This is a genomic window from Cupriavidus sp. C1SS-2L (assembly GCF_057073735.1).
Genome location: NZ_CP172708.1, coordinates 1,293,483 through 1,349,220, shown reverse-complemented (window position 1 = coordinate 1,349,220; position 55,738 = coordinate 1,293,483). Strand labels below are relative to the sequence as shown.

At 63.1% G+C, this 55,738-nt stretch carries 57 protein-coding genes (1 of these 57 running past the window's edge); 23 read left to right on the top strand and 34 right to left on the bottom strand.

Going from position 1 to position 55,738, the window contains the following annotated elements; genetic code table 11:
* Together ACIGJG_RS06380 and ACIGJG_RS06375 are read right to left on the bottom strand one after the other, a co-directional pair.
* Positions 1–1,029: the 5' portion of an ABC transporter substrate-binding protein gene (locus ACIGJG_RS06380; RefSeq protein WP_483672913.1), read on the bottom strand. 549 nt of this gene lie to the left of the window's left edge; only the first 1,029 of its 1,578 coding nucleotides appear in the window; it begins with the start codon at positions 1,027–1,029; its stop codon lies beyond the left edge, outside the window.
* Between the two features lie 289 nt (positions 1,030–1,318).
* Entirely contained in the window at positions 1,319–2,077 is a 759-nt protein-coding gene (locus tag ACIGJG_RS06375; protein ID WP_220631497.1) for an IclR family transcriptional regulator, read from the bottom strand.
* A 252-nt stretch (positions 2,078–2,329) separates the two neighbouring features.
* On the opposite strand from ACIGJG_RS06375, the gene ACIGJG_RS06370 reads away from it, so the two are divergent.
* A complete protein-coding gene (locus ACIGJG_RS06370; RefSeq protein WP_220631496.1) occupies positions 2,330–4,126 on the top strand; it encodes a glycoside hydrolase family 15 protein in 1,797 nt (598 codons plus the stop codon).
* Between the two features lie 167 nt (positions 4,127–4,293).
* Here the strand turns inward: ACIGJG_RS06370 and ACIGJG_RS06365 are convergent, their stop codons facing one another.
* The 4 genes from ACIGJG_RS06365 to ACIGJG_RS06350 form a co-directional block, all read right to left on the bottom strand.
* Positions 4,294–4,848, bottom strand: a complete 555-nt coding sequence (locus ACIGJG_RS06365; RefSeq protein WP_011297409.1) for a host attachment protein — start codon at positions 4,846–4,848, stop codon at positions 4,294–4,296.
* A 197-nt stretch (positions 4,849–5,045) separates the two neighbouring features.
* A complete protein-coding gene (locus ACIGJG_RS06360; protein WP_011297408.1) occupies positions 5,046–5,558 on the bottom strand; it encodes a BON domain-containing protein in 513 nt (170 codons plus the stop codon).
* Between the two features lie 39 nt (positions 5,559–5,597).
* Positions 5,598–5,801 (bottom strand): hypothetical protein, encoded by a 204-nt coding sequence (locus ACIGJG_RS06355; protein WP_041679551.1) that lies wholly within the window; start codon positions 5,799–5,801, stop codon positions 5,598–5,600.
* A gap of 91 nt (positions 5,802–5,892) precedes the next feature.
* Positions 5,893–8,184 carry a heavy metal translocating P-type ATPase gene (locus ACIGJG_RS06350; protein ID WP_011297406.1) on the bottom strand — a complete coding sequence of 764 codons (2,292 nt, stop codon included), beginning with the start codon at positions 8,182–8,184 and terminating at the stop codon, positions 5,893–5,895.
* A gap of 321 nt (positions 8,185–8,505) precedes the next feature.
* Between ACIGJG_RS06350 and ACIGJG_RS06345 the strand changes: the two genes are divergently transcribed.
* Positions 8,506–8,850, top strand: a complete 345-nt coding sequence (locus ACIGJG_RS06345; RefSeq protein ID WP_140951653.1) for a hypothetical protein — start codon at positions 8,506–8,508, stop codon at positions 8,848–8,850.
* Between the two features lie 206 nt (positions 8,851–9,056).
* Here ACIGJG_RS06345 and ACIGJG_RS06340 read toward each other — a convergent pair whose 3' ends face one another.
* The gene (locus ACIGJG_RS06340) at positions 9,057–9,620 is read right to left on the bottom strand and encodes a hypothetical protein (RefSeq protein ID WP_166486995.1); all 564 of its coding nucleotides are present in this window, start codon (positions 9,618–9,620) and stop codon (positions 9,057–9,059) included.
* A 340-nt stretch (positions 9,621–9,960) separates the two neighbouring features.
* Here ACIGJG_RS06340 and ACIGJG_RS06335 point away from each other — a divergent pair, with 340 nt between their 5' ends.
* Together ACIGJG_RS06335 and ACIGJG_RS06330 are read left to right on the top strand one after the other, a co-directional pair.
* Entirely contained in the window at positions 9,961–10,425 is a 465-nt protein-coding gene (locus ACIGJG_RS06335; protein WP_483672911.1) for a lecithin retinol acyltransferase family protein, read from the top strand.
* A 57-nt stretch (positions 10,426–10,482) separates the two neighbouring features.
* Positions 10,483–11,997 carry a bifunctional aminoglycoside phosphotransferase/ATP-binding protein gene (locus tag ACIGJG_RS06330; protein ID WP_483672909.1) on the top strand — a complete coding sequence of 505 codons (1,515 nt, stop codon included), beginning with the start codon at positions 10,483–10,485 and terminating at the stop codon, positions 11,995–11,997.
* Between the two features lie 54 nt (positions 11,998–12,051).
* Here the strand turns inward: ACIGJG_RS06330 and ACIGJG_RS06325 are convergent, their stop codons facing one another.
* Positions 12,052–12,537: a hypothetical protein gene (locus ACIGJG_RS06325; RefSeq protein WP_011297401.1), complete on the bottom strand. Its 486-nt coding sequence runs from the start codon at positions 12,535–12,537 to the stop codon at positions 12,052–12,054.
* Positions 12,538–12,868: 331 nt separating this feature from the next.
* Here ACIGJG_RS06325 and ACIGJG_RS06320 point away from each other — a divergent pair, with 331 nt between their 5' ends.
* Positions 12,869–13,537 (top strand): SagB/ThcOx family dehydrogenase, encoded by a 669-nt coding sequence (locus tag ACIGJG_RS06320; protein WP_011297400.1) that lies wholly within the window; start codon positions 12,869–12,871, stop codon positions 13,535–13,537.
* Between the two features lie 41 nt (positions 13,538–13,578).
* The gene (locus ACIGJG_RS06315) at positions 13,579–13,821 is read left to right on the top strand and encodes a hypothetical protein (RefSeq protein ID WP_041679550.1); all 243 of its coding nucleotides are present in this window, start codon (positions 13,579–13,581) and stop codon (positions 13,819–13,821) included.
* A 273-nt stretch (positions 13,822–14,094) separates the two neighbouring features.
* Here ACIGJG_RS06315 and ACIGJG_RS06310 read toward each other — a convergent pair whose 3' ends face one another.
* The 8 genes from ACIGJG_RS06310 to ACIGJG_RS06275 form a co-directional block, all read right to left on the bottom strand.
* Positions 14,095–14,748, bottom strand: coding sequence for a BON domain-containing protein (locus ACIGJG_RS06310; RefSeq protein ID WP_220631495.1), 654 nt, complete (start codon positions 14,746–14,748; stop codon positions 14,095–14,097).
* Between the two features lie 117 nt (positions 14,749–14,865).
* Positions 14,866–16,296, bottom strand: coding sequence for an efflux transporter outer membrane subunit (locus ACIGJG_RS06305; protein WP_041679549.1), 1,431 nt, complete (start codon positions 16,294–16,296; stop codon positions 14,866–14,868).
* Between the two features lie 29 nt (positions 16,297–16,325).
* Positions 16,326–17,414: an HlyD family secretion protein gene (locus ACIGJG_RS06300; protein WP_011297396.1), complete on the bottom strand. Its 1,089-nt coding sequence runs from the start codon at positions 17,412–17,414 to the stop codon at positions 16,326–16,328.
* Complete coding sequence (locus ACIGJG_RS06295; RefSeq protein WP_011297395.1) at positions 17,414–18,112, bottom strand: ABC transporter ATP-binding protein; 699 nt, start codon at positions 18,110–18,112, stop codon at positions 17,414–17,416. The genes ACIGJG_RS06300 and ACIGJG_RS06295 overlap by 1 nt, the downstream gene beginning before the upstream one ends.
* Positions 18,113–18,114: 2 nt before the next feature.
* Complete coding sequence (locus ACIGJG_RS06290; RefSeq protein ID WP_041679895.1) at positions 18,115–19,251, bottom strand: ABC transporter permease; 1,137 nt, start codon at positions 19,249–19,251, stop codon at positions 18,115–18,117.
* A gap of 212 nt (positions 19,252–19,463) precedes the next feature.
* The gene (locus tag ACIGJG_RS06285) at positions 19,464–19,676 is read right to left on the bottom strand and encodes a DUF2188 domain-containing protein (protein ID WP_140951908.1); all 213 of its coding nucleotides are present in this window, start codon (positions 19,674–19,676) and stop codon (positions 19,464–19,466) included.
* Between the two features lie 56 nt (positions 19,677–19,732).
* A complete protein-coding gene (locus tag ACIGJG_RS06280) occupies positions 19,733–20,377 on the bottom strand; it encodes a BON domain-containing protein (protein ID WP_483672906.1) in 645 nt (214 codons plus the stop codon).
* Positions 20,378–20,479: 102 nt separating this feature from the next.
* On the bottom strand, positions 20,480–20,902 hold the full coding sequence (locus ACIGJG_RS06275) for an Hsp20/alpha crystallin family protein (protein WP_011297328.1): 423 nt from the start codon (positions 20,900–20,902) through the stop codon (positions 20,480–20,482).
* A gap of 249 nt (positions 20,903–21,151) precedes the next feature.
* Between ACIGJG_RS06275 and ACIGJG_RS06270 the strand changes: the two genes are divergently transcribed.
* Both ACIGJG_RS06270 and ACIGJG_RS06265 read left to right on the top strand, forming a co-directional pair.
* Positions 21,152–21,556 (top strand): response regulator, encoded by a 405-nt coding sequence (locus tag ACIGJG_RS06270; RefSeq protein WP_483672904.1) that lies wholly within the window; start codon positions 21,152–21,154, stop codon positions 21,554–21,556.
* Between the two features lie 59 nt (positions 21,557–21,615).
* The gene (locus ACIGJG_RS06265) at positions 21,616–22,401 is read left to right on the top strand and encodes a helix-turn-helix domain-containing protein (protein WP_220631493.1); all 786 of its coding nucleotides are present in this window, start codon (positions 21,616–21,618) and stop codon (positions 22,399–22,401) included.
* A 140-nt stretch (positions 22,402–22,541) separates the two neighbouring features.
* Here the strand turns inward: ACIGJG_RS06265 and ACIGJG_RS06260 are convergent, their stop codons facing one another.
* The 5 genes from ACIGJG_RS06260 to ACIGJG_RS06240 all read right to left on the bottom strand — a co-directional run bounded on the left by ACIGJG_RS06260 (position 22,542) and on the right by ACIGJG_RS06240 (position 28,610).
* Positions 22,542–23,189 (bottom strand): response regulator, encoded by a 648-nt coding sequence (locus ACIGJG_RS06260; protein ID WP_011297390.1) that lies wholly within the window; start codon positions 23,187–23,189, stop codon positions 22,542–22,544.
* 1 nt (position 23,190) lies between these two features.
* Positions 23,191–24,738, bottom strand: a complete 1,548-nt coding sequence (locus ACIGJG_RS06255; protein ID WP_483673058.1) for a PAS domain-containing sensor histidine kinase — start codon at positions 24,736–24,738, stop codon at positions 23,191–23,193.
* Between the two features lie 121 nt (positions 24,739–24,859).
* Positions 24,860–27,520 carry a magnesium-translocating P-type ATPase gene (gene mgtA, locus ACIGJG_RS06250; RefSeq protein ID WP_483672903.1) on the bottom strand — a complete coding sequence of 887 codons (2,661 nt, stop codon included), beginning with the start codon at positions 27,518–27,520 and terminating at the stop codon, positions 24,860–24,862.
* A 54-nt stretch (positions 27,521–27,574) separates the two neighbouring features.
* Positions 27,575–28,030, bottom strand: coding sequence for a universal stress protein (locus ACIGJG_RS06245; RefSeq protein ID WP_011297387.1), 456 nt, complete (start codon positions 28,028–28,030; stop codon positions 27,575–27,577).
* Between the two features lie 40 nt (positions 28,031–28,070).
* Positions 28,071–28,610 (bottom strand): flavodoxin family protein, encoded by a 540-nt coding sequence (locus ACIGJG_RS06240; RefSeq protein WP_011297386.1) that lies wholly within the window; start codon positions 28,608–28,610, stop codon positions 28,071–28,073.
* A gap of 449 nt (positions 28,611–29,059) precedes the next feature.
* Here ACIGJG_RS06240 and ACIGJG_RS06235 point away from each other — a divergent pair, with 449 nt between their 5' ends.
* From ACIGJG_RS06235 to ACIGJG_RS06215, 5 genes are all read left to right on the top strand, one after another.
* Positions 29,060–29,338, top strand: a complete 279-nt coding sequence (locus ACIGJG_RS06235) for a DUF1488 family protein (RefSeq protein ID WP_011297321.1) — start codon at positions 29,060–29,062, stop codon at positions 29,336–29,338.
* A 25-nt stretch (positions 29,339–29,363) separates the two neighbouring features.
* Positions 29,364–30,146 carry a hypothetical protein gene (locus ACIGJG_RS06230; protein WP_245001926.1) on the top strand — a complete coding sequence of 261 codons (783 nt, stop codon included), beginning with the start codon at positions 29,364–29,366 and terminating at the stop codon, positions 30,144–30,146.
* 120 nt (positions 30,147–30,266) lie between these two features.
* A complete protein-coding gene (locus ACIGJG_RS06225) occupies positions 30,267–30,677 on the top strand; it encodes a hypothetical protein (RefSeq protein ID WP_011297384.1) in 411 nt (136 codons plus the stop codon).
* 47 nt (positions 30,678–30,724) lie between these two features.
* A complete protein-coding gene (locus tag ACIGJG_RS06220) occupies positions 30,725–32,491 on the top strand; it encodes a SulP family inorganic anion transporter (RefSeq protein ID WP_140953491.1) in 1,767 nt (588 codons plus the stop codon).
* An 87-nt stretch (positions 32,492–32,578) separates the two neighbouring features.
* Positions 32,579–34,003 (top strand): DUF2252 domain-containing protein, encoded by a 1,425-nt coding sequence (locus tag ACIGJG_RS06215; RefSeq protein ID WP_220631490.1) that lies wholly within the window; start codon positions 32,579–32,581, stop codon positions 34,001–34,003.
* 68 nt (positions 34,004–34,071) lie between these two features.
* On the opposite strand, the gene ACIGJG_RS06210 is transcribed toward ACIGJG_RS06215, so the two are convergent.
* From ACIGJG_RS06210 to ACIGJG_RS06175, 8 genes are all read right to left on the bottom strand, one after another.
* Positions 34,072–34,563, bottom strand: a complete 492-nt coding sequence (locus tag ACIGJG_RS06210; protein WP_140953234.1) for a universal stress protein — start codon at positions 34,561–34,563, stop codon at positions 34,072–34,074.
* A 623-nt stretch (positions 34,564–35,186) separates the two neighbouring features.
* Entirely contained in the window at positions 35,187–35,543 is a 357-nt protein-coding gene (locus ACIGJG_RS06205; RefSeq protein ID WP_220631489.1) for a hypothetical protein, read from the bottom strand.
* A gap of 209 nt (positions 35,544–35,752) precedes the next feature.
* Positions 35,753–36,976: a hypothetical protein gene (locus ACIGJG_RS06200; protein WP_483672902.1), complete on the bottom strand. Its 1,224-nt coding sequence runs from the start codon at positions 36,974–36,976 to the stop codon at positions 35,753–35,755.
* A 177-nt stretch (positions 36,977–37,153) separates the two neighbouring features.
* Complete coding sequence (locus ACIGJG_RS06195; protein ID WP_483672901.1) at positions 37,154–37,306, bottom strand: hypothetical protein; 153 nt, start codon at positions 37,304–37,306, stop codon at positions 37,154–37,156.
* 66 nt (positions 37,307–37,372) lie between these two features.
* Positions 37,373–37,900, bottom strand: coding sequence for a universal stress protein (locus ACIGJG_RS06190; protein ID WP_220631487.1), 528 nt, complete (start codon positions 37,898–37,900; stop codon positions 37,373–37,375).
* A gap of 172 nt (positions 37,901–38,072) precedes the next feature.
* Positions 38,073–39,263 carry an acetate/propionate family kinase gene (locus ACIGJG_RS06185; RefSeq protein ID WP_011297378.1) on the bottom strand — a complete coding sequence of 397 codons (1,191 nt, stop codon included), beginning with the start codon at positions 39,261–39,263 and terminating at the stop codon, positions 38,073–38,075.
* A 4-nt stretch (positions 39,264–39,267) separates the two neighbouring features.
* Complete coding sequence (locus tag ACIGJG_RS06180; protein WP_011297377.1) at positions 39,268–40,206, bottom strand: phosphate acetyltransferase; 939 nt, start codon at positions 40,204–40,206, stop codon at positions 39,268–39,270.
* 61 nt (positions 40,207–40,267) lie between these two features.
* Positions 40,268–42,583: a DUF3141 domain-containing protein gene (locus tag ACIGJG_RS06175; protein WP_011297376.1), complete on the bottom strand. Its 2,316-nt coding sequence runs from the start codon at positions 42,581–42,583 to the stop codon at positions 40,268–40,270.
* A gap of 291 nt (positions 42,584–42,874) precedes the next feature.
* Here ACIGJG_RS06175 and ACIGJG_RS06170 point away from each other — a divergent pair, with 291 nt between their 5' ends.
* The 3 genes from ACIGJG_RS06170 (at position 42,875) to ACIGJG_RS06160 (ending at position 45,598) form a co-directional block, all read left to right on the top strand.
* Positions 42,875–43,294, top strand: coding sequence for a DoxX family protein (locus ACIGJG_RS06170; RefSeq protein ID WP_011297375.1), 420 nt, complete (start codon positions 42,875–42,877; stop codon positions 43,292–43,294).
* Positions 43,295–43,307: 13 nt separating this feature from the next.
* Entirely contained in the window at positions 43,308–44,549 is a 1,242-nt protein-coding gene (locus ACIGJG_RS06165) for a hypothetical protein (RefSeq protein ID WP_011297374.1), read from the top strand.
* A gap of 74 nt (positions 44,550–44,623) precedes the next feature.
* The gene (locus tag ACIGJG_RS06160) at positions 44,624–45,598 is read left to right on the top strand and encodes an IS5 family transposase (RefSeq protein WP_483672899.1); all 975 of its coding nucleotides are present in this window, start codon (positions 44,624–44,626) and stop codon (positions 45,596–45,598) included.
* Positions 45,599–45,877: 279 nt separating this feature from the next.
* On the opposite strand, the gene ACIGJG_RS06155 is transcribed toward ACIGJG_RS06160, so the two are convergent.
* Positions 45,878–46,891: a substrate-binding domain-containing protein gene (locus ACIGJG_RS06155; RefSeq protein WP_220631486.1), complete on the bottom strand. Its 1,014-nt coding sequence runs from the start codon at positions 46,889–46,891 to the stop codon at positions 45,878–45,880.
* 211 nt (positions 46,892–47,102) lie between these two features.
* On the opposite strand from ACIGJG_RS06155, the gene ACIGJG_RS06150 reads away from it, so the two are divergent.
* From ACIGJG_RS06150 to ACIGJG_RS06120, 7 genes are all read left to right on the top strand, one after another.
* Positions 47,103–48,020 (top strand): Bug family tripartite tricarboxylate transporter substrate binding protein, encoded by a 918-nt coding sequence (locus ACIGJG_RS06150; protein ID WP_245001934.1) that lies wholly within the window; start codon positions 47,103–47,105, stop codon positions 48,018–48,020.
* Positions 48,021–48,080: 60 nt separating this feature from the next.
* Positions 48,081–49,628: a class I adenylate-forming enzyme family protein gene (locus ACIGJG_RS06145; RefSeq protein WP_220631484.1), complete on the top strand. Its 1,548-nt coding sequence runs from the start codon at positions 48,081–48,083 to the stop codon at positions 49,626–49,628.
* Positions 49,625–50,344: an SDR family oxidoreductase gene (locus ACIGJG_RS06140; RefSeq protein ID WP_220631483.1), complete on the top strand. Its 720-nt coding sequence runs from the start codon at positions 49,625–49,627 to the stop codon at positions 50,342–50,344. The genes ACIGJG_RS06145 and ACIGJG_RS06140 overlap by 4 nt, the downstream gene beginning before the upstream one ends.
* The gene (locus ACIGJG_RS06135) at positions 50,341–51,144 is read left to right on the top strand and encodes a citryl-CoA lyase (protein WP_011297369.1); all 804 of its coding nucleotides are present in this window, start codon (positions 50,341–50,343) and stop codon (positions 51,142–51,144) included. Before ACIGJG_RS06140 ends, ACIGJG_RS06135 begins: the two co-directional genes overlap by 4 nt.
* Positions 51,145–51,226: 82 nt before the next feature.
* A complete protein-coding gene (locus ACIGJG_RS06130; RefSeq protein WP_235679973.1) occupies positions 51,227–51,760 on the top strand; it encodes a carboxymuconolactone decarboxylase family protein in 534 nt (177 codons plus the stop codon).
* Positions 51,753–52,610 (top strand): SDR family NAD(P)-dependent oxidoreductase, encoded by an 858-nt coding sequence (locus tag ACIGJG_RS06125; RefSeq protein WP_011297367.1) that lies wholly within the window; start codon positions 51,753–51,755, stop codon positions 52,608–52,610. Before ACIGJG_RS06130 ends, ACIGJG_RS06125 begins: the two co-directional genes overlap by 8 nt.
* Before the next feature lie 41 nt (positions 52,611–52,651).
* On the top strand, positions 52,652–53,659 hold the full coding sequence (locus tag ACIGJG_RS06120) for a Bug family tripartite tricarboxylate transporter substrate binding protein (protein WP_220631482.1): 1,008 nt from the start codon (positions 52,652–52,654) through the stop codon (positions 53,657–53,659).
* 611 nt (positions 53,660–54,270) lie between these two features.
* On the opposite strand, the gene ACIGJG_RS06115 is transcribed toward ACIGJG_RS06120, so the two are convergent.
* The 4 genes from ACIGJG_RS06115 to ACIGJG_RS06100 all read right to left on the bottom strand — a co-directional run bounded on the left by ACIGJG_RS06115 (position 54,271) and on the right by ACIGJG_RS06100 (position 55,723).
* On the bottom strand, positions 54,271–54,618 hold the full coding sequence (locus ACIGJG_RS06115) for a carboxymuconolactone decarboxylase family protein (RefSeq protein ID WP_011297365.1): 348 nt from the start codon (positions 54,616–54,618) through the stop codon (positions 54,271–54,273).
* A 94-nt stretch (positions 54,619–54,712) separates the two neighbouring features.
* Positions 54,713–54,916: a YgaP family membrane protein gene (locus ACIGJG_RS06110; RefSeq protein ID WP_220631481.1), complete on the bottom strand. Its 204-nt coding sequence runs from the start codon at positions 54,914–54,916 to the stop codon at positions 54,713–54,715.
* 157 nt (positions 54,917–55,073) lie between these two features.
* The gene (locus ACIGJG_RS06105) at positions 55,074–55,487 is read right to left on the bottom strand and encodes a c-type cytochrome (protein WP_220631480.1); all 414 of its coding nucleotides are present in this window, start codon (positions 55,485–55,487) and stop codon (positions 55,074–55,076) included.
* The gene (locus ACIGJG_RS06100; RefSeq protein WP_011297362.1) at positions 55,484–55,723 is read right to left on the bottom strand and encodes a c-type cytochrome; all 240 of its coding nucleotides are present in this window, start codon (positions 55,721–55,723) and stop codon (positions 55,484–55,486) included. The genes ACIGJG_RS06105 and ACIGJG_RS06100 overlap by 4 nt, the downstream gene beginning before the upstream one ends.
* Positions 55,724–55,738: the final 15 nt, after the last annotated feature.

Below are 55,738 nucleotides of genomic sequence, written 5' to 3'. Positions count from 1 at the left end.
CCGGCGGGCTAGCGCCGCGTCGCCGTGCGGCGCGGCCACGGCGCGTGCAAAGCCGAAGAAGCCCTGTGGCACGAGTTGGCCAGCCGGCACGGAATCGCCCTTGGTCACGCGCGCGGCGATCAGGTCCCGGTCGATCGCCACGCTGATGGCCTGGCGCACCTTTGCGTCGCGCAGCGGGTTGGCGCCCAGCGGCTTGCCTTGGTTGTCGCTCACGTAGGGCGACACCTTGCGCGCCTGGTCGAGCTGCAGGTAATTCAGCATGTACGACGTGGCCGATACGGTGCGGATGCGCCCGTTGGTACGCGTGAAGGCGTCGGCAATGCTGGCCGACGACGCGTCGATCATGTCCACCAGCCCCGACAGCAGCGCCGAGGCACGCGCCGGCTCCTTGGCGATGAACTGGAAAACCACGTGGCCCCAAGGCTCCAGCGCACCCCAGTAGGTTGGGTTGCGCGCAAACGTGAGCTGCTGGCCATGCTCCCACGCGACGAAACGGTATGGACCCGTGCCGATGGCCGCCCGGCCCGTGGCGAAGTCCGCTTCTTTCACCGCGCCGCCAAGCGAGCGCGGCAGCATCGCCACGAGCCCCACGTTCTGCGGCAGCACCGGGTTGGGTGTGCGCGTCACGACACGCAGCGTCAGCGGCCCGGTGACCTGCACTTCGGCAATCGACTTCAGGTACGTGCGGAACGTGCGCGCGCCAGCCAGATGCCGTGCGCGCTCGATCGAATAGCGCGCATCTTCCGCGGTAAACGGTTCGCCGTTGCTGAAGCGCACGCCCGGGCGAAGCTGGAACTCCCATGTGCGTGCGTCCACTTGTCGCCAGCCGGTGGCGAGTTGAGCCACGGGGTGCAGTTCGTTATCCAGGCCGACCAGCGTCTCGTAGACATGGCCCCAGAGATTCCGTCCCGCCGCGTCCAGCACATGCGGATCCGCAGCGCTGATTTCCGCCTTGTAGCCAATGCGCAAGTCGGCCGCGCGCGCCGAACTCGCGCCGGCCAACACGAGCATGCCCGCCAGAACGAGCATGGCCGCCCAGTGACGGCAGCCTCCTGCAGGGGTCGTAGTTTTCGTTTGCTGAAACATTGTTTCATTCAGTGATACTGTGTATCGAAGAATAAGACAAAGAAGTGACACGAGTAAGCAGGGTTTACCCGCTATGGGGACGTGCAGGGAAAAGACTGGACTGCCCGTGCGGCGACAGCGCGAGCAAAAAGGAAGACGCCCCGGCAACAGTCATTGCCGGGGTGAAGGGATAGGGAAAACCGGAGTTGGTTGCCGCTGCTGCGGTAACCTGCTGGCCTGCCGGCCGGTAGGATCAGGCGCCCGAGTAGCCGAGCGTGCGCGACAACACAGCCGCCTGTTCGACGACCATGGCCACGTGGCGGTCCAGCACTTCCTGCGTCGTGCGGCTGGCCGGGCTCGCAATGCTCAGCGAGGCGACGGTGCTGCCGCTGTGGTCACGCAGCGGCGCCGCGGCGGACACGGCGTCGGGCTCGCGCTCGCCCAGAGACACCGCATAGCCCGCCGCACGGATGGCCGCGAGTTCGTCGCGCAGCGCCTGCGGATCGACGATGGTCTTGTCGGTGAAGCGCTGCAGTGCGTTCGCCAGCACCGCATCGATCAGCACGTCCCCGCCATAGGCGAGCAGAAGCTTGCCGGAAGCTCCCACATGCAGCGGACGGCGGTTGCCAACCTCGGTATGCACGCGCACCGACTGCGACGACTCATGGCGCGCCACGCAGACCGATTCGAGCCCGTCGCGCACGCGCACGATCACGTTCTCGCCGCAGGCGGCGCCCAGCGCGGCCAGGCTTGGCGTGACGAGCTTGATCAGGTCGACTTGCTCGCGCGCGGCATTGCCGACCAGCAAGGCGTTGTAGCTGAGCTTGTAAACCGCGGCCGGCGCTTCGCGCGCGATCATGCCGCGATGCTCGAGCGTGCTCAGCAGCCGGAACGCGCGCGCCTTGGTCAGCCCGGCCCGGCGCGCGAGCTCGGTCACGCCCAGGGACGGATGCTCGGCCACCAGCATCAGCAGGCCAAGCGCCTCGTCGACGGCGTCAACGATGTAAGTCATCGGGTTCTTTGTTATGGGTGAAACGGGGTTCAGCGCGCATTGTAGCGGGCAGGAAGAGGTGGCGCCGCATCGGCGAAGGCAGTTGCCAGGGCAAGACCGGAACCATGACTTCGCGCAGGCCTCCAACCATACAGGCAGCCACGCGTGTGACCTGGCCACCTCGGCCAGGACATTGGACGGCGTCATTCCGGGCAACGCTTGCCCGGCGCCTGCGCCTGTTCTGCCACCCCAACAACAAGAGTCCGGACTGCCGTGCCTGCTTCCATCGAGGATTACGCACTGATCGGTGATTGCGAGACGGCGGCGCTCGTCTCCCGCGACGGCAGCATCGACTGGCTGTGCCTGCCCCGCTTCGATTCGGCAGCCTGCCTGGCGGCGCTGCTGGGCACGCGCGAGCACGGTCGCTGGCGGATCGCCCCGGCAGCCCGAGGTGGCAGGAGCCGGCGTCACTATCTGCCCGGGACCGTTGTCCTCGAAACCGTCTTCGTCCATCCGCAGGGCGTAGCGTCGGTCATCGACTTCATGCCGATCCGCCATGGCATGACCAACTCTGGAGAACGTTCAGACCTCGTGCGCATCGTATGCGGCCGCAGCGGCACGGTCGACATGAAAATGGACCTGACGCTGCGCTTCGACTACGGCGCGACGGTGCCCTGGGTGACACGCCTGGAACAGAACGACGGCATTCGTGCAGTGGCGGGGCCGGCCATGACCATCCTGCGCTCGCCCGAACCGCTGCACGGCAAGGGCCTGGCCACGACCTGCGAGTTCACGATCAAAGCCGGCGAGATGAAGCCGTTCGTGCTGACCTACTGTCCTTCACACCTTGCCGAACCGCCCCCGCTCGATGCACACCAGGAACTGGAACGAACCGAGCGTTGGTGGCGGGACTGGTCTGGCCGGTGCAAGGTCGGTGGCGACTGGAGAGGACCAGTCCGGCGCTCGCTGCAGACCCTCAAGGCACTGACCTACTGGCCGACCGGCGGCGTCGTCGCGGCGCCCACCACATCGCTGCCCGAAACGCCCGGAGGCGTGCGCAACTGGGATTACCGCTACTGCTGGCTGCGCGACGCAACCCGAACCCTGCTGGCCCTCATGGCTGCCGGCTACTATGACGAAGCCCAGGACTGGCGGGGCTGGCTCACTCGCGCGGTCGCTGGCAGCCCCGAGCAGGCCCAGATCATGTATGGCGTCGGCGGAGAGCGCCACCTGTGGGAATGGGAACTGGACTGGCTGCCAGGATATAAGGGCGCCCGGCCAGTCCGCGTCGGCAACCTGGCCGCGACCCAGCTCCAGCTCGATGTCTACGGCGAACTCATGGACGCGCTGTACCAGGCGCGCCTCGGCGGCTTGCCCCGAGATCGCGACTCGTGGGCGCTGCAGCGCGCGCTGGTCAACCATCTCGCCGCCATCTGGCAGCAACCGGACGAGGGTATCTGGGAAGTTCGCGGCGGACGGCAGCCGTTCACCTTTTCCAAAGTCATGGCGTGGGTCGCACTGGACCGTGCCATCAAGACCGTCGAGATGCACGACTGGGAAGGTTCGGCATCGCGCTGGCGCACGGTGCGGGACGCCATCCACGCCGACGTGCTGGCGAACGGCTTCAGCACCAAGCGCAACAGCTTCGTGCAGACCTATGGCGGCAACACCACCGACGCAAGCCTGCTCCTGCTGCCGATGGTGGGCTTCATCGATGGCAAGGATCCGCGCATGCTCGGCACGATCCAGGCCATCGAACAGGAACTGCTCGCGAACGGGCTGGTGCGCCGGTACCTGCCGTCACGTACCGAGGACGGCCTGCCGGGTAGCGAACCAACCTTCCTTGCCTGCAGCTTCTGGCTCGCGGACGCCTATGCCATGGCCGGGCGCTGGCAGGAAGCGCGCGAGCTGTTCGAGCGCCTCCTTCTGCTGCGCAACGACGTCGGTCTCCTCTCGGAGGAGTACGACCCGGCCAGGCACCGCATGGCTGGCAACTTTCCGCAGGCGCTGTCGCATATCGCGCTGGTCAATACCGCATTGCTGCTCGAGAAGGGCATCAAGCGTGCATGAGGCCGACGCCCCTATCCGCGTTCGCGCCCTGCCCGCTGAACTGTAGACGCTGCGCATAGTCATGGCCGTGGTGCGGGTGCCGCAAATGCGCTGAGGAATTCAAGCACCGGGCGGTTCGCCACTAGCTGGCTATCAACTCTCAAGGATCCGTCAGTTGCCTAACGCGCCTAACGCGTCGGCAGGTTGCCAATCTCATTGCCGGGCCCTTTGCCCATCTCGATACGCGGATCGCGCCGTGCCGGCACGATGCCATCGGCAGCCAGCCGCTGCTGCAAATCGTTGTCCGCCAACCGGCAATAATCCTTGTCGAGTTCGCGCGTGACCACGCTGCCTACGGACTGTGGCCACGCCTTGCGCAACAGGCCCAGAAACCGTGGCGGCGCAATGACGACCAGTTCGTCGAAGCGCTGCCTGATGCGCGCCTCCTCGAGCATCTTCGCGACGCGACGCGAGAACAGGTGGGCTTCCTGGTGGATTTCATCCTCTCCGGCCGACGACGTCACGGTCGACGTGCGGCCCATGTGCGCGCCCGGATGGCCGGCATCGCCCTGTACCGTGGCCTGCCCCCGGCGGCCATAGGCATCGTGCCGCAGGTCCGCGTTATCGGCATGGGCGGCCGCATCCGTGAATTTTTCGATCTCCTCCAGGGCCGCGCTGTCGCCGCGTGAGGCAAGCACTCTCGCAATACCCTCGTCTGCGACGAGGATCCAGGTTCTCTTCATGAGGGGTCTCCGTTCAAAGCCCGCGTCAAGCAGGCTGACCGAGTAAAGACTTGCAAGCCGCACGCCACCCGGGGGGTTGCGGCGGGTGGCCGGCAGATGTGGCGCCGGCCATGCGCCGTTGCAGCTTTGACCGGAAAGACTGCAAGTATTGCAAAGCAAACGGTCCGGCAGTGTTCCGTGCCGTTCCTCTCGGGGGATCAGCGCGGCGTGGTCGCGTCCGGAGCACCTCTACCCGGCGATGTAGTGCCGCCATAAGAGTCGGCACCGCCCCCGGCGCTGCCCTTGCCGGCCTCTAGTCCGCCCGTATAGCTGCTGGCGGACGCGCCCGTCGAACTGCCGCTGGTGCTCATGCCGCTTACGTGCTCCGCGCCAGCGACGTTCTGGCTTGCCGTCTGTCCGGCCCTGCCCAACTGCCCCGCCAAGCCTTGCTGCGTGCCCTGTGCTGCGGCGCCGTCCGTACGCGTTACGCGGATGCGGTTGTCGACGTCCTTGACGCCAAGGACATGGTCCGCAATCTCCTCGATGCAGTACTTCTGCCAGCGATCTTCGACGGTGCCGCTCAATGCCACGACGCCCCCGGACACCGTGACCTCGACGTCGTGGACATCGAGCCGGTCCGAGTAGGCCAGACGGCTACAGAGATCGTCGTGAATGCGTTCATCCGAACGTACATAGCCCCGCGGGCCTGTGATGCGCTGTTCGTGTTCCATGGGTTCGTTCTCCAGTCTGCGTGGATATCAAACCCGCGCTCAGCGTTGGCGCTTGTGCGGCGTATCGGTGGTGGACTGGTGCTGCTTGCCGGGATTCTCGTTCTTGAAGCCGCCATAGCTGCTTTGGCCTGGGTCCTCGCTGCGGCTGCGGATTTCGTTCGCCTTGCGGTCGCTGCGGACGCCCGGGTTGGTGTGCGCGGCGGTGCTGCGTTCGTGGGGCTTTTGGTCCTTGCTGGAAGTCATGGCATTCTCCGCTGGTGGACATTGACAGCGAAGGCAGCAAGGAGCGTGCCGGTGTGCTGCGGACGATTTTCCGGCTCGCCGCCAATACAAATCAGCAGCCCTTCCCAAGTACATGAAACAGCTCATCCTCCTGCGCACAATGCAATCGCAGGATAGCGTCCAGACCGTAGAGCAGACGCTGTAAATCCTGCACAGTACGCGGATCCGGACCCTCCGGAGGCAGCTGGGCGATTGTCCTGCCGAGGACGGTCGCAACCCTGAAAATCTCGCGATGCATCGCACTCATGGCCGCCATGGGGTCCTCGCCGCCAAGCATGCGTGCCACGTCCGGATACAGGCTTATGTCGTCGCTACGTTCATGCGGCACCAGGACCTCGGTCAGGGAGCAGTTTAACGCCTTCAGCTCAGCCTGTGCAGCTCGCCCATCCATCCGGGGCAGCATATCCGCCACGGCGCGGATCCTGTCCATGATCGGCTCCAGCGCCGTATGCTCGGCCTTGAGGCGGGCCACGTCCGCCTCGCCAAGGCTGCCCCCTGGCTCCCGGGCGTCCGCTCGCAAAGCGCGCAGCGCATTGACGATGGCAAGTACATCGATGCCTTCCTGCAGGATTGCGCCTGGCAGAGGAGGCAGGAAGCCCAATCCCGCCGCCAGCATGGCGGCGAACGAAAGCATCATTCCCATCTCCACGCTCAGCATCGCGATGCGGCGCGTGCGGCGTGCGATTTGCACGGCATCGACAAGGCGATCGAGCCGGTCCACAAGCAGTACCACGTCGGCCGCCTCCGACGAGGCAGCGGCGCCGCGTACCCCCATCGCAACGCCGATATCCGCCGCGGCCAGCGCGGGAGCGTCATTGACGCCATCCCCGACCATGATCACCGTACCCTTGCGGCGTGCGGCGTGTATCGTGGCCAGCTTGTCGGCGGGAGACTGCTCTGCATGGATTTCACTCACACCGAGCATCGCGCCGACCGCCTCCGCGATATCCACGCGATCTCCCGTAAGCATCGCCTGACGTGTGACGCCCTCCTTGCGGAGCAGGCGAAGCGCGCGCGGAGTTTCCAGGCGAATGCTGTCGGCGAGCTGGATCACGCCCGCCAGATGACCGTCGAGACTCACAAACACGGCCGATATCCCTCCGATCCGGACGCGGCGGATGACGTCCTTCGCCCACTCCGCCGCATCGCCGCTGTCCACGGCATACGTGAGCGAGCCGATCCTGACGAGTTGCCCTCCGACGATCCCCTGCACGCCCGCACCGGGACTTTCCCGGACGTCGGACGGGGTAAGCAACTCCAGGCCTCGCTCGCGCGCAGTCATTGCCACGGCATCGGAGATGACATGATTCGACGCTTGTGCAAGAGAGGCTGCGAGTGATAGCACTGTCTCCGCCAAATACCCTTGCGTACACTCGATGCCAACCAGCCTGGCGACTCCACCCGTGAGCGTGCCTGTCTTGTCAAAGAACAACGTATCGGCTTTGGCGAGCCCTTCAAGTGCACCTCCGCCCTTGACGAGCACGCCGCGCTTTGCGCAGCGCGACATCCCCGAAACGATTGCCACAGGCACGGCCAGGATGAGCGGGCATGGCGTGGCAACTACCAATATTGCAAGAATGCGCATCGGCTCGCCGCTCCACAGCCAGCTAGCACCTGCAAGCAGCAGGGTCAGTCCCGTGAATTGCACGGCATACCTGTCGGCAAGCCGCACTGAAGGACTGCGCTCTGCCTGCGCCGCCGCGACCATGCGGACGATGCTGGCAAACGTGCTTTCCGCCTCCGTGGCGCCAGCCATCATCTCCAGTGCGGCTCCGGCATTCAGCGCGCCGCTCTTGACTGACTCGCCCGCGACGCACTTCCGGATGGCAGACTCGCCAGTCAGTGCCGACTCGTCCAGTTCCGCGGGCATCGTCAGCGCACCGTCGACGGGCACGACCTCCGCGTGCCGCACCATCAACCGGTCCCCGGGACGGACTTCGGCGACATCGACCTGCTGCCATTGCCCGCCCTCCAGCCGGTTGGCCCGCCTGGGAGCATGGCTCAGCAGAGCCGTCATCTCCCGCCGAGCGCGCGATTGGGCGTAGTCCTCAAGCGCGCGTCCGGTCGCCAGCATCAGCGATACGACAGCCGCCACGAGAAACTCTCCGAAAATCAGCGCGACCACGATCGATAGCAACGCCAGCGCGTCGATGCCGGATTGCCGTCGGATCGCGGCGCGCGCGCTGGAAATCGCCAGCGCCATCGCATTAGGCAATGTCCCGGCGATCCAGATCCATTCGGCTGCCGTCTCGCCTTGCAGCTGCCGCGCAACAAGGCCTCCCGCCAGCGTCACGGCGGAAACCGCAAGCAGCACACCGTTGAGCCGGCCAGCGGGCAAGCGCATTCCAGTCCCCCTGCAACATGCGGCGCTGAGCGCCGTCCTTCATGACGAAATGGTTTACCGGCTCTGCGCTGGATCAAATCGAAGGTTGGACCGCAGCCTAGAGTCCGTACAGGGATCGGATCGTTGAAAGTCTGAGATTATTCAGCGGCATCTGGAAGCCCTTATGTCGACGCCCCGAGACCGCAAGCTTGCTTCAGCGAGGTCGGTGGGCGATCTGAGGGACCGGAAAGCGTTCTGGACGACGCGCTAGCCACCCAAACGTATCTGCTGATCGATGACTGATGGTACTTCGACCCAGCAAAGGAGAACAGGAGGTGGCCGATGTTGGCAACTATACTCTCACTCGCTTTTGTGCTTTCCGTCCTGACTACCGCGATTTCGCTTGATTCGCATGAGAGGCGTGGCAACGATGCGTCGGGCCCGACTGAGAAGCAACTCCATTCCGTTTTGAAGAAGTGCCAACCGAAACAGGAACCCGCCGATGCTGCTACGGGCTTCGCCCATGGCGGGATTCCGCACGAGCACTTCGCAACGGTGGTGCCGTTCATTGAAGGTTACCGGGACGAAGGTGGCTGCGATGCGCTCCTGAATGATGAGCACAAGGAGACCGGTGGCGTCAATGCAAGCGTCTCGTCGTCAGGCCAAGCCAGTCATCAGCGGTTGTGAAACAAGCAAAACCCGCGCGATACGTCCGGGCTACCAAGCATTGGAACAAGATCAATACCTTAGCAACACATCGTGCGCACATGACGTCCATCTTCGACGGTCGGAAATTGACCGGAGAATGATGACGGCATCCAGGCTCCGCCCTGGCGTTTAGCGCTAATCGCTCCCCCCGCGCGGCTTGGCTCAAGTCGAGCCAGCAGGTCCGCTCACCGCGACTTCGCAGGAGGTTGCCCTTGGACCGGCCGGGCAATCAGGCTATCGCTGCCAGGCGGCATTGCCGGGAAGCGCAACAGAAGGTCAACGGGCGCGCTGTCCCCTGTCACCGCAATGCTCCGGCTGACAATGGAGCCGCCGTACCGGATCACCGCCCGATAGGCGCCGCGCGGCAGGTTCATATACAAGTAGGGTCCCTCGCTCAGCACGAGCAGCACGATTTCGCGCCGCGCATTGAACAACGTGACCGTGACATCAGACAAGGAGCTGTTGTCATTGCTGTCAACAAAGTGCATGCGGACATTGAACTGCCGGGCCATGCCGCGGATGGTGGCAGCTTCATCGATACCGACCCCACCGGAGATGTAGGAAATACCGTTCAGTTGCCTGAGCTTCATCGTGCCCGAAGGGACCGCTGCATCATTGGCAGCGGCCATCGCTGCGGTGGACAGAATCAGGAAGCAAATTGCCATGAAAGCCCGCATCGGACACTCCTCGCTTGACGTCATCCAATAAGCCGGCGCAGTGAACGCTGATCGATCGGCGGCCTGTGCCATGCATTGCAGCCTAGTCCGCCCGGGTTCTCGCCTCTTGTCGTGGGTCAACGCCACAGGAGTCCTGGCATCCGGATCCGCAATGTCGTAGTTCCGGCGCACCACTGTCAGATTTCACTGACAGACGGTCGCTATCGTCCGACACCGGGCGTTGTCCGAGGCGTACAAGAAAAACCGCTCCAGCCGTACAGCACTCTCGTCCGCGGCTGATATCGGGTAAGCGCCGCGCCAACCATACTCGAGGCATCCACGCAGGCAGGCCGCTGTCTCGGATGTCCGGTCACCGTGATACCCACATCAGGGGCCTGCCGGGCGCACCAGGAACACAAAAAAGGGGCGTGCGATGAACAACGACGCGCAATACTTCGACTCCGCAGCCGTTCTGACGGCACTGGTGGGAACGCTTGCGCCTGGCGCGCATCTCGTGACGCGTCGCCAAGGCTACATTCATCACGGCATCTATACCGGCAACGGCGAGGTCATACACTATGTCGGATTCAAGGGACTCCTGCGCTGCGGCCCGGTCGAAAAAACTACCCTGGCGGACTTCGCCAATGGTTATGGTCTCAGCGTCGAAACGAGCACGGCGGCGCGATATATCGGCGTGGAGATTGTCCGGCGAGCGACGTCGCGGCTTGGTGAAAATGACTACCACCTCCTTACCAACAACTGCGAACACTTCTGCACGTGGTGTCTGTCTGGTCAGGGCCGCAGCCAACAAGTGGAGACACTGATGACCCGGCCATGGCGTGCGGTGCGAGCCATCCTCAGCATTCTTTTCGCAACGCCGGCGCGCGCGGCGGCATAGCCCGCCGCCAGCCGCTACACTGAAACGATCGTCAGGCAACGGCAGCGAGGTCATCCCTTGGACGACGTGGTATTGACGGCGGCATTGGCGATGCCGGACGCCTACCCTTATCCGGTCGATCGCGTGCAGGTCATCGAGACCCACATTTCGCGCGTGTTTCTTGCCGGTGACTTCGCTTACAAGGTCCGCAAGCCGGTGCGATTCGATTTCCTGGATTTCTCGACGGCGCAAGCGCGCCGTGAAGATTGCCAGACCGAGCTCAGGCTGAACCGCCCCCTGGCCCCGGGACTCTATCTCGATGTGGTCCCCATCGTTGCCGGGGACACGGCCGGGTCCGTCAAGGTCGAAGGCGCAGGCACCCCCGTCGAGTACGCCGTCAAGATGCGGCGCTTCCCACAGCAGGACCTGTTCAGCGAAATGCTGACCGAGAACCGATTGCGGGCCGCGCATATCGATGCCCTTGCCGAGCGGATGGCCCGGTTCCATCATGATCAGCCTTGCGCGCGCCTGGAAGAGGGATATGGCACGCCCGCCCGCGTGCATGCGACCCTCGACGAATGCCTCGGCGGTATCGAGCGGCTGGACGACCGCTCCGGGCTGTCGACCGAGGTTTCCAGACTGGTTCGCGCCCGCGCAGCCGCCCTTGGCGAGGCGATACGGGCGCGCCTACAGAGCGGTCATGTGCGCGAATGCCATGGCGACCTGCACCTGGGCAACATCGTATGGCTGGACGGTGAGCCAACGCCATTCGATTGCCTGGAGTTCGATCCGGGCCTGCGCTGGATCGACACCATCAGCGACATCGCCTTTCCTTTCATGGACTTGCTCCATCATGGCCGGCAGGACCTGGCCTATCGCCTGCTCAACGCGTACCTGCAACATTCCGGCGACTACGCGGGGCTGAAGCTATTGCCGCTCTATGTCGCCATGCGCGCGCTGGTCCGGGCGCGCGTGCTGCTTGAACGGTCGCACCAGCGGCGCAACACGTTGGACGCGCCGATGTCGGCCGCCCATGTGGAATGCCGCAATCTGCTGGCCTTGGCATGGCGCATCCTTGCCCGCCGCCCAGCCGCGCTAGTGGTGATGCATGGCTTGTCTGGCAGCGGCAAGTCGACCGTCGCTGCGGGAATCTCGGAAACGGTGGCAATGGTGCGCGTGCGCTCGGACGTCGAGCGCCGGCGACTACGCCACGGCGCGCGGGCGACAGACAGCCGGTATGACACAAGGGAGACGGATCGCACCTATGAACGCCTGCGGGCCATTTGCCGTATTGGCTGCAGTGCGGGATTTGCGATGATTGCCGACGCCACGTTCCTGTCTTGCCGGCAGAGGGACCGCGCCATGGCCCTGGCGCGCCGTCTCGGCGTGCCGTTCTTCATTGTCCAGTGCGAAGCGCCCGTCGATACGCTGCGAACGCGTATCCTGGCACGGGCGCAGTCGGGCCAGGATGCATCCGAGGCCGACTGCGCCACGCTGGCCTGGCAACTGCGCGTACAGGAGCCCTTGACCGAGGCACAGCGTGCCTGTGCCGTTCCGGCAAGCCAGTTCACCCCGCCTTTCCTGCCGGCCTGACGTGCCACAGGCTCCCGGCTTGCCTGCGGCCGTCATGCGCCGTGCGGGGTCGATCTACTGTGCCATCATTCCGCGGTGCATTCCCGGGCCCGGACCGGCACCCTTCGGCATGCCCGCGCCCCGGCCATCCGGGATCGCCAGCATCATTTCCTGCATGAGCGCAACGTGCTGCTGCGTCGCGTCATAGCACATGCCTGCACCGTAGCCGCCGGGCTTCCCAGCCGGGCCGGCGGTACGCGCCCGGGCGGGCCCATGCATCGTCGCCATGGCATCGCGCATCACGGTGTCACGTTCGGCCAGCAGCATGCGCCGCTCCTCATCCGAACTGGCGCGTGACAGCCGTTCGCGGATCGCGCGCAGATGAGCAATCTGCGCATCGAGCTGCGCGGACATCTGAGATGCGGCCGCCGGCTCGTCCGGACGCTCCGGCGCGTGCTTGCCTGGGGCACGATCGGTTGGCGGCGCTGCGAACACGCCAGGTGTCCCGGCTGCGGCGACGGCGAGCGTGATGAAAAATGAAATGCAATGACGGCTTGCCATGATGGTTCCTCCTGCTGACCCGAAACGGGCTTGTCGCCCTCTGATCAACATAGGCCACCGCGTCCACGGCAATTTGACCTGCCTCAAGCAAGGCTCGACGAGCGTACCGGTGCGCCGGGGTTCGACGGCGCCAGGCCAGCGCGTTGAACAACTCCGTAACGCGGGATAGACGCGGCTTCGCCACAAAGTGCCCGCAAGCACGACCCCTGCCTCATTCGCCCCGGTCTTGACGGAGCGCAAGCCTCGGACTCCCGTGCAGTCTAGATTTTGAGGCAGGCAGCGCCGTCCGGATCCGTACGGCGCGTTCCACACTCACCAATGCGAGTCTTCCATGAACGACCTGAAGCGACTTCCGTACGAGCCCGTCAAAGGCTTGTTGCCACGTCCGGCCGTGGGCACCAGCGAGCGCGTCATCACGCTGCCCGAGCCCGACCGGACATCGGGCATGCCTTTGATGGGAACCCTCTGGCTGCGCAAAAGCACGCGTGAATTCGACCAGCAACCTCTGCCGCTGAAGCAACTCAGCGAACTGCTGTGGGCTGCCGCGGGCGTCAACCGCTCGCTCGGTGGAGGCCGTACCGCGCCATCGCCATATGGCGAGACCGTGATCGATGTCTACGTCGCATTGCCGGCAGGCCTCTATCGCTATGATCCGGTGCACCATTGCCTGGAACTGAAGCGCGCTGCCGACTTGCGCAGCATGACGGGGTACCAGGACTTTGTCGGCATGGCGCCGCTTGACCTGGTCTTTGTGGCCAACCATGGCCGCATGCAGGAGATGCCGCCAAAACTGCGCGAGACCTTCTCCGCAGCGGCGGCGGGGGCCATGGCCGAGAACGCCTACTTGTATTGCGCATCGGCAGGGCTTGGCGCTGTCGTACGTGGCTGGCTGAACCGGCGGCAACTCGCCGAGCATATGTCGCTGAACGAGGACGAGGAGCCGATTCTGTCGCAGACCATCGGGCGGGCTGCCTCGCATGTCACCACCACCCAGGCATGAGGGCCCGGGATAGCCAACGACTGTTTTCAGGAGACACTGAAATGATCAAGAACACGGGAAGCGCGGAGCAGATCCGCAATGAAGTCCTGCGCCGACTGCAGGAAAATGCCGACCTTGGCGACGCTTGCCGCAATTCGGAGATTCCGCTGCCGCTACGCGTCGACCCCGGCACAAACGGCGGGTGCAACTGGCGCATCGAAGATTTCTCCGGCGTCAGGCCAGCCTGTCAGGCTGCGGTCAGGGCCATTACCGCGGAAATGATGCGGGAGTACGATCTTCCCTGAACGCCTTCTACGTCCCGAACCGTGGGAGGGGCGCGCACAGAGGTGCGCGCCCTTTGTTCCATCTTGACACCGTCGTGGTGGCGACTTCCGCCGCCGCCTTCCGCGAGGGCGCTCCGTACCCCTTCGCCTTTCTGCTGCGGCGAAATCACGAACGAGCCATCCGCCCGCAAGCCACCCTGCCTTGTTTCGAGCACACCTGGCTCTTCGAACAGGTGCGTCGCCCCGGGAACCACTTCCAGCTACTTTTTCAAGCCCGGTGCCGGTGTTCTCGCCTCACAGGTTGACCTGGATATTGTTCTCCACGGAGACGACGCCAGGCGCGGACCACGCAGCGTTGTACGCGGCTTCACGCTCGGCCCAGGTACGCAGGCTTCCGCCCAGCTTGACGTCGCCTTGCGAAACCGCCACGGTCACGTGGCTGGCGTCGAGTTCGGCCTGGCGCTGGATGGCATCCTTGATGCGCTGCCCCAGTTCCGCCTGGTTGACCAACGGCCGCACCGCAATGGCGTTACTGACCCCGGCCACCCCGAAGAGTCCTGCCACGGCATGCTCGGCCACGACGCGCTGGTAGTTCCAGTCGACGTCACCGGTCAGCGTGATCACGCCATGTTCGACCGTGATCTGGATCCGGTCACTCGGCACCATCGCTTGCCAGGCCAGGACGTTGGCGGCCGCGCGTGCAATGTCGCTGTCGGTGCGCAGGGCTTCGTCGGGCAGGCGCACGTCCAGTTCGACGGCCAGCGCCTTGACGCCCGGGATCCGCTTGACTGCAGCTTCGGCAGCGTACTTTTCGGAGAAGCTGCGCAAATGGCCCGTAAGCGTCACCACGCTGTCCTGCACCTCTACTCCGATCCCGCTTGCATTGACCGCCGGGTCCCAGTTCAGCTCTTCGATCACGTCCTGCTTCAGTTGGTTATCGCCTTTCATGAGTTCCTCGCCTCGTCGATGATCAGCGGACTGCCCCGGCATCTCACCCAGCGTTGCCCGCCTTGGCCTTCCCCTGACTCAGCGTATGCGGTAGCGCCTGATATCCGTTGATATGCGTCAACGAGCCGGCGACGCGGCTTCCCAGCCGGCGCCCAAGGCAAGGAACAATGCTGCGGTGTCCTGCAGCCTTTGGGTGTGAGCCTGTATATAGCCGATCGTCGCCTGCTGGTACTGCGCATTGGCGACGAGAAGCTGCAGGTATCCCGCCGCGCCGGCCCGGTAGTTGGCCTGCACCTCGGTCATCAGCTCCCCCGCGGCCTGCCGCGCGCGGTCCTGCGCATCCACCGTGAGTGCGTCGTGTTCCAGCGCACGCAGTGCATCGGCCACCTGGGCAAAGGCCGCCAGCACGACTTGCCGGTAGTTGGCCTGTGCCGCTTCAAATTGCGCTTGTGCCGCGCGGCGCCTGAAGTACAGCGTGCCGCCCTGGAACACCGGCGCAAAGGCGGCCGCAGCGATGCCCCAGACGCCTCCGCCCGCACCCAGCAAGCTGCCAGGCTGTACGCCTTCGCGGCCATAGCTGGCACTCAGCACAATGTTCGGGAGCATGGCAGCCGTTGCCACGCCGACTTGTGCCGCGGCCACGTGCAGTTCTGCCTGCGCGGCCAGCACGTCTGGCCTGTGCCGGACCAGCTCGGAAGGCAGCATGCGCGGCAGGTCGGACGGCAACACCAGCGAATCGAGCGAAAGGACCAGCGGCCCGGCCTCTGAAGGGAAGCGCCCGGCAAGCGTCGCGCCAAGGTGATCCGCCTGATCCATGCGTTGCGCCAGCGGAGGAAGTGTCGCTTCCAGCGACCCAAGCTGGCTCAGCAGGCTCAGTTCGCTGGCGTGGGTCGTCATGCCGGCGCTTACCTGCGCGCGCGTGACGTCGACTTGCTCGCGCACGATCTTCACCAGCGTATCCGTGGCAGCGATCTGGGCGGCATAGCCGGCGCGCGCGATCGCGGTATTGACCAGTGTGCCGGTCAGCGTGAGCCAGGCCGCACCAACGGCGTAGCGCTGCACTTCTGCTTGCGCAGCCAGCGCTTCCACCGCCCGGCGGTTGCCGCCGAACAGGTCCAGCGCATAGCTGATCGTGGCGCCCAGCGTGAAGACATTGAATATGCCGGGCGGGGCGCTGCTTCCCAACCGGACGGGCGTCGTCGTCTGTCGCGACGCTTGCGCCTGTGCCGCAACCTGCGGATAGAACACGCCGGCGCCGGAACGCGCTACCGCATCAGCCTGCCGCAGGTTCGCTTCAGCGACCTGCAGACTCGGATTCGCGGCCAACGCTCCATCTACGGCCTGGTCCAGTTCCGCACTGCCAAACATGCGCCACCAGTCGGCGGGCACCATCGCGCCGGCAGCAAAGTGCTGGGCCCGTCCGTCGCCGGCGGGCGTGCTGCTGGCGTCCCCGCCGCGAACATACTGTGAAATGGCAGGTTCCTCAGGCGGGACAAAGTCGGGTCCCACCGCGCAGCCGCAAAGCGCCACCACCGCAAATACGGCCATCGGGAGCGTCCGCAAGGGCCAATGCCAGCTCACGGTGTCCCGCCCAGATAGACATCGACCAGTTGCCCCGGGTAGATCGGTGGCTGGGCGGGCGGCCTGAAGCGGAAGATTACCGGCAGTACGCGTACGTCGACCCGCTCCGCCCTCTGGTCCGAGAGCTGGATCTTGGGCGTCAGGTACGGCTGCACCCGGACGAACTCCAGCACGATGCTGGTGTCCGTGCCGCGCACGAACATGCGGGCCTGCATGCCGCGGCCAGGTTTCAGCCGGTGAACGAGAATCTCGTCGACATAGACGCGGACCCCGAGCCAGTCCTGCTGGCTGCTCAGCACGGCAACCGGCTGGCTTCCCTGCGTATAAGTGTTGTACGTCCCTTGCGGCGATACATAGGCACCCACCGCCGGATTGACCGAAAGCACCACACCGTCCATCGGCGCGCGCACGACGTACTTGCGCAGCAAGGCGTCCGCCGCGTCGGCCGCCTTGCGCAGCGCATCGCGCTGCTTCTCCTGGTTGCGTATGTCGAACGTCCACGCACCGGCGCGCGTCAGCGCGAGTTGCCGACTGGCTACCACCAGGCCGCTGCGCGCGACATGCACGGCGTTGGCGGCATTGTCCATGGCATCCTGGCTGACAGACCTGGCGTCGAACTCCCGCGACTTGCGCAGCTTGTCATACTGGTCTTCCACGGTCTTGAGGCTTGCCGCTGCGGCGTCAGCCTGCGCCTTGGCGACCTCAAGCGTCTCCTTTCGCGGCTGAGCGAGCAATTGCGCGAGCTGTGCCTCTGCGGCGTCTGCCTGCGCACTCTGTTGCGCTGCCAGCGCGCGCTGTACCGAGTCGTCAATGGCCAGCAATTCATCGCCGCGTTTGACGGTCTGGCCTTCATGCACGGCGATACGCAGTACGGTTCCAGCCACCTCGGGGTAGACGTTGACGTTGGCGCCGCTGTCCTGCTCGCTTTCCACGATACCGTTTGCATAAATGCCGCTGCGATAGGGATTGGCGGCCGGCTGGAACACCGGCGGAAGCGGCGGCTTCTGCTGGGCAAAAATGATCGCGGCGGCCACGCCGACCAGCGCGCCCAACGCCGATATCAGAAAAAGCCAGCGGTTCTTCATCACTGTGCGGCCCCTATTTCTATCGCCTTCAGCCGCCCATCCTCCATGTCGAGGATGCGCGAGGCCATATCGAGAATGCGCGCATCGTGCGTCACGATGACAATGCAGCGACGCTCGCTGAGGATTTCCTTGCGGATGAAACTCATGATCGTGCGGCCGGTCTCGCCATCCAGCGACGCGGTGGGTTCGTCGAGAATGAGGATGTCGGGCTGGCTGACGATGGCGCGCGCGATCGCGACACGTTGCTGTTCCCCGCCGCTGAGCTTGACGGGGTGCAACTGTGCCCGGTTCTCCAGGCCGACAATCCGCAGATACTTGCGCGCTTCTGACAGGGCTTCATCCCAGCGGTACCGGCGCAAGACCAGCGGAATGGCGACGTTCTCCAGCGTGGTCAGGCGCGGGAACAGGTGGTAGTCCTGGAACACGAACCCGACCTTGGCGAGGCGGAAGGCGGCCAGTTCGTCATCGTCCAGATTCCACACATCGACGCCGTCCATCAGCACGCGGCCACCATCGGGCCGCAGGATGCCGGAGATGACGCTGAGCAGGGTCGTCTTGCCGCTGCCGGAGGGGCCCACAATGAACAGCATCTCGCCGAAGTAGGCGTCGAAGCTTACGTCGCGCAACGCATGGGTACGGGCCTCTCCCTCGCCGAACCATTTTTCGACGCGCTGGGCCGAGATGGCGACGTGTGCCATGATCACGCCCGGAAAATATCGAACGGCTCGATGTGCAGCACCTTGCGTACGCCGATATAGCCCGAGATGCCGGCGATCACGATCACCATGGCCAGTGCGAGCCCGAGGTTGTAGAAGGTGATCACCGCCGCGTAGTTGGGGATGCGCAACCGCACCAGGGCTATCAGGACCGCACACAGGCCGATGCCCAGTCCATAGCCCGTCAGCGACACGAAGGTCGCCTGGAACAGGATCATCGCCACCAGTTCGTGCCCCTTGGCACCGATGGCCTTGAGGGCACCGAACTTCTCCAGGTTCTCCACGATGAAGGTGTAGAAGGTCTGTCCCGAAATCGACAGCCCGACGATAAAGCTGATGACCGTCATCAGCAGGATATTGGTGCCCAGGCCGGTCTGGTACTTGTAGAAATCGGCGATGCGGTCGACGAACTGTGCCTTCGTGAGCGCGATATAGCCCAGCCGGCTGACGGCTTGCTGGATCCGCAACGTGTCTTCCGGCGCCTTTGGCTCCACCAGGATGTACGAGATGGTGTAGCGGGCCGTTGGCAGGTACTGGATCGCGCGCCGGTACGTGGTGTAGAGGGTGGGTACGCCAAACAGCCCGCTGGTCGATACCTCGGCCAGTCCGACAATCACGCCGCGATGGTCATTGATCTCGAAGGTGGTGCCGACATCGGGATCTTCGAGCTTGCGAAACTCGGCGTCCTTCACGACAAGAAAGGCGTTCTCGGCAAAGATGTCTTCGATGCTGCCGCGCACGACGCGCGGACGACCGAACAGGCTGGTGTCGTCGATGCCGATCACCGTCACGGGCTGATAGCCACCGCTCTGAAGACGGACCAGCGCCCCGCCCGAATATAGCGGCACCGCAAAGCGGACGCCGTCGATGCTGCGCACGGCATCGAGTACATAGTCCGGCATCCCGATGGTGTTCGCCACGGTGTTGACGGCCGGATCCATGACCCAGATGCTGGCGCCGATGTTGAAGACGGTCGATGATGACCGGTTCAGGACCCCGGCAAACAGCGACGTCATCTCGATCATCAGGAACACCGAGAACGTGATGCCAACAAGCAGACCGGTGAACTTGGCGCGATCGTTGACCAGCAGCTTGTAAGCCAGCAGCAGGATGCCCGGAATCGCTGCGCGTTGCGGCGGGTCCGGGGAATGGCGAGAGCCATCGACGTCATCGGCCGGCATGTTCCCGTCTCAGCGCGGTGAGATGGGCAGTGACCTGCCCTCTTTCGATGAATGGCATGTTGTTCTCCTTATGCGGCGATCGCTAGCCCTGGCATCGTGCGGAAACACGTGGCGCTGTCCGCCGTGCTCACTGCGCTCGCGCTGTTTCCGCTTCATGGCCGGTGCTGCGCCGGCGTATGCATTGGCGCGTCTCCGACGGCATGGCGCGCGGCCCAGCGATGCGCCTGCGCGATGGCAATGCGAATCGCCATGCCTTCACCGTAACCCTGTTCCAGCAGCGCATTGGCAATCTCGATCGCTTTCGCCCGGACCTCCGGTAGAAGGTTCTTCATGGAGATCGGGAAGTAACCGGAATTCCGGGGCATCGCGCCACTCACCTGATCGGGAAGATGGGCGCCAGCGCCTCACCTTCCCGGTGCGCTCAGGACAATTCCAGGTCGTCCACCACGGCGCCAACTCCGGGCGCAGACCAGGCCGCACCAACTGCGGCCAGTCGTTGCGCGCGTGAATCTACCCGGCCGCTCAGCGTCACCGTGCCCTCTTTCATCGAGACATTGATGTGCTTCGCTTCACGCTCGGCATGCCGGCGCAACGCAGCTTCAATGCGTTCGACCACATCGTCGGGCGCGGGGCGCATCCGCATCTTGATATGGTTCGTCACACCGGTCACACCGCGCAACTGCGACACGGCACGCTCGGCAAGCTTGCTCTGGTACCCCCACTCCACTTCGCCCGTCAGCGTGACGCGGCCCTTCTCGACACGCAGCTTGATCGCATCGGCAGGCACGTGCACATGCCATTGCAGAGCATCCCGTGCGGCGGTGGCAATCGCCTCATCGCTGAATTCCCCCGTGGGCCGGACATCGAGGTTCACTACCACCGCGCGCACGCCAGAGACCTTTTCCGCAGCACGCTCGGCTGCAAGCTTCTCGGCATAGCTGGGCAGGTGACCGCTGAGCGTTACCACGCCCTCGCGTACCTCCACGCCAATGGCTGCCGCATCGATGGCGGGATCCCAGTCCAGCTCGTCCGTGACGTCTTTCTTGAGTTGTAGATCAGTTTTCATCGAGACATCTCACAACATGGCGTTGCAGAACGGCATGCGACGCGCCTGCGCGGCAACCGCTCATACCGTTCCTGAAAGTTCGTTCCTTTGCCAGCCACGGCATCACTTCACGGTAATCCGCTGTTGCGGCGATGTCTCCTTCTTGGGCAGGACCACGCGAAGCACGCCGTTGTCGTAGCTGGCCTCGACCTTGCCCTCGTCTATGCTGGCGTCCAGCGTAAAGGCTCGCTGCATCGAGCCGCTGTAGCGCTCGCGCCGGATCACGCGTTCGCCCTCTTTTTGTTCGGAGGACTTCTCCACCTTTGCGCTGATCATCACCGTGCCGCGGTCAACGGATACGTCGATGTCCTCCTTCTTCACACCAGGCAGTTCCGCAGCCAGGGTGTAGGCGCTCTCCGATTCCGACACATCGACCTTGAATGCCAGACCGTTATCTGCAGTCCCGCGGAATGAGCGCAGCATGCCCTGCAGCATGTCGCTGATGGGTTCGACAGAGAACGGATCAAAGTGCCTGAGGTTGGTCATGGTGATCTCCTTGGAAACTGGAACAGAACCGAAAGGCCGGCTGCTTCCAGATTGGCAGTTGAGCGCCGCGGGCGTTTGTTCTGCATCAAGGCCGCTGCATCGACTTCCATGCGGCGCTGGAGCGACATTGCCGAAGTCGGAATCCGCCGCGACGCTGTCAGGTAAACCTGACAGCGCATGCTTCAAGCCTGACACCAGTCTCAGCCCCGCCTGATTTCGAAAGGGGCGGTCGGCGACGATACTGCGGACATGAGCCACCGCACCCAACTCCACGACCTGACTGTCTACATCCTCGAGCACGCGGGTCCGATCAGGACGCGGCAACTGCGTTTGCTCAAGGCTGTCACCGGCATGCAGGTGGTCGGCGCGGGTACGGATGCCGAAGCCGACTTGCCGACACTCGAGGCGCTTCGCCCCGATATCGTGCTGGTCGGACTGCGCACCGGACAAAGCCTGCGGCACGTCCGGTTGCTCACAGTAAAGCTGCCGGAAAGCACCTTGATCGTGCTGTCCAACAGCGGGTCTGCGCTGATGCGCAAGGCCTGCCTGCGGGCCGGCGGAAGCTATTGCTTCGACAAGACGCTGGAAGTCGACAAACTGCGCACCGCTCTGCTGGAGATCTCCGGCACAGCACCAAGAAGCAGCGAACCATAGGAGTACCGGGCTCTCGGGGCCAGACGCGCCCCTGATAGCACCGCCATCTGGAGACAACGATGTTCGGAACCAGTGATTCGCCGTCGGCCGACCTCGAGCAGCACGCGATCAGCGCCCCCCTTGACCGCCATGCAAGGCTGTCCACCGAAAACGCACCGAAGCCGGGTGCCCAGTGCTCCACCTGCATGCTCCGGCACATCTGCATGGCGTCCAACCTCGACGAGACGGACATAGTGCGCCTGAACAGCGTGGTGAAGAACTGGAAGATGGTCAGGCAAGGTCAAGCGCTCTACCGCGCCGGAGATCCGTTCCAGAGTATCTACGCGCTGCGTTCTGGCTCGATCAAGACCGTGCTCTCTCACCCTAGCGGCAGGGAATGCGTGTCCGGCTTTTTCCTTCCTGGCGAAACGCTCGGCCTCGACGGCATTTCGACAGAGGTCCACACCTGCGACGCCATTGCCCTGGAAGACAGCGCCGTCTGCGTGATCCCGTTCCACCTGCTGGAAGCCCTTTGCCGCGAAGTCAAATCGCTGCAGCAACAGGTGCACAAGATGATGAGCGCGGAAATCGTGCGCGAGACCGGCCAGATGATGCTGCTCGGCAACCTCACGGCGGAGCAGCGCGTGGCGGCCTTCCTGCTCAATATTTCGCAACGGCTCCAGCGCAGGGGCTATTCGCCGACATGCTTTACGTTGCGCATGACGCGCGAGGACATCGGCAGTTATCTGGGCATGACCCTGGAGACCGCGAGCCGCACGCTGTCGCGCTTCCAGCAGGAAGGACTGATTCGGGTACAGGGCAAGCAGATCGAACTGCTGGATCTTGAAGCACTCGATCTGCGATAAACCTATGACGTTGCTCATGCCGGTCGGCGGCGAAAGCGCGATGCTGGTCAACGAGCTGAAGTTTGCTACGGGGGAAGGCCAGGGATCCGAACCCCTGACCTTCAAGCGGCTCGGCCGCTTGCGTGGGGCACGTGCCTGCCTCAGATGTCCTCTTCCTCGTCGAACAGATGATGGCGCATGGCATAGCGCAGCAGCGCCGCTTCGCTGGGCACGTGCATCTTTTCCATCAGCCGCATCTTGTATGTACTGACCGTCTTGACACTCACGCACAGCGCTGTCGCAATCGCGGTGAGTGGCTCGCCCAGCACCAGCCGCCGATAGACTTCCAGTTCGCGGTCGGACAGGCGCAAGTGCGGTGCTTCGTCCTGATGTTCCTGCAGGCTGGTCGCCAGCTTGCCGGCAATCGCCTGGCTGACATACGTGCCCCCGCTTGCCACCTGGGTGATCGCAGAAACCAGCTCGGTCGCAGCGCTTTCCTTGGTCAGATAGCCCGCCGCACCGGCCTGGAACGCGCGCACGATGTATTGCTGCTCCGCATGCATGGTCAGTACCAGGATGCGCAGCGCCGGTTGCTCGTCCCGCAACAGGCGGATCAGTTCCAGGCCGCTGCGGCCCGGCATCGACAAGTCGAGCAGCAGCACCTGCGGCGCGCAGTCGCGCACGAGCTTCAGGACCTGGCTGCCGTCGGCGGCTTCGCCTACCACATCGAATTTGCCGGCGCGCTCCAGGATATGCTTGAGACCGTCGCGCACGACGGCATGGTCATCGGCAATGAGCACGCGCGTCATTTCATATCCCTTTTTCCAGAGGAATCTTTACGGTTAGCCGGAATCCCTTGCCAGGTTCGCTGTCGACTTCGACGGCACCGCCAAGCAAGCGCGCCCGCTCCCGGATTCCCAGCAGCCCCAGCGATTTGCGTGGCTCCGTCCCGGCGGGCTTCTTGACCCATCCGCCGCCATTGTCCTGAACCCGCAACTCGATCTGCCCGTCCGCCTGGGCAAGTGAAACGCCCACGACCGTTGCGTCAGCGTGCCGGACGACATTGCTGAGCGCCTCCTGCACAATGCGAAACATGGCGATGGCGGTCTGCTCGGGCACGTCCGCATCCACGCCATCCACACTCACCGGCAGGCCATACCGGCTGGAAAAATCAGCCGCCAGCCACTCGATGGCGGTCAGCATGCCGAGCTCGTCAAGCAGGGCTGGCCGCAGATCGCTGGCAATGCGGCGAACCGACGCCACCGTGTCGTCAATGACGCCGTTCATGTCGGTGATGTCCGCGAGGATTCCGCGGATGTCCCTGCTCTCGCTGACATCGGCGGCAAGCATCGTCATGTCCATCTTCAGCGCGCTCAGCCGCTGGCCCAGATCATCATGGAGTTCGCGCGCGATGCGGCGCTTCTCTTCTTCGCGGGTGGCCAGGATGCTGTCCGAAAGCTGCTGCAGTTCCTCTCGCGATCGGCGCAGCGCCTGCTCGGCGCGTACGCGTTCCGTGATATCGCGCAGCATCACCGTATAGAGACTGACGCCGCCGTCCGCAATCTGTGAAATCGATGCCTCGATGGGAAACTCGCTGCCATCGCGGCGCAGCGCATAGAGTGCGCGCTGGCGCCCCATCTGCCGGTCGGATACCCCTGTCACGCCGAACCGGCGCACATGCGCATCGTGCGCAGCGCGAAAGCGCTCGGGAATGAAATCGCCAAGCGGCCGGCCAATGGCCTGGTCGGCGGGCCAGCCGAACAAGGTTTCCGCCATGGGGTTGAACAGGATGACGTGCTGTGCGCTGTCCACCGTAATGATAGCCTCCATCGAGGAGCGGATGATGCCGGCCAGCCGCGCTTCGCTTTCCCTGACACGTTGGAGGCTGGCATGCATGGCTTTCTCGGCACGCGTTCTTTCCGTGATGTCGCGCAGCATGACGGTGAACAACTTCGAACCGCGGTGCGTCGTTTGTGAAATCGATGCTTCGATCGGAAACTCGGTGCCGTCGCGGCGCAGGGCATAAAGTGCGCGCTGGCGCCCCATCTGGCGATCCGATACGCCGGTGATGCCGAACCGCCGTACATGCGCCTCATGCGCCGCCCGGAAGCGCTCCGGGATGAAGCGCGTCAGCGGCTCGCCAATCGCCTGGTCGGCCGGCCAGCCGAACAAGGTTTCCGCCATGGGATTGAACAACACCACGCGCTGGTCGGCGTCAACGGAAATGATAGCCTCCATGGACGAGCGAATGATCCCGGCAAGTTGCGCCTGGGTGTTCTGCGGCCTGCGCAATGCGCGGCCTGCGCGACGTCGGGCCCCGCGCATCCGGATTGAATAGGTACTTATCCCTTTGGACATACCGGGCGCCCTGGCCGCAGATTGCTGAACAATCCTGAACACACTATAGGAGTGCTGACGCCATGTACAACCGCCGTCGGACAATCCCGCCGACAGTATGCGCTTGACAGAGGCGCAACCACTAGTCCAGTTCGAGATACCTGGAAAGCACTCTTCGCACTACGAAGGTTATCAGGAGATACAGGGCCAGGATGGGGACGAGCATCGTCCAGAGGGTTGAGGGCGGCTCATGCAAATGGAGTACAGCCGCGACCGGCGAATACGGCAGCCAAACGCCCAGCACGCATATGGCGCCTGTGGCCGCCAGCAACGCCGGGCTGGCGCGGCTCTCGATGAACGGGATCCTGCTGGTGCGGATGATGTGGACCACCAGCGTCTGGGAAAGCAGCGACTCCAGGAACCAGCCGGTCTGAAACACCGGCGCAGTGGCCGGATTGTTGGCGCCGATCCACCAGTACAGCCCAGCAAAGGTCAGATAGTCGAAAACCGAACTGATGGGTCCTAGGCACAGGATATAGCGCCGAACCCTGGCGACCTCCCAGCGGCATGGCCTGGCAAGTGCGCCGTCATCCACGTTATCGGTGGGCAAGGCGGTTTGCGAGATGTCATACAGCAGGTTGTTGGTCAGCAGTTGAATGGGGGCCATGGGCAGGAAAGGCAGCCATGCGCTCGCGCCCAGGACGCTGAAGATGTTCCCGAAATTGGAACTGGCCCCCATGCGGAGGTACTTGAGCAGGTTGGCAAACACGCGCCGACCTTCCACGACACCGTCGTACAGCACCGTGAGGCTCTTTTCCAGCAGGATGACTCCGGCCGATTCCTTGGCGATGTCGACCGCGTTATCCACCGAGATGCCAACATCGGCTGTCTTGAGAGCCGGGCCGTCATTGATTCCGTCTCCTAGCACGCCCACCACCCTGCCCTGTGCACGCAGCGCCCGAACCAGTGTCTCCTTGTGTGCGGGGTTGAGCCTGGCGAACAGGGTATTGTCCCTTGCCACCTCGGCCAGTTCCCCCGGCGTGAGCCGGTCCAGATCGCTACCCAGGACAACCCGGCCGGCAGGCAGGCCGACCAAGCGGCAGACTTTGCTGGTGATCGTGGGGCTGTCACCGGTCAGTATCTTGACCTCGATGCCGCACTGGCGCAGGGAGGCCAACGCAGCGGCAGCGCTCTCCTTGGGCGGATCGATGAATGCGATATAGCCGACCAGTTCCATGCCGGCTTCATCCGCAACACCGTAGGCATGCGATGGACCTGCCGTCGGCAGGCGTTTGCTGGCAATTGCTATGACCCGGTAACCATCCTCGTTCAGCAGCTCGCTCTGCCGCATCAGGTCGGCCCGGTGGGCGACATCAAGCGCAACCACCGTATCGCCGATCCGCGCCGTGGCGCTGGCGTCGAACACTTCCTCCACTGCGCCCTTGCAGATCAGCAGTCGTCTTTCATCTCCAGGCTGGCTGCCCTCCACCACGACCGACATGCGCCGCCGGGTGAAATCAAACGGAATTTCGTCAACGAGGCGCCATTGTTCATGGATGCCGATGCGTTCGCCAACATCCTCGTGCTGGAGCACCGCCACATCGAGCAGATTACGCAGGCCGGACTGAAAGAAGCTGTTGAGGTAGGCAAACTCCAGCACCTGGTCGCTTTCCCTTCCGCTCAAATCGAGATGATGCTTCAGGATGACGCGGTCCTGCGTCAGCGTTCCGGTCTTGTCGGTGCACAGCACATCCATTGCGCCGAGATTCTGGATGGCGTTAAGGCGCTTGACGATGACCTTGCGCCGAGACATCACCAGTGCGCCCTTGGCCAGGTTCACAGTGACCAGCATGGGCAGCATCTCGGGCGTCAGTCCGACGCCGACGGCTACGGCAAAGAGCAGCGCTTCGAACCAGTCCCCTTTTGTCAGACCGTTGATGATGAATACCAACGGCGCCATCACGACGATGATGCCCAGCATCAGGCGGCTGATTTGCCCCAGGCCCTCCTCGAACGCTGTAGGTGGCTCGCGCGCGGCGATCGAGCGGGCAATGTGGCCGAACACGGCATGGCGGCCCGTCAGCACTACCAGTGCCGTTGCCGTCCCGCTCACCACCGCAGTACCCATCAGTGCCAGGTTGGCAATGTCGCCGGCCGTCTCGGCGCTAGCACCATCGACGGCAAACTTCTCCACCGGCATGGATTCACCGGTGAGCGCAGCCTGGTTCACAAACAGATCCTTGGCGGCCAACAGGCGTACATCGGCCGGGACGAGGTCTCCCGCAGCAAGGTGGATGACATCGCCGGGCACCAGTTCGGCGATAGGAATGTCGCTGGTTTGTGTTTGCGCCCCGGCCGCTGGCCGGCGCCGCACGGCAATGACGGTATGCACCATCGCCCGCAGTGCGGCGGCCGCCTTGCCCGAGCGGCTCTCCTGCCACGTCGCCAGCCCTACACTCAACGCCACCATGCATGTGATGACCGATGCGGCCTGCCAGTCGCGGATCAGACCGGACAAGGCAGCGAGGCTGAGCAGCATCAGGTTCAACGGATTGCGCAGCCGCCCGAGAAGGTCGGGCACGAAGCGATGCTGTCGCTCCGTGGCGATCTGGTTGGCGCCATGCTCGCGCCTGCGCAGCGGCACTTCCGCGTCAATCAACCCTTGCGCGTCTGAGGACAGCGCAGCGAGCGCCTGTGCGCCACTGCCTGCCGCGACCTGAGCCAGCAACGGCGGAACATCAGTGGCGCGCGTGCGGATTGCCTGACGGCCTGCAGCGGTTGCCGTGCCGGGCGATTCGCTCAAGGCTACGCCAGAGGTGGCCCCCGCGGCCTTCATTGGCATCGCCGAGTCGTAAATTCAGGTCGCGTCCTTCGCCCTGACAAGCAATACTGGCACCGGACACTGGCGCGCAAGACTTTCGGCCACACTCCCGAGCAGCAACCGGCTCACACCGTGGCGGCCATGCGTGCCGAGCACCACGAGTTCGGCAGCACTGCTCTCGACAAGCTGGCGGATCTGGTGGGCGATATCGCCGAGCGCCACAATCTCGTCGATCATGACGGTCTGGCAGCGCACATGCCTGGCCTTTGCCTTTTCCTGCGCCTGAGCCAGCAACTCTTCCCCACCCTTGATCAGGCCGGCACGCAGATCCGTCAGGTCAACGTATCCCATGTCATATTTCAGGTAGCCGTTGTCGATCACGTGAACGACCTGCAAGTCGGCGTCGCAGAGGGCGGCCAGTCCGATCGCATGGTCCAGGGCCAGGTCGCTACAGTGGCTGCCGTCAACTGCCACGAGAATCTTCTTGTACATTCCATATCTCCGTCAGGTTGCCTGCAAGGCGGGCGGGAGGCTAGGCCTCTCTCGGCGATATCCATGCTGGCCTTACGATGGCTTCGGGCGTTGTCTGCCCCCTGCGCAATGCCGCTGCGAATGCAGCCAGTTGCTCAGCGGCTGCACCACTCTGCACATCGCGCTGCTTCAGCACCAGGGCGGGCGACGGAGTCTTGCCAGTCAGAAAGGCAATGTCATCCTCCGCCCGGAAGCCACCGCGCGAGGCCATGACGCAGACGGCGGACACACAACCCGAGAACGGCGCATGGTCTAGCAGGAACTTGCGCATGGGCGCCGCCAGCCTCCCGAGCCAGACCGGCGCGACGACAACCACGTGACCGCAGTCGCCGGGCAGCGGCCCTTCGTACCGGTATGCCGGCGTGCGATGCAGCAGCATATCGAGCACGCATCGGAAATCGCCGTACAACCCGGCCCGGGGCTTCTCGTCCCGAATTTCTGCCAGCCCCCAACCGGTGCTGGCTGCCAGGGTCTCGGCGGCTTGCCTGGCTGTGCCGGTACGGGAGTAATACACGATCAGGCTTTCCGATTTTTCCGACATGGGAGACTCCTCACCCGACGCCGGTCGTGCCGGCCCTGCATGGAATGCTAGGAAGTTGTCGGGACGCCCCCTTGATGCATGTCAAGCCCCCTGCTGTGGAATGCAACAGCTTTGGCGGACGCAGCCGGGCCCCGTCGGTCGCCCGGAACGGCTTGTCGCCGGCGCCGCACGCCGTGATGAAGCCGCCCTTCCAGCGGCCGGATGCACCATGTCAGTCCAACCGATATCCGTTGCACGGTGTGATACATCAGCATCTGCAATGTAGGTCGCAGCGCATCCGCGCAGTTGTCGCACGTCAAGGCTCGCGATGGTGGCCGCCAAGGATGCCCAGCCCGCGTCCGGCTTGATAAGCATCAAGTCCTGCTGTGTCGTGGCATCTAGCCTTCAGGTATCGGACTCCGCCGCACGCGGAGCGGCCCGGATCCATCGCAGTTGAGCAGGTTGCCGCCATGAGCCAGATTCTCTTTCCCGATTCCGTACCGGCTTATTGCGCGGCAGGTCCCAGCTTGCAGTGCCCGGCACAGATCGACGGCGCCGCCGCCACCTTCGAGATCACGGCGGAGGCGCTGGAAGACCATTTCGGGGCACGGTCGTATCTCTATGAAGATCTGGCTTCCGCCTTTTCGTCTCATCGCAAGGCCATCGAGAACGTCGCCCGTAGCATGTTCGAGATGACGGGCGCACATAGCATCGTCCTGCATAGTGGCCATTTCCGGTTTTCCGCCTAGTGCGAGTGCTGGCTCGCCGATCGCCATGCCTATCGAACTGCAACGGTCACCACGTGCGCACGCGGGAAGCTCCGACAATTCGCGGGCGGTCCCCGGCACTCCTGCCGAACAGGATCTCGCGCATGCCGCTGCCCCGGCCGTGCCCGGGCGAGGCGCCTTGAAACGGGCATTCACTGTGCTGGCCCGCCGGTCGGCACTGATTCTGCTGTGTCTGGCAACTTGCCGTGCGGCTAACGGTGCAGGACCTTCGGCGGCCTCGATCCCATTGCCGGCAAGATATGCGCAACAGGTGGCACGGATCGGGCATGAGGGCAGCATGGATCGAGCAGGCCGCGTCGCGAGTGAAGCGCAGATGCCCGTTGGCGTCGGCGCCTGCGCCGCGCTCAAGCGGCAGCATGCGGCGCGTCAGCCCGCGCCGGCCCCGGACGATTCCGATGCCGCAACGCGCCATGCCTATGCGTCGGCCACGAATGCCAACGGCGTCGCCTACTTCAGTGGCAGCGCGGATCCGGCGCAGGCCATCGACATGCGAGACATCGCCGGCCTCTACAATCTCTGCCTGGTTTTCGCCGGCAAGCAACGGGCATGGATCGCCGGGGTGAAAGCGAATATCTACAGCGCCAATGGCACGCTCGTATTCCAGACGTATGCCGACGGCCCATTCCTAATGCTCCGGCTAACCCCCGGTCGCTATCGCCTGGTCGCCGAATACGATGGCAGCGTGGTTGACACCGTCCTCCGGGTGCCGAGGCATGGCGCCGCTGCGCGCATGCTGTGGTGGCCCGACCTGGCCAGCCTGTTAGTTTGAATGCCCCGTGACTTCATTGCGAAGCCAGGTCCCGGCTCGGAATGCCAATCGTCATCATGGATATCGCAAGGCCGTTCCGGACATCACGGTCCTGTGCTTCGCTGATCGGAGGAAACTACTATGCCCAGCACGAAGAAGGCGCTACGGTCAAAACCCGTATCGACGGCGCCAGGACTTGTCAGCCTGTTGTACCACCTTGTCCATGCCACGTCGCAAGGGCTACTGGACCCCGAGCTGGCGCGGGATCTCGGACGACTCATCTACAGCGAGATCGAAACGCTTCAGTCAGCATCCCCACCCAGCCGGATCGACATGGACCTCCTTCGCGAAGCCGCTTCCCGATTCGACGATACCGTGTTGCAGGCGCGCAGTTCATTGTTGATCGACGCGAAAAGCCGGATCCCCGATCTCATTCCTGCCGGGATCCATTCGGATCGGCTTCCACCCATGCGCAACGACTCGCCTCGATTTGCCGCAAGTGGAAAGGGATCCGTCGAGGCAAAGGCAGCATCGGCTGTGAATGACTCGTGACAGCACGAAACTTCGATGACAACAAATGGCGCTGATGGAGGTTCCCCATGGAAGACTCGTCCTCACCCGACACACAGCGCGGCGCCGCGGCCGCAGGCAGTTGGCAGACCTGGTTCCCGCCTGCGCAGTGGCTGCTTCATTACCGGAGCGAATGGCTGCGACATGACGCCGTCGCAGGGGTCACGCTGGCGGCATATGGCATTCCGGTTTCGCTGGCCTATGCGTCGCTGGCAGGCGTACCTCCGCAGTACGGGATCTACTGCTATCTCGCCGGCGGGCTGGCCTACGCGTTGTTCGGCTCGTCGCGACAGCTCGCAATCGGCCCCACGTCCGCCATCTCGATGCTGGTTGGCGTGACCATCGCCGGAATGGCGCAGGGGGACCCGAGCCGCTGGGCATCAATCGCGGCGCTGACGGCGCTGCTGGTTGCCGCCATGTGTATCCTCGCGTGGCTCTTTCGACTGAGTTCGCTCGTGAATTTCATCAGTGAAACGATCCTGCTGGGGTTCAAGGCGGGCGCGGCACTAACGATCGCCCTGACCCAGTTGCCGAAGCTGTTCGGCGTCAAGGGCGGCGGCGAGTTCTTTTTCGAGCGCATTGCCATCCTTGCGCAGCAATTGCCGCTGACCAATCTCGCGGTGTTCGGCTTTGGCGCGGTGGCGATTGCCGTGCTGCTGCTTGGGGAAAAGTTCCTGCCAGGACGACCGGTCGCGCTGCTCGTCGTCGTAGCGTCGATCATGCTGCTGTCGCTGACGCCGCTGGGAGCGCTGGGCTTCAAGGTTGTAGGCGCCTTGCCACAAGGCCTGCCTGAACTGCACTGGCCGGGCCTGCGGCCCAGCGATGTCGACGGGGTCATTTCCCTTGCCTTTGCCTGCTTGTTGCTGTCCTACGTCGAAAGCGTCTCGGCCGCGCGCGCCCTTGCGCAGGCCCATGGAGACGAGATCGATGCGCGCCAGGAGCTGCTCGGACTCGGCGCGGCGAACCTGGCTACCGGCCTCTGCCAGGGCTATCCGGTTGCGGGCGGGTTGTCGCAGTCTTCGGTGAACGACAAGGCCGGAGCGAGAACGCCGCTGGCGCTGGTATTCGCGTCGGCAACCATCGCCCTTTGCCTGATGTTCCTTACCGGCCTGCTGGCCAATCTGCCCAACGTGGTGCTGGCCGCCATCGTGCTGGTCGCTGTCAAAGGCCTCGTGGATATCCGCGAACTGCGCCACGTATGGCGTGTGAGCCGCTTCGAGTTCATCGTCTCGATGGTTGCGTTCGGCGCCGTGCTACTGCTCGGCATCCTGAAAGGTGTCATCGTCGCCGTGCTCGTATCGATGCTGATGATCATCCGGCGTGCTGCTCACCCGCATGTCGCGTTCCTTGGACGAATTCCGGGAACGCGCAGCTTCTCGGACATGGATCGCAATCCGGACAATGAAGCCGTTCCGCAAATCCTGATTTTCCGTGCGGAATCGTCGCTGCTGTACTTCAACGTCGAGCATGTGCGCTCGGTGGTGTGGCGTGCCATTCGCAGCTCCGCGCTGCCGCTGCGGCTGGTGGTCTGCGACCTCTCGGTTTGTCCCGTGGTCGACCTGGCAGGCGCCCGCATGCTGGCGACGCTGCACAAGGAACTGCAAGCCGCCGGCATTGAATTGCGGCTGGTTGCAGCGCACGCGGTCGTGAGAGACATGCTTCGCGCAGAGGGACTGGAAGAGCGTGTGGGGTATTTCGGACGTCGTATCTCGGTTGCGGATGTGATCGAGGAGTTCCGCACATCCACCGCGCAGGAGACGCCCATCGCGAGTATTACAGCGTTGGCAGCAACGTAGCGCGCATTGTTGCCGCCCCGGCGTCCGCGCGCGGCAGAGTATGCTGGTCCCGCATGGCGGGTGCCGGCCTTTGAGAAGGAAAGCGTCATGAACAAACCGGAAAGACCCAGCCACCTGGCAGCCGCGCGTCGGGAACCCACGCACTACCTCACCGCCGACGAGCGCGCAGCAAAAGGACGCGCGCTACGCGATACTGTGCCTCGCGCCTCGCAATCCGGCTGGCAGGCACCGGAAGATCGCCGCGATCCGATCGAACTGCTGAATGAATCCAACGCCGGGCGGATCCTCGACCTGGTTCCAATCCGATACGGCCGGATGGCGGCATCCCCGTTTGCGTTCTACCGCGGATCGGCTTCACTCATGGCGGCCGATCTTGCCACCACGCCGTCCAGCGGCATCCGCGTGCAGGCATGCGGAGACGCCCACCTGATGAACTTCGGCGGGTTCGCCACGCCCGAACGAAACATCATCTTCGACATCAACGACCTCGACGAAACCTTGCCCGCCCCATTCGAATGGGACCTCAAGCGACTGGCGGCCAGTCTGGCGATTGCGGCCGAGCATCTCGCGCTGCCCAAGAGCGATGCCGCACGCGTAGTCACCGATGTCGTGCGCGAGTACCGCGAACGCATGTTCAACTACGGGTGGATGCGCGCTCTCGACGTATGGTACGACCGAATTGATTTACAGAAGTATGAAGACCGTAGCGGCGATCCCGAGATCGTTGCCGCGGCACGCAAGCGCCTGGCGCAGCGAATCGAAGGGGAACGACGCAAGACGGTTCCCGACTATCTTTATCCCAAACTGGTGTCGGAAGAAGGAGCAAAGCCGAGGATCAAGGATGAGCCTCCCTTGATTTTTCATCCGACCGAAGAACTGGCGCCCGGCATGGGCTCGGATTACGCGCAAGCCATTGCTTCCTATCGCAGCAGCCTCGCTGAGCATGTCCGTGTGCTGTTCGACCGTTTCCACTTCTTCGACATGGCCATCAAGGTCGTTGGTGTCGGCAGCGTCGGGACCATGTGTGGCGTGGGATTGTTTCTCGCTGCGGACAACGATCCCTTGTTCCTGCAGGTGAAGGAAGCGCGCGCTTCCGTGCTGGAGCCCTACGCGGGCAAGAGCCTGCATGCCAACCATGGCGAGCGCGTGATCGCCGGCCAGCGTCTCATGCAGGCGGCGAGCGACGTATTCCTGGGCTGGACGCGCGGCGAAAACGGACGCGACTTCTATTTGCGCCAGTTGCGCGACATGAAGCTCTCCGCAGTGATCGAGGACTGGGATACGGGTATGCTCAGACAATATGGCCGCATGTGCGCGCACGCGCTTGCGCGCGCCCACGCGCGCTCCGGGGATGCCGCCATGATGGCTGGCTACATGGGCTCCGGCCAGGCCTTCGATGATGCGATCTGCGAGTTCGCCACGGAATACTGTTCGCAAAACCGCAGCGATTTCCGCACGTTTGTCGCAGCGATTCGCGAAGGGCGTATCGAGGCCAGGCTGGAGGCGAACTGAGCAGTAAGCCGGTATGGTCGAGGTACTGACGTAGTGCTCCCTACCGGCTCCCTACCAAAGGCGCACCGTCACCCGGCGCGGCGGTGCACCTCACTTGGCGCGTGGTTTCTGTCCAGCTGCGCCCGTGCAAGCAGAAGTGGCTGACGGGTCCGCGCCATGACCTTGCGCACTATCTCACCCATGCGCGGCCCGGAAGGGCCGTGGTTTCCATTGTTCCCCATCGCAATCAGGTCCGCTGACCACGCATCAGCTTCTGCCGCGATCGTTTCGGCAATGCCTTGCTGAATGCCGGACCTGCCCGACAGACACGTCGTGAACCGGACTCTGGCCCGGTCCAGCTTGGTGGCGGCCGCTGCGAGCACGCCTTCCGCAGCTGTGGTCAGATTCTCCGCCATTCGCACCGGATCCGCGCCCGCCACATCCAGGAACGGAGCGCTGATGTCGAGCACAAAAATGACTTCCACCTCGGCATCCGAGGCTTGCGCAATGAGGATTGCCTGCTCCAGCGAAGCCTCAGCTGCGGCGCCACCATCGAGGGCTACAAGAATACGACGGTACATGTGATCGTCCTCGACATAGTCAGATTTGCGATTGAGGGCCGGCCGGCAGCAGGATCCCCAGCGCCGCCGTTAACTGCTACACGGTATTGCTACGTTAGTCCCCTGACACGCTCCGAGGTTGGGCTGGATCAAGGGTGCCTCATGTCGCGCCGTGCGCTGATTTATGGCAACGCGCGATACCCCGTGTGCGCGGTCTTCAAGAAAGCGAGCGGCCCGCAGTAGCGGGCCCCTTTTTGTACTGGCCTCATTCCACCTGAAGAGCCTGGTTTTCAATAGCTTTCGCCGCCTTCGGTAAGCGATTACATGCCGGCTTTGGCTCCTTCGAAATGCGGATCCAAACGCTTCCCGGAAGCGTTTAGATCGCAATTCATGTTGATTGAAGGGCCGCTCCCATCGGCATCGTGGGTATTGTCGGGGCTGATCTGCCATAGTCCTGGGACGGTGGACGCCGGCAAGAGAGATACTCGCTATGAGCTGACAGCAAGAGCGCTCGACCTATCCGGAGAATCCAGGCTACTGTCTCAGCAGGCCCCCGCGGACGCGAACTTTGACAGCCTGCTTGGAGCCTGGGAGATCAAGCTTCCTCTCATGCCGGCCGACCTGCATTCCCTTTCTGATCCGGCTTACTGGGCCTTGTCGCCAGAAGCCTTCGCGCCATCCGTATAAGGGTCGAATTTGCCCGTCTTTGCCCCATCGGTGTAAGGATCATACTTTCCGGCTTTGGCGCCTTCGGAATACGGATCGAAACGCTTCTCGGAAGCGTTCAGACTGGAGCGGGTCGACTGCTTTGCGCCATCGGTGTAGGGATCGAACTTGCCGGACTTCGCCGCGCCCGAGTTGGGGGATACCTTCTTCGCCGCGTGGCTGCCTCCGTACAGATCGCCGCCGTCCGTGTAGTTCTTTTGCGCGTTGGCTGCCTGCGTCACGCCGAATGCCGCCAGCCCGGCAATGATCAGGGTCGGAATGGTTTTGTTAAGCATGATGGCCTCTCGAATCGAGGTCGCGCGGCGCCTGCGCACGCCCTTGCGAATGGTGGACGGAATACTCTGGCTGATCGACCGAGCTGGCGCTTCCTTTAATAACGTGAGACTGCTTCTCCGGAATTCAAGTCTCCAATCAGCTATTTCAATGAACCGCTCCGACGCTCATCGCCATGTCCTTCAGCCGGAGGGCTCCCGCCCTAAAAAGACTACTGGGCGGGAATCGTGATCAACGGCATGGCTTCCTTGCTGCCCGTATCCACCAGCGTGAAGAACAGCATGACTGCATTGAGCGCGCGCTTGGTACGCAGGTCGCCTTGATCGATCCAGAACCAGTAGTCGCGGTAGCGCACCGCCACATAGGCATCCACGGGCTTGGCCCTGCCACAACGAATCCGAACGGTCTCATCCTCGGTCGCTGGTGACGTCCGAACAACGCCTGGCAACGCGCTTCGCTCGGCCAGATGATCGTCCGGGACGTCCATGTAGCTGGACAACGCAAGCATGATCTGCAGCATGGACCGGCTGTTGACCGACAACTCGTCGTCCGCGCCGCGGGCTGGAGAGTACTTCAGCACGAACCGTTGACGGTCAACGGGCAGCCTGAGAAGCCGGCGAATCTCGTCAACCTTCTCGACCACGCCAGCAGGCATGTCTTCCCTGCGAAAGAAGAGGACTGCCGTGGATCCGCGAGTCTTGTCTTCTTCGACACGCATCGCGAAGGCGCCGGAAGCCTGTACCTCGCGCATCAGCGAGATGGCGCGCAGAAACTCCGGATCGGCTTCCCGTATCATGCCGGCCGCAGTGGAACGATTGCGCACACCATTGAGCGACTCGACGGTCATGCCAAGCAGGAAATCCGCGGCGTAACCACTTTGCAGCATGAAAAAGATGTTGCGCGGATCAATCGGCTCCATCAATCCGCGCACAAAGCGCTGTCCTGTCGCGGGCGTGTAGGTGATCGTCGGACGATCCGTATAGACGCCCTGCACGCCCGCCGCGATGAAATCCCCCTGGATCGCGCGTGCGGATGACAGCGTACCGTTGACCGACACCCCCGCCTGGAGCGAATAGCCACTGACTACAGAGGCAACATCCACGAACACGGGGAGGTCCATGTATCGCAGCTTGACGATGTTGAGCAGCGTCTGCTGCTTCCATGAATCGGCAATGGCCGCGCTGTAGTCAAAGCGATCGGCGACGATGGTGGTGGGTCCCAACGATGTACACGCCGAAAGCAACCAGCCTGCTGCTATCGCCACGGCATGCAAGATCGCCGCGAAGCGGATTGCCGCCCGGGTGGTTGTCTGTTTCATGCAGCTTGCATTGCGGAACGCCGGTGCGCGCATGGCAAGAGGGACATCCCCCTCCAGATGAAATGGGTCTTCAAACAGCGTAGGAGAACGCAGAAGGCGTCCGTTGACGCAGCGCAAGCACGGCAAAGCGCGCTAGAAGCAGAACCCGAGCGAGAGCATCACGATCGGCTAACGCAGGCGCGCCAAATATGGAACCATATGCGTTGGAATCGCCGCTGAACGCCGGGATCCTTCTCTGCGTACACGACGATGCTGCTGCAACCCGACTCCTCTCCTCGGGCTGATATCGCTTGTTCAAGTCACGTCACGTCCCTTCTCGACGTCCGCGTCTCGATGCATGGCTTCGTCTTCCCTGCGCCCGAGTTTGCTCGTCAGGCGAAGCTGGAAGCCAAACAGCAGGACAACACCCGCCACTGACAGCACGGCGATCAAAATCCGATACCCCATGACAGGACTCCATTTGGTCTTGGAATGCACCCCAACCTTCCGGGCGGCTGCCTGCCGCCAGGGCATCTAGCGGCCAGGCGGAAGGATGACCAGACGTGGCTTGAGATGCGCATGTTGCCCTTGCGGAAGAGGCATCCTGGCATCCAGTTTGGCTTGTCGCGACCCGCGGGCCTTGATAACCGTCAAGGGAACCGACGTCCGCCGCATGACGCCCGCCGGCAATCCACCGCCGACAAACGACTTGATTCGCGACCAGAGACCTGTCCCCAGCAAGATGCCGTCGCAGTTGTTCTCTTCGGCCGTCCTTGCAATGGTCTCGGCGAGAGGTCCAAGTGCAATGATCGGTACATATGGAACACCGGAATCCTCAAGAATCTCTTGCGCCTCGCACAGAGCCGCTTCACCTCCGCGGCTCTCAACGTCCCGCAAGCGTTGCAGCGAATGGAACGCGCGGGCACGACTGCGCTCCAGCGGAGGCTGGACGTTGACCAGCACGATCTCCGCGACGCTTCCCTCTCGGTAGAGAAACGCAGCGTGGCGCACGGCAGCCAGCGCGCACTCAGAACCGTCTACCGGTACAAGTATCTTGATCATCGCTTGCCTTTGCGGGCAGCAGGCCCGGGGATTCACAACTCAAGCGTATGTCTGGCGGCATGCAAGCGGCATCAAGAACCGGGGGCACGGTGTAAAAATCGCGCAAACAGTGCCGGAAGCTATCCCATCACATTCACACCACCATCCACATAGTGCCCGCCGGCGCTCTTCTTCATCTCTCACCCGCGCCGATCAATGCCTTGGTATGCCTGGCGATCATCAGTTCCTCGTCCGTCGGGATCACCCATACCGCAACCCGTGCGGATGGCTCGCTGATACACGTCGCGCCGCTGGCGTTCGCCGCGGCATCGACCGTTACGCCCAGCCAGGCAGCCTGGCGGCACACGCGTTCACGGATCACTGCGGCATGCTCGCCAATGCCGGCGGTGAAGACCAGCGCGTCGATGCCTTGCGCCGCTGCGGCCAGCGACCCGAGTTCGCGGCCGATCCGGTAGGTGTATAGCTCCACGGCAAGGCGGGCGCGCGGATCGTCGCTGGCGAGCAGCACGCGCATATCGCTCGATATGCCGGAGACGCCAAGCAGCCCGGACTTGCGGTAGATCAGGTCCTCGATCTCGCGAGCGCCCATGCCCAGCTCGCTGATCAGGTACAGGATCACGCCGGGATCGAGGCTGCCGCAACGCGTGCCCATGGGCAAGCCATCGACCGCAGTGAATCCCATGGTGCTGGCCACGCTGCGTCCGGCCACGAGCGCGCACATGCTGCTACCGTTGCCAAGATGGGCCACGACAGTGCGGCCAGTCGCGGCCTTCGCGTCGACACCGGGCAGGACGCTGGCAATGTACTCATACGAAAGCCCGTGAAAGCCATAGCGCCGGATGCCGCGCCCGGTCATCGAAGCCGGCAATGCAAAGGCCTGCGCGATTTCCGGCTGCGCCCGGTGGAACGCGGTGTCGAAGCAGGCCACCTGCGGCAGTTCCGGACGCCTTTCTGCGAGAACGCGGATTGGCTTGAGGTTATGCGGCTGGTGCAACGGTGCCAACGGACACAGCGCATCGAGTTCTGAAAGCACCGCTTCAGTGACTCTTTCTGGCTGCGCGAACCGTAAACCGCCATGCACCACGCGGTGGCCCACGCCAACCAGGTGATGTCCTTCTCCATGACCGCGCAGGAAATCCGCCAGGAAGGCAATGCCACCACCGTGCCCGAGTTCGGTCCCTTCGTCCCACTGCCGGGCCTCGACCTCCGTGCCACCGCCATCTGTCGCGCGGAAGCTCGGTGATGTGTAAAGCCCCTCGATGCTGCCACGCAGGACCAGCTTGAGTGCGTCGCCCTGAGCGTCGTAGGCGCAGTACTTCAGGCTCGACGAGCCCGCGTTTAGCACAAGGATCACATCGGCCATGTCGTCACCTCTGTATCTGGCCGGATTCCCGGCGCGCCTTGGCCACCAGCGCCGCCACCGCACAGGACGCCAGTCGGGTCATGACGGCATCGGCACGGCTCGTGAGGATAATGGGGACCCGTGCGCCGAGAACGATGCCTGCGGCGTCGGCGCCTGCCAGGAACGTGAGGCTCTTTGCAAGCATATTGCCGGCATCAAGGTCCGGGACAAGCAGCACGTTGGCCCGACCGGCCACCGGCGAGTCGATCTTCTTGATGCGTGCGGCATCGAGATTGATGGCATTGTCCAGCGCGAGCGGGCCATCGACCACCGCGCCGGTGATCTGGTGCCGGTCGACCATCTTGCAAAGCGCGGCCGCGTCCACGGTGGACGGCACCTTGGGATTCACGGTTTCCATCGCCGACAGGATGGCGACCCGCACTTCGCTGACCTGGAGCGCGTGCGCCAGGTCAATGGCGTTCTGGAGGATGTCCGCCTTTTCCTCCAGAGTCGGCGCGATATTGACCGCGGCGTCGGTAATGATTAACGCGTCTTCGTGGCCTGGCACATCCATCACGAAACAGTGGCTAATCCGCCTCGCGGTGCGCAAGCCGCTATCGCCCTTGACCACTGCTCCCATGAGCTCATCGGTATGCAGGCTGCCCTTCATGATGGCCTCGGCCTTGCCTTCACGTACCAGCGTCACCGCAGCGGCCGCGGCGGCGTGGCTGTGCGGGGCATCGACGACCGGGTACTGGCTGATATCAATGGCGCTGGCACGCGCGACCTCCTCGATGCGAGCCCGAGGCCCGACCAGGATGGGCGCGATCAGACCCATCCGTGCGGCTTCCACCGCTCCCTCCAGCGAACTTCGATCGCACGGATGGACGACTGCCGTGGGCGTCGGAGGAATGGACTTGCAGTAGTCGATCAGGCGCTGATACTTCTCGTGTTTTGCGTTCACGGGTTCTCTCCTGCATCACCAGGTTGCTGTTCGGATTCCGGCGGCCGCGCCTCGTGCGGTGCTAGGACGCGCGCGCCAGCGGTACTGCGGCACGACGCGGCCGCTCAGTCTTGACCGACAGCACCGTGCGGATGCGTGCCAGCATCGCGGCCTGCTCTGGCGTCGGCGTGGTCCCAAGAAGCCGCTCGTCAGCGCGCAGCTTGTCGGCGAGGGATTGCAGCCGGTCACGATCGGACTTGTCCCTGAGCAGGACCGGCAGCGTCTCGAGCGCCTGCTCCGGCGCGTACAGCGTGATGAGCTCCTGCTGCCCGCGAATCCGGCGCCAGGTCTCCGGCGGCAGCTCGGGCAGCAGCTCCGCGTAGTCCGTCACCAGCTCTTTGCGCAACTCAAGCCTCGACAACGGCAAAGGCTCGCCTTGTCGCTTGAGCAGGCAAGCCACGCGGGCGATGGCTTCCGCGTAGCCGCCCTGTTCGATCTCGGCCAGTGCTGCCTTGACCTCCGGCAGCTCGCGCGGCGGGGTGACTGTCCGGGCGGCCCGCGACGTCTTGTCCCCTGGCAGGAACGCGCACATGTTCGCGTACACATTGAAGAAGATGGCTTCTGTCATGGCATCGCGCACGGCACGGCAGGCGTCGAGGCCCGCGCTGAGGACTTCCGCGCCGGCCTGCTCACGCTGACGCAGCGGATGGTCCGCATCGAGCGCCTGCCGATTGGCCCTTACCGCATTGGCAGCGGGGCTCACCCACGCCATCCACGGATTCAGGTCGCAGAACATCCAGTTCTGCACCCGCAGCGGATGGAATTCGCGCAGCATGCGCGCCGACGCCTCATTCGACATGGCCTGCACGAACGGTTGGGCGAACAGCTCATAGGCGCGCTGAGTGAAATCGGACATTGCCGCCACTGCCTCGAATGGCGTCTCGTCTGCGCGCTCGAAGCGGTTGAGCCTTTGTGCTATCTCTTCGAGCGAATGCTCGTGGAACTCGACCTCGTACTCGACCCCGGCAGCGGACTTGTGCTCGTGGATCACCATGCCGTAGAGTCCCGGCGGCAACAACTCGATGCTCTTGAGCACGGAGACAATCTGCGCATGCTCCTTCTGCGCAACCTTGCCGGAGACGAAGATGCCGAGGTGACCGATGTTTTCGTGCATCATGCCGACAATGACCTGGCCCCGGGCCTTGATCTCCTCGGTGCTGCCATAGACATCCACCACCCAGTTGAACGCTTGTTGCGGCGGCGTGATGTTGTCGCCCATCGAGGCGAACAGCACGATGGGGGCCTTGATGTCCCGCAGGTCGAACGCCCTTCCGCCGGCATCTTTTACATCTCCGCTCCAAAGCTTGTTGCCGACGAACAGATTGCGCGTGATCCATTCGATCTCTTCGCGATTCATCAGGTAATAGCCGCCCCACCAGTGCTCGAATTCCAGGAAACGCGGTGGCTCGGTATCGGCCTTGCGGTACAGGTTGTAATACTTGTCCCACAGGCTGTTGGCGGGATTCAGGTTCTCGAAATTCTGAACCAGCCAGGCACCATCGAACTTGCCGTTCCCAAGGTCTGCCGTCAGCGATGCGAGCCAGGTGCCGCCCAGCAGACCGCCCGAGTAGCGCATCGGGTTATCGCCTTCGCCCTCGCTCCAGGCACCGCTCCAGTACGACATTGGTGCGCCGTTGATGACAATGGGACCGGTGTCGTCCGGGTCGGATGCGGCCAGCATCATGGCGGCCCACCCTCCCTGGCAGTTGCCGATGATGGCCGGCTTCGGACTATCCGGATGCAAGGCGCGGACTTTCCGGATGAACTGCTGCTCGGCCTCGCACACGTCGAGCAACGTTTGCCCGGGCTCCGGGTCACGGAAGAACATGACGAAGTAGACGGGATGGCCCGCACGCAACGCAACGCCGACCTGGGAATCGTCCTTGAAGCCGCCGATGCCCGGGCCATGGCCGGCACGCGGATCGATGATGACGTACGGGCGGCGGTTATCGTCGACGGTGACGCTCGCCGGCGGCGTGATCTTCAGCAGCGCATAGTTCACGGGCAGTGCGAAACTACGGCCATCGAGCACGGTTTCATAGTCGAAATGCAGCACGGGCTTGAGACCCTGCACCGCATTCTCGACGAAGTTGTTGCCGCGTTGCCTGATCGTGTCCCAGAACAGGATGGCGCGCTGCATGCTGTCGATTGCGTAGGCATAGCAGTTCATCGGATTCATATCCGCCATCCAGCTTGCCGGTGTCGACGCCTCGCCACCCGTGGCTTCCTGCACGCGATGACTGAATGCCTCTTGCGCATTCTTCAGGCGCTTTTGCAGCACAACGCTTGTCTTGATGCCCACCTCACGCGCATGAGCCAGTTGCTTTCCTGCGTCCATGCTTCCTCCGTCAGACGTTCTGCCAACATCCAGCGTAGGAGGTAGCACTGAGCGGGGCTTGACATAGCGCAAGCGGGCAAGGCACCAGCGTGCGGAAACATACGATGCGATCCCGTCACTTCGATGCGGGGCGAGGTTGCTCTCCATGGGGCAGTCCACGCCGCACCATCCGTCCACGGCTCCTTGATCTATAACAACCGGACCTCGAGCCGAAGTCATAGGCTGAATGCAGAAGGAAAGCGTCGCGGAGGCATCGCTCACTTCTTTCCCTGTCGATTCCGGAGCATTGCCATGACCACGGCCACTATCTCTGTTACGCCCACGACCGTTGCGCGCCTGTATTCCGTCGGCCGCGCGCTGATTGGCTCGCTCTTTCTGATTTCCGGGCTAATGAAGATGAGCAGCTTCGCCGGATATTCCGCATGGATTGCAAGTGCTGAACTGCCGATGCCCAGTCTGTTGCTGGTGCTGGCCATGACGATCGAGATCGCGGGCGGATTGACGCTGATTTCTGGCTGGAATGCGAAATGGGGAGCGCTGCTTCTCGCGGTTTTTCTGGTGCCAACCACCCTGATCTTCCACGGCTTCTGGCGCGCCGATCTTGCGGATTCCTGGAATCAGTTCAACCACATTCTGAAGAATGTCGCGATCCTGGGCGGGATGCTTGTCGTCTTCGCGATCGAATCATCACGCGGGCATGAGCCGAAGTAACGGGAGAAGCGCGATGAGCATCAGCCGGAGTCTTGGATCCAAGCGAACGCAGGCCTCATCCGGTTCCAGTGACGATGTTCTGCGAAATCGGGAGAACTTTTCACTGGTCCTCGGTGGGCCACTTTATCAATTGCTGCGTCGGGCCAATTTGTCCGATGACGCTTTGCTTCTCGTGCGGCAACGCATTCTCTTCATCTCGCTCTTCGCTTGGCTGCCGTTGCTGATGCTGTCTGCCTTCGAGGGAAACTTATTCAGCAAGGCTACGACGGTACCGTTCCTGATGGATATGGAGGTTCATCTCCGGTTTCTCGTGGCAGTGCCCTTGCTGGTTGCCGCAGAACTTGTCGTGCACCGGCGCTTGCATGGCATCGGCCAGGCATTCATCGAACGGAATCTGATTCCCGAAGCCGCGATGAGCAAATTCGATGAGGCCCTCGGCGCCGCATTCCGGCTGCGCAACTCTGTGCTTGGCGAATTACTGTTGATCGCTGTCGTCTATGGAGTCGGCATCCTGATCGTCTGGCGTCATTACACCGGTCTCCAGACGGCAACGTGGTACGCAACGCCAACCGACGGCGGTTCAAAGCTTTCACTGGCGGGCATCTGGTATGGCTATGTCAGCCTGCCGCTGTTCCAGTTCCTGCTGGTGCGCTGGTATTTCCGATTATTCATCTGGATGCGTTTTCTCTGGCAGGTATCGCGCATCAAGCTGAGCCTGATTCCCACGCATCCGGATCGCGTTGGCGGTCTCGGCTTTCTTGCCAATACGGTCTACGCCTTCGCGCTGCTGCTCGCAGCGCATGGCGTCATGCTTGCGTCAAATCTCGGTAACCGTATTTTCTTTCTTCAGGCTGCGCTACCGGAATTCAAGATGGAGATCGGCGTAATGATGGTCTTTCTGCTGACCATAGTTGTCGGCCCACTGCTGGTATTCTCGCCGCAGCTTGCCCAGGCGAAGCGAACAGGACTGAATGAGTATGGCACGCTGGCGGAACGCTACGTGCGCGCGTTCGATAACAAATGGCTGCGTGGATGTGCACCAGCCAACGAACCGTTGGTGGGCAGCGGCGATATCCAGTCACTCGCCGATCTCGGCAACAGTTTCGAGGTGGTGCGCGGCATGCGGATTGCGCCTGTCACCAGAGATGCCATCGTGCAGCTTGCTGCGGCAGTACTGATTCCCATGGCGCCCCTGGCGCTCACCATGATGCCTCTCGAAGAACTGCTCAAGCATCTGTTCGGGCTCTTGTTCTAGGGCAATGCTGATCAAGTCCTCCGGTTCGTGAGAAGGCGCGTTATTTGAAGAATCACGAGCGCAAAGAGAAGAACATGAAGCAGATGACGTTGGCAGCGGGTGCAGACCAATGCGCAGGTTTCGAGCAACACCGCAAGCCAACGCGACGTGAGGAATTTCTGGCGACGATGGAGCAGATCGTGCCGTGGGCGGCATTGTGCGCCGCGATTGAGCCGTACTATCCGAAGGCTGGCAATGGCCGGCGGCCCATTGGTCTGGAGCGGATGCTGCGCATCCACTTTCTGCAGCACTGGTTCAACCTGGCAGATCTGGCTTGCGAGGAGGCCCTGTATGACAGCGCCAGCCTGCGCCGCTTCGTAGGAATTGACCTGGGTCGTGAGCCGGTGCCGGACGCCACCACGGTATTGAAGTTTCGGCGGCTGCTGGAGAAACATCAGCTTGCCGAACGGCTGTTCGCGGAGGTTGGCCGAAGCCTGCAAGCCAATGGCGTGAAGCTGAAGACCGGCACCATTGTCGATGCCACGATCATTGGTGCGCCCAGCTCGACGAAGAATGAAGAGAAGTCGCGCGACCCCGAGATGCATCAGACCCGCAAAGGCCAGCAGTGGTACTTTGGCATGAAGCTGCACATTGGCGTGGATAGTCAGAGCGGGTTGGCTCATTCCGCGGTGGTGACGCCGGCCAATGTTCACGACAAGCATGCGCTGCCCCAGCTACTGCATGGGCAGGAGCGGCGTGTCTACGGTGATAGCGCATACGCCAGTCAGCAGGAGCTGATCGCATCGAAGGCGCCGCACGCCAAGGACTTCACCAATCAGCGGACCCGCAGGAACGGGGAGATTGACGAAGTGCAACGCGGGAAGAACCGTAACAAATCGAAGATCCGGGCCCGGGTTGAACATGTCTTCGCCGTGGTTAAGCGCCTGTGGGGCTTCACGAAAGTCCGCTACCGTGGCCTGAAGAAGAACGCCGGCCGTGCCTTCACGGCGCTGGCGCTGGCCAATCTCTACTTGAGTCGAGGGCATCTGATGGGAGCAGTCCGCCCATAAAGGGCGAATGCGGGGCGGGCGCCCCGTCAACACACCCCAATTGGGGGCGCGTGAAGGCAAATTCGCATCGCCACAGCTATTTTTCCGGCCGAACGGGCTCCTGATCAACTTGCGTCACTCAATTTACCCAGCTTGTTCAGCGTAGCCCTAGAAAACGTAGACGACCGTCCGGTTGACAGCTCATTGCGACTCCCATCCAGATCAATTATCGGCGAAAATTTCACGAATTCCGGCTGACCCTCAACATGCTCGCATTCTGTTGGCTGCCGCCAAAAGCCGTCACATTCGTATCGCGCAGGACTCGCCCAGCACGAGATCCAACGGCACATTTACCTGGCGTGCGGGCTCATCGACTACGCCTTCCAATCTATCCAGCATCAACTGTGCAGCAGCTTGCGCCGCGGCTTCGATATTGAAGCGCAGCGTGGTTAACGGCGGGTACATCAGTTCCAGGGTTTCCGGGGTACCAATGCCTATCACCGAAAGATCTCGCGGAATATCCAAGCCGGCTTTCCTTGCCGCATAGATGGCACCTGAGAGCAAACGGGTCCCAAGCCCGATCATTGCAGTGGGTGGCTTTTCGAGGGCAAGCATCGCGCTCATCTGCGTTCGCGATGAATCCACAGCAGACCGCGACATGAATACCAGCATCGGATCAAAGGGAATCCCCGCTGCCTGAAGACCGTCCTGGTAGCCCAACAACTTCTCGCGCCCCGGCCGAATGTGCTCGCCGGGGCCGAACAAAGCAATGCGACGATGGCCAAGGGAAACCAGGTAGTCCACGGACTGCCGAACGCCGGCCCGATGGTCGAGCATGACCGCATCCATTGGCTTTGGCGTCTCCCGATCAAGAATGACGACGGGCAGGCCGCATGCACCAAACAAGAAGTCCGTCGGCGACTCGCTTTCCACGCTGGGCGCGGCAATGATGCCCTCCAACCGCCGTGTCTCAAAGAGTGAAACTAGCTCTCGATCGCGGTGAGGCTGGTCAAGCGTATTTCCCACAATGACCGAATAGCCTGCCGCCTGCAGGTGACGCTCCACTTCGCTGAAATGTGCAGCCAGCAGCGGATTGCGAATGTTCGAGACCAGGTATCCCACCGTGTGGCTGCGTCCTGTGCGCAGGTGCTTCGCGGCAAAGCTCGGCGCATATCCCAGCTTTTCCACAGCCGCCAGGACCCGTGCGCGCAGCGCAGCGCTGGCATAACCCGTTTCATTCAACACGCGTGACACGCTGCCGATCGAAACGCCTGCAGCCTCTGCCACATCCCTCACTGATACGCGTTGCGTCATGGTCTTCCCTAATGAAAACGTTCCACAGTTGGACGCCAATTTTTCCGACTGCTAATTTACCACCAAGCCGTTTTTCAGTGCATTTTCGATCTGAAAACGTTTTCCGAATCTTGCATAGAGGCATCGCCGAGAGTGCCCGTAACGGAGACCCCGCATGCTGTACCGACTCCTGTCCGGCTTGCTTGCTGCAGCAGCCATTACGATGCATGCCATGCCGGCGCTGGCGCAGAGCTATCCGTCCCGGCCGGTTCGACTTGTCGTCCCGTTTCCGCCTGGTGGTACGGCTGACGTGTTTGGCCGCCTTCTGGCCCAGGAAATGACGCAAACGCTTGGCCAGCCATTTGTGGTGGACAACCGTGCGGGAGCCGGCGGCAATATCGCGGCGGCAGCCGTCGCCAACGCGGCAGCCGACGGCTACACCGTGCTGCTCGGCACGATCGGCACTCACGGCATCAATCCCAGCCTGTACGGCAACCTGCCGTACTCGCCGCGCAAAGACTTCCAGCCTGTGGCATTGGTGTCATCGGGCGCAAATGTGCTGGTTGTCCATCCCGACGTGCTCGCCCGTACGGTAGCGGAGCTAGTTGCACTGGCAAAGAGGCGGCCCGGCCAATTGATGATGGGCTCGTCGGGCAATGGCAGCAGCATTCATATGTCCGGCGAACTGTTCCAGACAATGACCGGCACTCGCTTTACACACGTGCCTTACCGCGGTGGGTCAGCGGCGCTCACGGATCTGATGGGCGGCCGCATCCAACTGATGTTCGATAACGTCCCGACTTCACTTCCTCTGATCGCCAAAGGACTGGTGCGGCCCCTTGCAGTCACCTCGGCGCGTCGCTTACCGGCATTGCCCGATGTGCCTACCGTCGCCGAAGCCGGTGTCCCGGGCTACACCGTCACCAACTGGAGCGGCCTTTTCGTGCCGGCAAACACGCCGCCAGAAGTCGTGGATCGCCTGCATGACGCAGTGAGGAAAGCCGTGAGCAGCAACACGCTGCGAAAGCGATTTGTCGAAATGGGCGCTGACACACAAGCCATGAGCACCACTGAGTTCACTCGCTTCGTGGACGACGAGATGGTCAGGTGGGCCCGCATCGTCAAACTGTCCGGGGCGCGACCAGATTGAAATCCATCACGCCACATCGTGCGGCAACCGTGTTGGCCGAATCTTCAAGCCGGAGTATTCATGCAGCCGATTGACTTCCTTCTGAGAACCGCAAGCGCGTTCCCCCACCGTATTGCTCTCGAAGCAGACGATGTCTCAATGACTTACGGCGAACTGGCCCGGCAGGTGTCCGCGCTGGCTGCCGCCTTCCAGGACATCGATCCGGTGCCAGGTTCGCGGGTAGCCATCTGTGCCGGGAACAGCGTTCCGCACGTGGTCGCCTTAATGGCGGTCCTGGCGGCGGGAAAAACCTGGGTGCCGCTCAATCCGCGCAGCGCCGGCCCGGAGCTTGCCAGGATAATCGACTTCACGACTCCATCGATTCTCGTGTTCGACGAAGCTCACCGTGAACAGGCCTGTTACGCGGTCCCGGCCGGCGCGCGGCGCCTGGTTTGCGGCACCTCATCGGCTGAGCCGAACAGTGTGGCGGGCCTGCTGGTGGCATGGCAAGGGCGTGTCCCGCGCCGCCAGTCAAGGGACCTGTCCGACATCCAGGCGATCAAGTTCACTGGTGGTACGACCGGCGCCCCCAAAGGCGTCATGCAATCCTTGCGCGCCTGGAATGCCACGGTCGTATCGATCCTGACAGCAATGCAGTTGCAAGACGACGAGCGCTATCTCGCAGTGGCGTCTATCACGCACGGCACGTCGACATTTCTTCTTCCCGTATTTGCCTGCGGGGGCACGATTGTCCTGGCGAGTTCGACCAGGCCGAAGTCAGTGCTGGACCAGCTGGAAAGCGGCCGGATCACGGCGACCTTCATGCCGCCCACGCTGATCTACGACTTGCTCGATGAGCCCGGGGTGGCGACGCGAGACTGGTCGCAGCTGCGGCATATGGTCTATGCCGCAGCGCCGATGCGGGCAGATCGTATTGCCCAGGCCATCGAGGTGTTTGGCACCCTCGAGACATCATTCGGACAGACGGAAGCGCCTGCGGTCATTGCATTCATGCCTTCGATCGAATTGCGCAATTCGGAACGCCATGGATCGGTCGGCCGCGCCACCCCGCTGACCGAGATTGGGATCATGGCGCCCGACGGCCGCTTGCTACCGCCGGGAGAGACCGGCGAAATCGTCGTTCGCGGCGACCTGTTGATGAGCGGCTACTGGCGGCAGCCAGAAAAGACAGCCGAGACCATCGTCGACGGCTGGCTGCATACCGGCGATGGCGGGTACCTGGATCGGGAAGGCTTTCTCTACCTGAAGGACCGACTGCGGGACGTTGTCATCAGCGGCGGCTTTAACGTCTATCCGACCGATGTCGAGAATGCTTTGGGCAAGCACCCCGCCGTCTGCCGGTGCGCGGTCTTCGGCGTCGCCGATCCGCGCTGGGGAGAGGCGGTACATGCGGCCGTCCAACTCAGACCGGGCACAGAGGTCTCGGCCGACACGCTCAGGGGTGTTGTCAGGGCACGACTTGGCCCCGTCCAGACGCCCAAGCAAATCCACTTTCTCGACAGCCTGCCCCTGACCGCGAACGGCAAGGTTTCAAAGCAGGCCCTCCGGGATCAACTGGCGAACTCGGACGGCAAGGCCCATTTCCCCAAGGAGACGCTCGCATCATGATTCCAGAATCGGTTCTTGTCACCGGAGGCTCCGGCGGTATTGGCTGGGCCTTGTGCCAGACCCTGGCGAGACGCGGCAGCCATGTCGTGAGCATCGACCGCGCCCTGCCGCCGCAGCCAGGCATCGTGGAATTCTACGAAGCAGACATGGCCAGTGAAGCCGAACTTGCTGCAGTCCTGCGCGATGCCTGCGGCAAGCATGCATTCGGCGGGCTCGTCAACAATGTCGCCACGCTGCGCCCCGCCAGCATCGGTGATACGACGCTGGACGACTTCGACAGCCAGATGCTGGTCAACGCCCGCGCCGCCCTGCAATGCGCACAGGCGGCTCTGCCCGCCATGCGCGCGGCACGACAGGGCCGCATTGTCAACATTTCCAGCCGCGCGGCGCTTGGCAAGGAAATGCGCACGGCGTACGCCGCGACCAAGGGTGCGCTCAATGCAATGACCCGGACGTGGGCGCTCGAATTAGGCGCGGATGGCATTACCGTGAATGCGGTCGCGCCCGGGCCAATTGCCACTGCGGCGTTCGGAACGGCCAATCCGGCACAGCAGGCACTGACGCAACGGATTGTCGCCGGCGTCCCCGTGAAACGGCTGGGAAACGCCGACGACATCGTCCACGCCGTGGAGTTCTTCCTGGATACGCGCGCTTCGTTCGTGACAGGGCAGATCCTGCATGTGTGCGGCGGCATTACCGTGGGGTTGTCAGCATGAGCAGCACTCACACGAGCATCCGCACTGACATTGGCACCACCACGCCAGACCGCATTTCGGTGCGTGGCCGCGATCTTGCGCGCGACGTGATTGGCAAGATCGATTTTGTGCAGATGCTGTGCCTGGTGGTGCTCGGCAGGCTGCCGGACGAGGCTGAGGCATCCATGATCGACACGTTACTTGTGACAGCGGTGGACCATGGACTGACCCCCAGTGCCATCAGCACGCGCATGACTTGGCTGGGCGCTCCCGAGTCACTGCAGGGCGCCGTGGCAGCCGGCCTGCTTGGCGCAGGTGAACGTTTTCTCGGCACGGTGCAAAACACTGCCGAACTACTCCTGCGAGAAGCTGCTGATCTGGCACCGGACGCAAAGGAGCCCATATTGCAAGAGATCGCACGCCGGGTCGTGACGACTGCGCGACAGGACGGGCGCGCCCTGCCCGGCCTGGGCCATCCGATTCATTTAAATGGCGATCCACGCGTGCCGGCGTTGTTCGATACAGCGAGGGCTAACGGATTCTTCGGCCGGCACTGCCGTTTGGCTGTCGCCCTCGCCGAGGCGTCAGGCAAGCCAGGCGCTGGTGGAAGCGAGAAGCGCAAGCTCCCGCTCAATGCAGCCGGTGCCCTCGGCGCCATCCTGGCTGACATGGGGCTGGATCCCCTGTTTGGCCGCGGCCTTGCGCTGATTGGCCGATGTGCAGGCCTGGTCGCCCATGTTCTGGAAGAACGCGAGCATCCGACCGCTGCGCGCATGTGGGAGCTTGTACTGCGCCAAGACACGCGCAACGTGCTGCCCTAAGACCCGAATACCCAAAGCCTTACCGCCCCATCCACCAACCATGCGCCGCGCCAACGCGGCCAGAGGAGACCTTATGGCTCGCATGCCATATTTCGATGTCAACGAAGTCACAGGCCCGCTCGGCGAGCTGGTGCGCGGCCGTCCGCCGCTCAACCTGTACCGGATCCTCCCCAACGCGCCCGAGACCGCTATCGGCTTCCTGTCGCTGGGGCGCGCCATCCTCACGAAATCCGCGCTGCCCGCAACCCTGCGCGAGCTGGCAATCCTCAGAGTGGGTGCGCTATGCCGAGCCACCTACGAGATCCATCAACATCGCCGGGTGGCGCGAGCTGCCGGCCTAACCCAGGCAAAGATCGAAGCTGCCCTCAGCCCCGATTCCACCGAAGGCCTCGACTGGCGCGAGACGCTGGTGGTGACGTTCACCGATGCCGTGGTGCGGGACGTCAAGGCACCTGAGGAACTCTATGCGCGCATAGCGAAGGAACTTGGAGATCAGCAGACCATGGAGCTGCTGGTGACCATCGGCTACTACATGCTGGTGTCGCGCCTGTTGGAAAACCTGGAAGTCGATATTGAGAACCCGCCGATTGAACATCTGGAGATGCACCGTGACTGATTCCCTGCAACTGCGCCCTGATCAACAACTCTTCGCGCCCGCCCTGGGCACCGTTCGGCGCGAGGGTCGGCTCGCCGGCCGGCGAATCCTGGTGGTTGGTGCGGGCCAGCGCCAGACTGTAGATCAGGTCCCTTCCGTCGGAAACGGCCGCGCCATGTCGGTGCTGTTTGCGCGCGAGGGCGCGGCAGTGACTTGCGCCGACATCGACCCCGGTGCCGCCCAAGGGACGGTTGACTGGATCGCTCGCGAAGGGGGACGCGGCTTCGTCGTGCAAGCTGACGTTTCCGATCCTGCCCAGATTGTCCGGATGGTGCGCGAAGCCGCATCGGCCATGGATGGCCTGGACGGGCTGGTCGTCAATGTCGGTATCGGAAACCAGAACCGGTTCGGCAGCGAAAACCCTGCCGACTGGGATCGTGTCCAAGATCTGAACCTGCGGGCGCCAATGTTCTGCGCGCAGGAGGCGGCGGCGGTCATGCCGCCGGGCAGCGCAGTCGTCTTCGTCGCCTCGACTGCTGCCATTTCACCGCTGAGCGGCCTGCCGGCCTATGAATCGTCCAAGGCCGGGCTGATGGCGCTCGGTCGCGCCGTCGCCTTTGCCGGGCAAGGCACAGGACTGCGCGCCAACGTGCTCGCGCCAGGCCTGATCGACACGCCAATGGGACGCGACGCCTCACGTGCCAGGCCGTCGCGCGCGGCGCGCCCCCTGCCCTTTGGCCGGCAGGGAACGGGCTGGGAAGTCGCCAACGCCGCGCTCTTCCTGATCAGTGCCGAATCCTCCTATGTCAACGGGCAGATGCTGGTCGTGGACGGCGGATTGTCCATTGGCGCCGTGCGCGCCACCGCCTGAGTTTCCCGGCGACGATCGGGCATACCAAGGAGGAGACATCAATGAAAATGTTGACCTTATGTGCTGACCGCGCTGCCGTGGCCGCACGGTACCTGATGCGGTGTGCGTGGCTGGCCATGGCCTGCATGACCAGCCCGGTGCTCGCGGACACCTGGCCCGCGCGGCCAGTCCGGCTGATTCTGCCGAGTGCCGGTGGCAGCGGCCCTGACACGATAGCGCGTATCTTTGCGGAGCGACTGAGCCGGTCGCTGAAGCAGCCTGTGGTCGTGGACAACCGGCCCGGCGCCAACGGCGTCATCGGGGTCGACGCCGTGGCAAAGTCCGCTCCCGATGGCTACACACTGCTGTTTGCCAGTTCGTCATCCACGGTCATCAGCCAGGCCTTGCTGAGCAAACTGCCCTTCGATGTGACACGTGATCTGGTGCCAGTGGCGCAGATTTTCTCCGGCGGCATTCACCTGGTGGTTGCCAACGACTTTCCGGCGCAAGATCTCAAGACCTTCGTGGCCCTGGTGAGGGCAAACCCCGGCAAGTACGACTATGCAACCTGGGGGCCAGGATCGACGGGACAACTGGTCATGGAGTCCTTGAAACGCCGCAACGGCCTCGATATCCGGCACGTTCCCTATAAAACCATCAATCAGATCTATCAGGACATACAGGGCGGGCGGATCCACGTGGCCTTTGTCGATGCCACGAGTTCTGTGCCCCTTATCAAGGCCGGAAAGCTGCGCGGCATCGCCATCACTGGCTCTCATCGGGGGCCAGCCCTGCCAGAGCTGCGAACCATGACGGAACAAGGCTACCCCTTCGACACAGATGCCTGGTATGGCGTCTTCGCTCCCAAAGGAACCCCCCAGTCCGTTGTGGCCGCGGTTCACCGCGAGATCCTGAGTACGCTGTCAGCCCCCGAACTGCGTGAGCGCTTCCTGCAACTCAACCTTGTCGATCCACCGCTGAAGACGCCAGAGCAATTCGCGCAGACGGTGCGAGTCGACCTGCGGGTCTGGCAGGACATCGCAAGAGCCAATCAGATCCATCTGGATTGAGCCCGACTCCAAAGTCCACGTCCCCATTCGATTGGGGTAGCGCCCGGAAAAGCCGAACGGCTCTCCGGGCTTCTTGTGCCATTCCTTCAGCGGGGTTGCTGTCTACGAGGCGGCGATTGCGGGCCACTGTCAGAAGCAGTCGGATAAAGCCCACCTTCTTCGTGACGGTGGCTGCGGTGTTGCCCCGCTCCAGCCAGAAGTCCTGAGACAGTCCAGTGTGACCTTGCTCACCTTTGGCGCGGGACGTTTGGCACCTCCCGGTGTGCTCACAGATTCCGGCGCGGCGGGCGTGCCGGCTACCTGCTCGGGAGGGACAGATTCACCCCGCTTCAGGCTGAACTCATCGTCAAGCTGCATGGCTGCACGCACGAGACGGGCAGCTACGGGACGTTCTTTGGTGCGGAGGGGCGCTCCCCCCCTGACGTCACATGCGCGCTCCGTGCCGCACCCACCAAGAAACGCCATGCTCGGAGTCGCTGCGGCAGCAGCCTATTCTCGGCGCCTGTGCCTACCGGGACTGTAGGGCGCTTCAATTCGAAGCAGGTATTTGGCTAATGCGCACTAGCAACCTTGCACGCTTGAGCGGGTACTCGGACAGCGCTCAAACCGCATCAGGACGAAAATTCGTCAAAAGCCGCGAGCGCATGCGTGGCATACATCATCGAAGGCCCACCACCCATATACACGGCGGTTCCCAACACCTCCTCCAATTCGGTCCGAGTGGTGCCCAACTTGATGAGCGCCTGGATATGAAAGCCGATGCAGTCATCGCAGCGGCCTGCGACCGCGATACCCAGCGCAATCATCTCACGTGTCTTCTTGCTCAAGGCCCCCTCTTTAGTGCCAGCCGCTGCCAGTTGGCTGAATGCTGCCATTAAGTCGGGTTGGGTCTCGCGCAGGCGGCGCATTTGCGCCGACACATCTTTGACCACAGTCTTGAATTCAGGCATACCACTCATAAAAAACCCCTTCATCTGGCAATTGCGCAGGGCGCGTGACAAGTGTTCGAGGGGGCCGAGCAGCCCTGAGGCTGTCAGGCCGGCTGAATTGAGGTTACTTCGCGTCAGACTTCGATGCCGCGCATGTCTTCACGCCGAAAATGCTGTAGGCAGGACAGACGCGCACGATACCTGTCAGCAGTGGGAGAATGCCAATCCAGCCCCAGGCACCCACGCGGCCGGTCGCGGCCAGGCCAATCAAGATCAGTCCAACTACAACTCGGAGGACTCGGTCAACAGTCCCAACATTTGCTTGCATGGCTGCCTCCTTGGCAATAATGAAACTGGGCGAACGGACCGCGGGCGGGGTTGGATCCAACACTACCCTTGAGGAACGCTTTTACTCTGGCTTCGATCTGGGTGATCGGTCATGATCCAGCGCAACCCCCTGCAAAATGATCGGGGCGCTTGCCGGGCTAGTGTGCGTCCTTCGGCCTGTCGACCTTTGGCCAGTCCTTGGCCTTGACCTTGGCTGCATAATCGGGCCTGCGCTGTTGTGTAAAGTAGGCGGCAACATCGACGGCGTCCTGCGCTGACAGCGTTCCGCCCTGGCCCAGTGGCATGTTGTGCTTCACGAACGCAGCAGCGGTATACATGCGCGCCATCCCCGCACCCACGTTGAAGGAATCCTTGCCCCAGCCCGGCGGGAAGATATAACCCCCTTGCGGGTTCTTCGTGCCCTGGCCTTCGGCACCATGGCAGGACGCGCATTGGGCGCCGTAAATCGTCTTGCCGTGGACCGGGTCCGGCGTCAGTGACGTATCAATCTTCTCGAAGCCTCTGCCGGCCACATTCGTGCCGGTCGGGACCCCCGTGGACAGCCACTTCATATAGGCATGATGGCATTCATTTCTGCCGAGTCGAATGCCAGCGGTTTGCCGTTCATCGAGCGCTGGAAGCAGTCGTTGATGCGTTCCTGCAGCGAGATGACTTTTCCACTGCGCGATCGGTATTCCGGAAAGGCGCCGGCCAGCCCCATCCACGGCGATGCATAGGCAGTCGTCCCGGCATTCAGGTGGCAGCTCGTGCAGTTCAGGCCGTTACCGACATTCTTGGGTAGCTGCATTCACGGGCTTCTCGG

Bases quoted from the DNA above. Each gene is read 5' to 3' on its own strand.
- ACIGJG_RS06375 (WP_220631497.1), bottom strand. From the start codon at position 2,077: ATGACTTACATCGTTGACGCCGTCGACGAGGCGCTTGGCCTGCTGATG.
- ACIGJG_RS06365 (WP_011297409.1), bottom strand. From the start codon at position 4,848: ATGAAGAGAACCTGGATCCTCGTCGCAGACGAGGGTATTGCGAGAGTG.
- ACIGJG_RS06360 (WP_011297408.1), bottom strand. From the start codon at position 5,558: ATGGAACACGAACAGCGCATCACAGGCCCGCGGGGCTATGTACGTTCG.
- ACIGJG_RS06355 (WP_041679551.1), bottom strand. From the start codon at position 5,801: ATGACTTCCAGCAAGGACCAAAAGCCCCACGAACGCAGCACCGCCGCG.
- ACIGJG_RS06350 (WP_011297406.1), bottom strand. From the start codon at position 8,184: ATGCGCTTGCCCGCTGGCCGGCTCAACGGTGTGCTGCTTGCGGTTTCC.
- ACIGJG_RS06345 (WP_140951653.1), top strand. From the start codon at position 8,506: ATGTTGGCAACTATACTCTCACTCGCTTTTGTGCTTTCCGTCCTGACT.
- ACIGJG_RS06340 (WP_166486995.1), bottom strand. From the start codon at position 9,620: ATGGCACAGGCCGCCGATCGATCAGCGTTCACTGCGCCGGCTTATTGG.
- ACIGJG_RS06335 (WP_483672911.1), top strand. From the start codon at position 9,961: ATGAACAACGACGCGCAATACTTCGACTCCGCAGCCGTTCTGACGGCA.
- ACIGJG_RS06325 (WP_011297401.1), bottom strand. From the start codon at position 12,537: ATGGCAAGCCGTCATTGCATTTCATTTTTCATCACGCTCGCCGTCGCC.
- ACIGJG_RS06320 (WP_011297400.1), top strand. From the start codon at position 12,869: ATGAACGACCTGAAGCGACTTCCGTACGAGCCCGTCAAAGGCTTGTTG.
- ACIGJG_RS06315 (WP_041679550.1), top strand. From the start codon at position 13,579: ATGATCAAGAACACGGGAAGCGCGGAGCAGATCCGCAATGAAGTCCTG.
- ACIGJG_RS06310 (WP_220631495.1), bottom strand. From the start codon at position 14,748: ATGAAAGGCGATAACCAACTGAAGCAGGACGTGATCGAAGAGCTGAAC.
- ACIGJG_RS06305 (WP_041679549.1), bottom strand. From the start codon at position 16,296: ATGGCCGTATTTGCGGTGGTGGCGCTTTGCGGCTGCGCGGTGGGACCC.
- ACIGJG_RS06300 (WP_011297396.1), bottom strand. From the start codon at position 17,414: ATGAAGAACCGCTGGCTTTTTCTGATATCGGCGTTGGGCGCGCTGGTC.
- ACIGJG_RS06295 (WP_011297395.1), bottom strand. From the start codon at position 18,112: ATGGCACACGTCGCCATCTCGGCCCAGCGCGTCGAAAAATGGTTCGGC.
- ACIGJG_RS06285 (WP_140951908.1), bottom strand. From the start codon at position 19,676: ATGCCCCGGAATTCCGGTTACTTCCCGATCTCCATGAAGAACCTTCTA.
- ACIGJG_RS06280 (WP_483672906.1), bottom strand. From the start codon at position 20,377: ATGAAAACTGATCTACAACTCAAGAAAGACGTCACGGACGAGCTGGAC.
- ACIGJG_RS06275 (WP_011297328.1), bottom strand. From the start codon at position 20,902: ATGACCAACCTCAGGCACTTTGATCCGTTCTCTGTCGAACCCATCAGC.
- ACIGJG_RS06270 (WP_483672904.1), top strand. From the start codon at position 21,152: ATGAGCCACCGCACCCAACTCCACGACCTGACTGTCTACATCCTCGAG.
- ACIGJG_RS06265 (WP_220631493.1), top strand. From the start codon at position 21,616: ATGTTCGGAACCAGTGATTCGCCGTCGGCCGACCTCGAGCAGCACGCG.
- ACIGJG_RS06260 (WP_011297390.1), bottom strand. From the start codon at position 23,189: ATGACGCGCGTGCTCATTGCCGATGACCATGCCGTCGTGCGCGACGGT.
- ACIGJG_RS06255 (WP_483673058.1), bottom strand. From the start codon at position 24,738: ATGTCCAAAGGGATAAGTACCTATTCAATCCGGATGCGCGGGGCCCGA.
- ACIGJG_RS06245 (WP_011297387.1), bottom strand. From the start codon at position 28,030: ATGTACAAGAAGATTCTCGTGGCAGTTGACGGCAGCCACTGTAGCGAC.
- ACIGJG_RS06240 (WP_011297386.1), bottom strand. From the start codon at position 28,610: ATGTCGGAAAAATCGGAAAGCCTGATCGTGTATTACTCCCGTACCGGC.
- ACIGJG_RS06235 (WP_011297321.1), top strand. From the start codon at position 29,060: ATGAGCCAGATTCTCTTTCCCGATTCCGTACCGGCTTATTGCGCGGCA.
- ACIGJG_RS06230 (WP_245001926.1), top strand. From the start codon at position 29,364: ATGCCTATCGAACTGCAACGGTCACCACGTGCGCACGCGGGAAGCTCC.
- ACIGJG_RS06225 (WP_011297384.1), top strand. From the start codon at position 30,267: ATGCCCAGCACGAAGAAGGCGCTACGGTCAAAACCCGTATCGACGGCG.
- ACIGJG_RS06220 (WP_140953491.1), top strand. From the start codon at position 30,725: ATGGAAGACTCGTCCTCACCCGACACACAGCGCGGCGCCGCGGCCGCA.
- ACIGJG_RS06215 (WP_220631490.1), top strand. From the start codon at position 32,579: ATGAACAAACCGGAAAGACCCAGCCACCTGGCAGCCGCGCGTCGGGAA.
- ACIGJG_RS06210 (WP_140953234.1), bottom strand. From the start codon at position 34,563: ATGTACCGTCGTATTCTTGTAGCCCTCGATGGTGGCGCCGCAGCTGAG.
- ACIGJG_RS06205 (WP_220631489.1), bottom strand. From the start codon at position 35,543: ATGCTTAACAAAACCATTCCGACCCTGATCATTGCCGGGCTGGCGGCA.
- ACIGJG_RS06195 (WP_483672901.1), bottom strand. From the start codon at position 37,306: ATGGGGTATCGGATTTTGATCGCCGTGCTGTCAGTGGCGGGTGTTGTC.
- ACIGJG_RS06190 (WP_220631487.1), bottom strand. From the start codon at position 37,900: ATGATCAAGATACTTGTACCGGTAGACGGTTCTGAGTGCGCGCTGGCT.
- ACIGJG_RS06185 (WP_011297378.1), bottom strand. From the start codon at position 39,263: ATGGCCGATGTGATCCTTGTGCTAAACGCGGGCTCGTCGAGCCTGAAG.
- ACIGJG_RS06175 (WP_011297376.1), bottom strand. From the start codon at position 42,583: ATGGACGCAGGAAAGCAACTGGCTCATGCGCGTGAGGTGGGCATCAAG.
- ACIGJG_RS06170 (WP_011297375.1), top strand. From the start codon at position 42,875: ATGACCACGGCCACTATCTCTGTTACGCCCACGACCGTTGCGCGCCTG.
- ACIGJG_RS06165 (WP_011297374.1), top strand. From the start codon at position 43,308: ATGAGCATCAGCCGGAGTCTTGGATCCAAGCGAACGCAGGCCTCATCC.
- ACIGJG_RS06160 (WP_483672899.1), top strand. From the start codon at position 44,624: ATGAAGCAGATGACGTTGGCAGCGGGTGCAGACCAATGCGCAGGTTTC.
- ACIGJG_RS06155 (WP_220631486.1), bottom strand. From the start codon at position 46,891: ATGACGCAACGCGTATCAGTGAGGGATGTGGCAGAGGCTGCAGGCGTT.
- ACIGJG_RS06150 (WP_245001934.1), top strand. From the start codon at position 47,103: ATGCCGGCGCTGGCGCAGAGCTATCCGTCCCGGCCGGTTCGACTTGTC.
- ACIGJG_RS06145 (WP_220631484.1), top strand. From the start codon at position 48,081: ATGCAGCCGATTGACTTCCTTCTGAGAACCGCAAGCGCGTTCCCCCAC.
- ACIGJG_RS06140 (WP_220631483.1), top strand. From the start codon at position 49,625: ATGATTCCAGAATCGGTTCTTGTCACCGGAGGCTCCGGCGGTATTGGC.
- ACIGJG_RS06135 (WP_011297369.1), top strand. From the start codon at position 50,341: ATGAGCAGCACTCACACGAGCATCCGCACTGACATTGGCACCACCACG.
- ACIGJG_RS06130 (WP_235679973.1), top strand. From the start codon at position 51,227: ATGCCATATTTCGATGTCAACGAAGTCACAGGCCCGCTCGGCGAGCTG.
- ACIGJG_RS06120 (WP_220631482.1), top strand. From the start codon at position 52,652: ATGAAAATGTTGACCTTATGTGCTGACCGCGCTGCCGTGGCCGCACGG.
- ACIGJG_RS06115 (WP_011297365.1), bottom strand. From the start codon at position 54,618: ATGAGTGGTATGCCTGAATTCAAGACTGTGGTCAAAGATGTGTCGGCG.
- ACIGJG_RS06110 (WP_220631481.1), bottom strand. From the start codon at position 54,916: ATGCAAGCAAATGTTGGGACTGTTGACCGAGTCCTCCGAGTTGTAGTT.
- ACIGJG_RS06105 (WP_220631480.1), bottom strand. From the start codon at position 55,487: ATGAAGTGGCTGTCCACGGGGGTCCCGACCGGCACGAATGTGGCCGGC.
- ACIGJG_RS06100 (WP_011297362.1), bottom strand. From the start codon at position 55,723: ATGCAGCTACCCAAGAATGTCGGTAACGGCCTGAACTGCACGAGCTGC.